The organism is Roseovarius sp. 217, assembly GCF_000152845.1.
GTDB lineage: Bacteria > Pseudomonadota > Alphaproteobacteria > Rhodobacterales > Rhodobacteraceae > Roseovarius.
The window spans coordinates 1,246,479-1,302,390 of the sequence record NZ_CH902584.1 but is presented as its reverse complement, the minus strand read 5'-3'; the positions used below and the strand labels follow the sequence as shown (position 1 = coordinate 1,302,390).

At 59.5% G+C, this 55,912-nt stretch carries 57 protein-coding genes and 1 pseudogene (1 of these 58 running past the window's edge); 28 read left to right on the top strand and 30 right to left on the bottom strand.

The annotated features are described in order from the left end of the window. Positions 1-626 carry the 5' end (the start) of a sensor histidine kinase gene (locus ROS217_RS06225; protein WP_040650395.1) on the bottom strand. The gene continues 1,801 nt to the left of window position 1, outside the view, so the window shows 626 of its 2,427 coding nt (coding positions 1-626); its start codon is at positions 624-626; its stop codon lies off the left edge, out of view. Then, positions 607-1,281 (bottom strand): response regulator transcription factor, encoded by a 675-nt coding sequence (locus ROS217_RS06220; RefSeq protein ID WP_009816837.1) that lies wholly within the window; start codon positions 1,279-1,281, stop codon positions 607-609. The genes ROS217_RS06225 and ROS217_RS06220 overlap by 20 nt, the downstream gene beginning before the upstream one ends. Positions 1,282-1,455: 174 nt before the next feature. On the opposite strand from ROS217_RS06220, the gene ROS217_RS06215 reads away from it, so the two are divergent. From ROS217_RS06215 to ROS217_RS06195, 5 genes and pseudogenes are all read left to right on the top strand, one after another. Continuing rightward, positions 1,456-2,421, top strand: coding sequence for a Bug family tripartite tricarboxylate transporter substrate binding protein (locus tag ROS217_RS06215; RefSeq protein ID WP_040650393.1), 966 nt, complete (start codon positions 1,456-1,458; stop codon positions 2,419-2,421). Between the two features lie 69 nt (positions 2,422-2,490). Then, positions 2,491-2,958: a tripartite tricarboxylate transporter TctB family protein gene (locus ROS217_RS06210; RefSeq protein ID WP_009816835.1), complete on the top strand. Its 468-nt coding sequence runs from the start codon at positions 2,491-2,493 to the stop codon at positions 2,956-2,958. Beyond that, on the top strand, positions 2,958-4,466 hold the full coding sequence (locus tag ROS217_RS06205; protein WP_009816834.1) for a tripartite tricarboxylate transporter permease: 1,509 nt from the start codon (positions 2,958-2,960) through the stop codon (positions 4,464-4,466). Before ROS217_RS06210 ends, ROS217_RS06205 begins: the two co-directional genes overlap by 1 nt. Beyond that, positions 4,384-5,475, top strand: coding sequence for an AbrB family transcriptional regulator (locus tag ROS217_RS06200; RefSeq protein ID WP_254656378.1), 1,092 nt, complete (start codon positions 4,384-4,386; stop codon positions 5,473-5,475). The genes ROS217_RS06205 and ROS217_RS06200 overlap by 83 nt, the downstream gene beginning before the upstream one ends. Before the next feature lie 94 nt (positions 5,476-5,569). Then, a pseudogene (locus tag ROS217_RS06195) lies at positions 5,570-5,959 on the top strand (IS6 family transposase); the annotation flags it as partial. Positions 5,960-6,272: 313 nt separating this feature from the next. Here the strand turns inward: ROS217_RS06195 and ROS217_RS06190 are convergent. Continuing rightward, on the bottom strand, positions 6,273-7,508 hold the full coding sequence (locus ROS217_RS06190) for a urate hydroxylase PuuD (protein WP_009816831.1): 1,236 nt from the start codon (positions 7,506-7,508) through the stop codon (positions 6,273-6,275). A 100-nt stretch (positions 7,509-7,608) separates the two neighbouring features. On the opposite strand from ROS217_RS06190, the gene ROS217_RS06185 reads away from it, so the two are divergent. Beyond that, positions 7,609-8,529 (top strand): LysR family transcriptional regulator, encoded by a 921-nt coding sequence (locus ROS217_RS06185; RefSeq protein WP_009816830.1) that lies wholly within the window; start codon positions 7,609-7,611, stop codon positions 8,527-8,529. On the opposite strand, the gene uraH is transcribed toward ROS217_RS06185, so the two are convergent. After that, entirely contained in the window at positions 8,526-8,879 is a 354-nt protein-coding gene (uraH, locus tag ROS217_RS06180; RefSeq protein WP_009816829.1) for a hydroxyisourate hydrolase, read from the bottom strand. The two genes, ROS217_RS06185 and uraH, sit on opposite strands and share 4 nt — an antisense overlap. A gap of 147 nt (positions 8,880-9,026) precedes the next feature. Between uraH and puuE the strand changes: the two genes are divergently transcribed. From puuE to ROS217_RS06165, 3 genes are all read left to right on the top strand, one after another. Then, positions 9,027-10,439 carry an allantoinase PuuE gene (gene puuE, locus ROS217_RS06175; protein ID WP_040651173.1) on the top strand — a complete coding sequence of 471 codons (1,413 nt, stop codon included), beginning with the start codon at positions 9,027-9,029 and terminating at the stop codon, positions 10,437-10,439. Further along, positions 10,436-10,921 carry an ureidoglycolate lyase gene (locus ROS217_RS06170; RefSeq protein WP_009816827.1) on the top strand — a complete coding sequence of 162 codons (486 nt, stop codon included), beginning with the start codon at positions 10,436-10,438 and terminating at the stop codon, positions 10,919-10,921. Before puuE ends, ROS217_RS06170 begins: the two co-directional genes overlap by 4 nt. 82 nt (positions 10,922-11,003) lie before the next feature. Beyond that, complete coding sequence (locus ROS217_RS06165; protein WP_009816826.1) at positions 11,004-11,846, top strand: bifunctional allantoicase/(S)-ureidoglycine aminohydrolase; 843 nt, start codon at positions 11,004-11,006, stop codon at positions 11,844-11,846. Between the two features lie 6 nt (positions 11,847-11,852). Here ROS217_RS06165 and ROS217_RS06160 read toward each other — a convergent pair whose 3' ends face one another. Continuing rightward, positions 11,853-12,752, bottom strand: coding sequence for a LysR family transcriptional regulator (locus tag ROS217_RS06160; RefSeq protein WP_040650390.1), 900 nt, complete (start codon positions 12,750-12,752; stop codon positions 11,853-11,855). 158 nt (positions 12,753-12,910) lie between these two features. Here ROS217_RS06160 and xdhA point away from each other — a divergent pair, with 158 nt between their 5' ends. From xdhA to guaD, 5 genes are all read left to right on the top strand, one after another. After that, the gene (gene xdhA / locus ROS217_RS06155; protein WP_009816824.1) at positions 12,911-14,374 is read left to right on the top strand and encodes a xanthine dehydrogenase small subunit; all 1,464 of its coding nucleotides are present in this window, start codon (positions 12,911-12,913) and stop codon (positions 14,372-14,374) included. Positions 14,375-14,395: 21 nt separating this feature from the next. After that, entirely contained in the window at positions 14,396-16,714 is a 2,319-nt protein-coding gene (gene xdhB, locus ROS217_RS06150; RefSeq protein ID WP_009816823.1) for a xanthine dehydrogenase molybdopterin binding subunit, read from the top strand. Positions 16,715-16,717: 3 nt separating this feature from the next. Further along, entirely contained in the window at positions 16,718-17,599 is an 882-nt protein-coding gene (gene xdhC / locus ROS217_RS06145; RefSeq protein ID WP_009816822.1) for a xanthine dehydrogenase accessory protein XdhC, read from the top strand. Between the two features lie 43 nt (positions 17,600-17,642). Further along, positions 17,643-19,244 (top strand): hypothetical protein, encoded by a 1,602-nt coding sequence (locus ROS217_RS06140; RefSeq protein WP_009816821.1) that lies wholly within the window; start codon positions 17,643-17,645, stop codon positions 19,242-19,244. Positions 19,245-19,307: 63 nt separating this feature from the next. Next, a complete protein-coding gene (guaD, locus tag ROS217_RS06135; protein ID WP_009816820.1) occupies positions 19,308-20,729 on the top strand; it encodes a guanine deaminase in 1,422 nt (473 codons plus the stop codon). On the opposite strand, the gene ROS217_RS23425 is transcribed toward guaD, so the two are convergent. Further along, on the bottom strand, positions 20,681-20,860 hold the full coding sequence (locus tag ROS217_RS23425; protein ID WP_009816819.1) for a zinc-finger domain-containing protein: 180 nt from the start codon (positions 20,858-20,860) through the stop codon (positions 20,681-20,683). The genes guaD and ROS217_RS23425 overlap by 49 nt on opposite strands. Before the next feature lie 74 nt (positions 20,861-20,934). Here ROS217_RS23425 and ROS217_RS06130 point away from each other — a divergent pair, with 74 nt between their 5' ends. Then, the gene (locus ROS217_RS06130) at positions 20,935-21,864 is read left to right on the top strand and encodes an ABC transporter ATP-binding protein (protein ID WP_009816818.1); all 930 of its coding nucleotides are present in this window, start codon (positions 20,935-20,937) and stop codon (positions 21,862-21,864) included. Here the strand turns inward: ROS217_RS06130 and zapE are convergent. Next, the gene (gene zapE / locus ROS217_RS06125) at positions 21,861-22,922 is read right to left on the bottom strand and encodes a cell division protein ZapE (RefSeq protein WP_009816817.1); all 1,062 of its coding nucleotides are present in this window, start codon (positions 22,920-22,922) and stop codon (positions 21,861-21,863) included. The genes ROS217_RS06130 and zapE overlap by 4 nt on opposite strands. A 4-nt stretch (positions 22,923-22,926) precedes the next feature. Further along, positions 22,927-23,904, bottom strand: a complete 978-nt coding sequence (pip, locus tag ROS217_RS06120) for a prolyl aminopeptidase (RefSeq protein ID WP_009816816.1) — start codon at positions 23,902-23,904, stop codon at positions 22,927-22,929. A gap of 48 nt (positions 23,905-23,952) precedes the next feature. On the opposite strand from pip, the gene ubiG reads away from it, so the two are divergent. Then, entirely contained in the window at positions 23,953-24,699 is a 747-nt protein-coding gene (gene ubiG, locus ROS217_RS06115) for a bifunctional 2-polyprenyl-6-hydroxyphenol methylase/3-demethylubiquinol 3-O-methyltransferase UbiG (protein WP_040650388.1), read from the top strand. On the opposite strand, the gene ROS217_RS06110 is transcribed toward ubiG, so the two are convergent. From ROS217_RS06110 to ROS217_RS06095, 4 genes are read right to left on the bottom strand one after another with little or no spacing between them, the layout of a single operon-like run. Further along, positions 24,700-25,149, bottom strand: a complete 450-nt coding sequence (locus ROS217_RS06110; protein ID WP_009816814.1) for a MarR family winged helix-turn-helix transcriptional regulator — start codon at positions 25,147-25,149, stop codon at positions 24,700-24,702. It abuts the gene before it with no gap. After that, positions 25,150-25,980, bottom strand: a complete 831-nt coding sequence (locus tag ROS217_RS06105) for a carbon-nitrogen hydrolase family protein (protein WP_040651166.1) — start codon at positions 25,978-25,980, stop codon at positions 25,150-25,152. It lies immediately after the preceding gene. A 5-nt stretch (positions 25,981-25,985) separates the two neighbouring features. Then, positions 25,986-26,243, bottom strand: a complete 258-nt coding sequence (grxC, locus tag ROS217_RS06100; RefSeq protein WP_009816812.1) for a glutaredoxin 3 — start codon at positions 26,241-26,243, stop codon at positions 25,986-25,988. A 32-nt stretch (positions 26,244-26,275) separates the two neighbouring features. Continuing rightward, a complete protein-coding gene (locus ROS217_RS06095; RefSeq protein WP_009816811.1) occupies positions 26,276-26,974 on the bottom strand; it encodes a ComF family protein in 699 nt (232 codons plus the stop codon). 48 nt (positions 26,975-27,022) lie between these two features. On the opposite strand from ROS217_RS06095, the gene ROS217_RS06090 reads away from it, so the two are divergent. Together ROS217_RS06090 and hemH are read left to right on the top strand one after the other, a co-directional pair. After that, positions 27,023-27,841, top strand: coding sequence for a methyltransferase domain-containing protein (locus ROS217_RS06090; protein WP_009816810.1), 819 nt, complete (start codon positions 27,023-27,025; stop codon positions 27,839-27,841). Positions 27,842-27,901: 60 nt separating this feature from the next. Beyond that, positions 27,902-28,966, top strand: a complete 1,065-nt coding sequence (gene hemH / locus ROS217_RS06085; RefSeq protein WP_040651163.1) for a ferrochelatase — start codon at positions 27,902-27,904, stop codon at positions 28,964-28,966. 71 nt (positions 28,967-29,037) lie between these two features. On the opposite strand, the gene ROS217_RS06080 is transcribed toward hemH, so the two are convergent. Next, on the bottom strand, positions 29,038-29,226 hold the full coding sequence (locus tag ROS217_RS06080; protein ID WP_037247631.1) for a hypothetical protein: 189 nt from the start codon (positions 29,224-29,226) through the stop codon (positions 29,038-29,040). A gap of 144 nt (positions 29,227-29,370) precedes the next feature. Next, complete coding sequence (locus ROS217_RS06075; RefSeq protein WP_040650386.1) at positions 29,371-29,973, bottom strand: L,D-transpeptidase; 603 nt, start codon at positions 29,971-29,973, stop codon at positions 29,371-29,373. 170 nt (positions 29,974-30,143) lie between these two features. On the opposite strand from ROS217_RS06075, the gene ROS217_RS06070 reads away from it, so the two are divergent. After that, entirely contained in the window at positions 30,144-30,659 is a 516-nt protein-coding gene (locus ROS217_RS06070) for a CAP domain-containing protein (RefSeq protein ID WP_009816806.1), read from the top strand. Here ROS217_RS06070 and ROS217_RS06065 read toward each other — a convergent pair whose 3' ends face one another. From ROS217_RS06065 to hslO, 5 genes are all read right to left on the bottom strand, one after another. Continuing rightward, entirely contained in the window at positions 30,660-31,160 is a 501-nt protein-coding gene (locus tag ROS217_RS06065; protein ID WP_009816805.1) for a L,D-transpeptidase family protein, read from the bottom strand. Between the two features lie 75 nt (positions 31,161-31,235). Beyond that, a complete protein-coding gene (locus ROS217_RS06060; RefSeq protein WP_040650384.1) occupies positions 31,236-32,459 on the bottom strand; it encodes a class I SAM-dependent RNA methyltransferase in 1,224 nt (407 codons plus the stop codon). Positions 32,460-32,501: 42 nt separating this feature from the next. Then, positions 32,502-33,647, bottom strand: coding sequence for a CCA tRNA nucleotidyltransferase (locus tag ROS217_RS06055; protein ID WP_009816803.1), 1,146 nt, complete (start codon positions 33,645-33,647; stop codon positions 32,502-32,504). Continuing rightward, positions 33,644-34,246 (bottom strand): CoA pyrophosphatase, encoded by a 603-nt coding sequence (locus ROS217_RS06050; protein ID WP_050766418.1) that lies wholly within the window; start codon positions 34,244-34,246, stop codon positions 33,644-33,646. Before ROS217_RS06050 ends, ROS217_RS06055 begins: the two co-directional genes overlap by 4 nt. Beyond that, complete coding sequence (hslO, locus tag ROS217_RS06045) at positions 34,224-35,219, bottom strand: Hsp33 family molecular chaperone HslO (RefSeq protein ID WP_009816801.1); 996 nt, start codon at positions 35,217-35,219, stop codon at positions 34,224-34,226. Before hslO ends, ROS217_RS06050 begins: the two co-directional genes overlap by 23 nt. Positions 35,220-35,294: 75 nt before the next feature. Here hslO and ROS217_RS06040 point away from each other — a divergent pair, with 75 nt between their 5' ends. Continuing rightward, positions 35,295-35,738: an NUDIX hydrolase gene (locus ROS217_RS06040; protein ID WP_040650382.1), complete on the top strand. Its 444-nt coding sequence runs from the start codon at positions 35,295-35,297 to the stop codon at positions 35,736-35,738. On the opposite strand, the gene ROS217_RS06035 is transcribed toward ROS217_RS06040, so the two are convergent. Beyond that, entirely contained in the window at positions 35,713-36,978 is a 1,266-nt protein-coding gene (locus ROS217_RS06035; protein ID WP_009816799.1) for a PP2C family protein-serine/threonine phosphatase, read from the bottom strand. The genes ROS217_RS06040 and ROS217_RS06035 overlap by 26 nt on opposite strands. 158 nt (positions 36,979-37,136) lie before the next feature. Here ROS217_RS06035 and ROS217_RS06030 point away from each other — a divergent pair, with 158 nt between their 5' ends. After that, the gene (locus ROS217_RS06030; RefSeq protein WP_009816798.1) at positions 37,137-37,472 is read left to right on the top strand and encodes an Hpt domain-containing protein; all 336 of its coding nucleotides are present in this window, start codon (positions 37,137-37,139) and stop codon (positions 37,470-37,472) included. A 3-nt stretch (positions 37,473-37,475) separates the two neighbouring features. Here the strand turns inward: ROS217_RS06030 and ilvA are convergent, their stop codons facing one another. Both ilvA and ROS217_RS06020 read right to left on the bottom strand, forming a co-directional pair. Continuing rightward, on the bottom strand, positions 37,476-38,714 hold the full coding sequence (ilvA, locus tag ROS217_RS06025; protein ID WP_009816797.1) for a threonine ammonia-lyase IlvA: 1,239 nt from the start codon (positions 38,712-38,714) through the stop codon (positions 37,476-37,478). A gap of 39 nt (positions 38,715-38,753) precedes the next feature. Next, on the bottom strand, positions 38,754-39,491 hold the full coding sequence (locus ROS217_RS06020; RefSeq protein WP_009816796.1) for a hypothetical protein: 738 nt from the start codon (positions 39,489-39,491) through the stop codon (positions 38,754-38,756). Positions 39,492-39,617: 126 nt separating this feature from the next. Here ROS217_RS06020 and ROS217_RS06015 point away from each other — a divergent pair, with 126 nt between their 5' ends. The 4 genes from ROS217_RS06015 to mutS all read left to right on the top strand — a co-directional run bounded on the left by ROS217_RS06015 (position 39,618) and on the right by mutS (position 45,031). Further along, complete coding sequence (locus ROS217_RS06015; RefSeq protein WP_009816795.1) at positions 39,618-40,844, top strand: argininosuccinate synthase; 1,227 nt, start codon at positions 39,618-39,620, stop codon at positions 40,842-40,844. Positions 40,845-40,849: 5 nt separating this feature from the next. Beyond that, entirely contained in the window at positions 40,850-41,488 is a 639-nt protein-coding gene (tmpT, locus tag ROS217_RS06010; RefSeq protein ID WP_009816794.1) for a thiopurine S-methyltransferase, read from the top strand. 117 nt (positions 41,489-41,605) lie between these two features. Then, on the top strand, positions 41,606-42,274 hold the full coding sequence (gene msrA / locus ROS217_RS06005; protein WP_040651156.1) for a peptide-methionine (S)-S-oxide reductase MsrA: 669 nt from the start codon (positions 41,606-41,608) through the stop codon (positions 42,272-42,274). A 123-nt stretch (positions 42,275-42,397) separates the two neighbouring features. Further along, on the top strand, positions 42,398-45,031 hold the full coding sequence (mutS, locus tag ROS217_RS06000; protein ID WP_009816792.1) for a DNA mismatch repair protein MutS: 2,634 nt from the start codon (positions 42,398-42,400) through the stop codon (positions 45,029-45,031). A gap of 13 nt (positions 45,032-45,044) precedes the next feature. Here mutS and ROS217_RS05995 read toward each other — a convergent pair whose 3' ends face one another. Together ROS217_RS05995 and hrcA are read right to left on the bottom strand one after the other, a co-directional pair. Next, a complete protein-coding gene (locus ROS217_RS05995; protein ID WP_009816791.1) occupies positions 45,045-45,605 on the bottom strand; it encodes a nucleotide exchange factor GrpE in 561 nt (186 codons plus the stop codon). Between the two features lie 9 nt (positions 45,606-45,614). Continuing rightward, complete coding sequence (gene hrcA, locus ROS217_RS05990) at positions 45,615-46,679, bottom strand: heat-inducible transcriptional repressor HrcA (RefSeq protein ID WP_009816790.1); 1,065 nt, start codon at positions 46,677-46,679, stop codon at positions 45,615-45,617. Between the two features lie 116 nt (positions 46,680-46,795). Here hrcA and rph point away from each other — a divergent pair, with 116 nt between their 5' ends. Genes rph through hemW form a run of 3 tightly spaced genes read left to right on the top strand, consistent with a single transcriptional unit; the run spans position 46,796 to position 49,266 of the window. Continuing rightward, entirely contained in the window at positions 46,796-47,512 is a 717-nt protein-coding gene (rph, locus tag ROS217_RS05985) for a ribonuclease PH (protein WP_009816789.1), read from the top strand. Then, positions 47,505-48,113, top strand: coding sequence for an RdgB/HAM1 family non-canonical purine NTP pyrophosphatase (rdgB, locus tag ROS217_RS05980; RefSeq protein ID WP_009816788.1), 609 nt, complete (start codon positions 47,505-47,507; stop codon positions 48,111-48,113). The genes rph and rdgB overlap by 8 nt, the downstream gene beginning before the upstream one ends. After that, positions 48,076-49,266: a radical SAM family heme chaperone HemW gene (hemW, locus tag ROS217_RS05975; protein WP_009816787.1), complete on the top strand. Its 1,191-nt coding sequence runs from the start codon at positions 48,076-48,078 to the stop codon at positions 49,264-49,266. Before rdgB ends, hemW begins: the two co-directional genes overlap by 38 nt. 3 nt (positions 49,267-49,269) lie before the next feature. Here the strand turns inward: hemW and ROS217_RS05970 are convergent, their stop codons facing one another. From ROS217_RS05970 to rho, 6 genes are all read right to left on the bottom strand, one after another. Next, on the bottom strand, positions 49,270-50,175 hold the full coding sequence (locus tag ROS217_RS05970; protein ID WP_040650380.1) for a ParB/RepB/Spo0J family partition protein: 906 nt from the start codon (positions 50,173-50,175) through the stop codon (positions 49,270-49,272). A 17-nt stretch (positions 50,176-50,192) separates the two neighbouring features. Next, positions 50,193-51,002, bottom strand: a complete 810-nt coding sequence (locus ROS217_RS05965) for a ParA family protein (protein ID WP_009816785.1) — start codon at positions 51,000-51,002, stop codon at positions 50,193-50,195. After that, positions 50,995-51,600, bottom strand: coding sequence for a 16S rRNA (guanine(527)-N(7))-methyltransferase RsmG (gene rsmG / locus ROS217_RS05960; RefSeq protein WP_009816784.1), 606 nt, complete (start codon positions 51,598-51,600; stop codon positions 50,995-50,997). The genes ROS217_RS05965 and rsmG overlap by 8 nt, the downstream gene beginning before the upstream one ends. Further along, positions 51,597-53,459 carry a tRNA uridine-5-carboxymethylaminomethyl(34) synthesis enzyme MnmG gene (gene mnmG / locus ROS217_RS05955; protein ID WP_009816783.1) on the bottom strand — a complete coding sequence of 621 codons (1,863 nt, stop codon included), beginning with the start codon at positions 53,457-53,459 and terminating at the stop codon, positions 51,597-51,599. Before mnmG ends, rsmG begins: the two co-directional genes overlap by 4 nt. A 12-nt stretch (positions 53,460-53,471) precedes the next feature. After that, positions 53,472-54,758: a tRNA uridine-5-carboxymethylaminomethyl(34) synthesis GTPase MnmE gene (mnmE, locus tag ROS217_RS05950; protein WP_009816782.1), complete on the bottom strand. Its 1,287-nt coding sequence runs from the start codon at positions 54,756-54,758 to the stop codon at positions 53,472-53,474. Between the two features lie 40 nt (positions 54,759-54,798). Continuing rightward, a partial coding sequence (gene rho / locus ROS217_RS05945) for a transcription termination factor Rho (RefSeq protein WP_009816781.1) occupies positions 54,799-55,912 on the bottom strand: 1,114 nt, incomplete at its 5' end.

The window sequence follows — 55,912 nt, the reverse complement described above, 5'->3', positions numbered from 1 at the left end:
GGCGAACGCGCGCTTAAATCGGCCTCGATCTGGCGCAAAGGAGAAAGCGCGCGCCGGATCGCAAGCCAGACAAACCCAAGGCCGATCAATGAGATGCCGGCCAAGCCCGTCATTCCGTTCAAGAAAAGAGACAATTGCTGCGCGTGCCTTGCTTCAAGGGTCTGGCCGATCTGGACTGCAACCCAAAGTCGCCCATCTGGCGAATTCATCTGACGCCCCTGTAAGACGAAACGGAATGGATCGCCATAAGGTGCATCAAAAAAGACCGGTGTTGCCTGCAACGCCATATCCGAAGGAACCGGCAGATCAGTGGTGCCTGTAATCACCCCCGTATCAGGCGAAAAAACCCGGTAGACGACCCGGTCATCGGGCGCGAGTGCGAGGATTTCCATGGCCGAAGACGGCAGGTCGATCGAAGGGCCATTAGGACCGGGTGATACGCGCTCCAAGATAGCCAACGCCGCCCCCGCCAGTAAGAGGTCGTAAGTCCGGTTTGCGGCCCCGCGTGCATAGTTCCAAAGCAACAGCGAAATGATCAATAAAAGGGCCATAAATCCCAGCGCCATCAGCGACAAAAGGCGACGTTGAAGTGAATAGCTGCGCGTTTTACTCGTCATCGGCAACATAGGCCATATAGCCTAGGCCACGAGCGGTTTTGATCACGAGTGGCGTATCATGCAGTTTGCGGCGCAGTCGCGTGACAATCTGTTCGACGGCGTTCATGCTTGGGCTTTCGTCAAAACTGTAAAGTTTGTCTGCAACCTCCTCCTTGGTCAGCATCCGGCCAAGGTTGTCGATCAATATCTCAAGCAGTTGGACTTCGCGGGCGCGAAGATCGACATCTTTTCCTGCAACAATGGCACGCTTTGCTGCTCTGTCGAAAGACAGCCCGCCTGCAACAAAGATATTGCTGGCTGTTCCAGAGCGTCGGCGCGCAAGGACGCGGCATCGGGCAAGCAATTCCCTAAAATCAAAGGGTTTGACCATATAGTCGTCCGCACCTGCGTCCAAGCCGACCACTCGTTCGTCGATTTGGGACCGCGCCGTCAGGATCAGCACAGGCGTGGCATCGCCGCGGGCGCGCAAAGAGCGCAGAATTTCATATCCGCTTTTGCCTGGTAGGTTGACGTCCAGTAGGATGATATCAAACAGGGAGTGGCGAAGCAGGTCGTTGGCCTCGTTCCCGTCGCTTTCACGGTCTACACAATGGCCTTCGGCCCGCAGACGATCAACGATCGTGCCGGCCAATTCTTCATTATCTTCGATCAAGAGGATCCTCATAGTCATAGTCTATGAGTCAAGGTGTGTTTGCGATAGCCGTTTTGTTGCTGTCAGCTTCGCGTCAGTTTTGAGTCAGCCTTGCCACAGAAACAGCTCAGGTTTTTGTCAGCATCACTCTGTAGGGTCCCTTCGTGGTGGGACAAACCCGCTTGTCTCAAAAGGGAGGAGACCCCAATGACTTTGATCCGCCTCTGCGGCGCGTTTGCCGTTGCCGCAACTCTGGCTGTGCCAGCTTTTGCCGAAATCACTCGACCAGAATGTGTCGCACCTGCGAACCCAGGTGGTGGTTTTGACCTGACTTGTCGTATTGCGCAAACAGGCTTGGCGCCACAGTTGGGAACCGCAATGGAAGTAAGCTTCATGCCCGGCGGTATCGGCGCAGTTGCCTATAGCCTTTTCAACACCACGCGGACCGACGACGCAAGTGCAATTGTTGCATTTTCGACGGGTTCGCTTTTGAACATTGTGACGGGCAAATACGGCGAGTTTGATGAGAATGATGTTCGCTGGGTGGCAACTGCCGGTGCTGACTTCGGCGCTGTAATCGTGCGTGCAGATAGCCCATATCAGGACCTGAGCGCGCTTATGGCAGACTTTAGCGCGGATCCTGCATCGGTTGTGATCGGTGCCGGTGGATCCGTTGGCTCACAGGATTGGATGAAAGCTGCGCTATTGCTGCGTGGTGCTGGTGGCGATCCAAGAGCGATGCGTTATGTTGCGTTTGATGGCGGCGGCGACGCGATCGCAGCACTTTTGGGTGGTTCCATTGGCGTCTACACTGGCGACATGGGCGAAATGACCGCACATCTCGAAGCCGGCACAATGCGCGTTCTTGCGTCGATGTCTCCGGCGCGCCTTGACGGTATCTTCGCAGAGATCCCAACCGCAAAAGAGCAAGGCTTTGATGTCGAATGGACCATCATGCGTGGCTTCTACATGGGCGGCGACGTTTCTGACGAAGACTATGATGCTTGGGTTTCGACATTCGAGGCAGCTTACGCAGCGCCAGAATTCGCGACAGTGCAGGCAGAAAAAGGCCTGTTGCCGCTTAATCTCGCGGGTGACGACCTGACTGCTGCAATCTCGACCAACATGGACCTTCTGCGCACAATCAGCACAGAAGCAGGCTTGCTCAACTGATCTGACTAATCCGATCGGCCGTCGCCCAAGTGGCGGCGGCTTGTCGCTATTTTGCCAAGGAGGCAGTCCATGGCCGACCGTCTTTTCGCCAGCTTTCTGCTGATCGTGACACTAGCCTACGCTTATATCGCGTGGACGTTGATCCAAGCGCCGTTCCAATACGACCCTCTGGGTCCCGAAAGCTGGCCGCGCATTCTTGCCGGAGCCGCTATTCCTTGCATTCTGTATATACTTTGGCGTCCGGACGCCGAACCCTTTGCGGTTACAAAATACACTTGGTTCAGGATCGCCCTGATGGTGGTGTTGCTGTTTGCTTATGCCGAACTCTATGAACCGCTCGGCTTCATCATCTCGACAATTCTCTTCGGCTCGATCGTTGCCCTGACGCTAGGCGCGCCGCGGCTTGGGGCCTTGGCCTTTGGCTTAGGAGTAGGCGTGTTTGGCTATTTGCTCTGTTTCACGCTCATGGGCCTTAATTTGCCAGAAGGCGAAACGGTCGAGGCTGCACTAGAATTCTTTCGCGGGGACGCTGAATAATGGATGCGATTCTTTCAGGCCTGTCGACGGGCTTTTCCGTAGCACTTGACCCCTTTAACCTCTTGTTGGTGATGGTCGGCTGTTTCCTTGGCACGCTCATTGGCGCACTTCCGGGGCTTGGGCCAATCAATGGCGTCGCGATCCTGCTTCCGATCGCCTATGGCCTAAACTTCCCGCCCGAAAGCGCGCTTATTTTGCTCGCCGGTATATACTACGGCGCAGAATATGGTGGGCGAATTTCTTCGATCCTGCTCAACGTGCCTGGTGATGCGAGCGCAGTCATGACGACCCTTGACGGTCACCCGATGGCCTTGCGCGGCGAGGCTGGCAAAGCCCTATCTACTTCGGCTGTGGCAAGTTTTATCGGAGGCACGATTGCGGTCGTCCTGATGACACTCTTTGGTCCGCTCCTCGCATCCGTCGCCGTTGGGTTTTCACCTGCGAACTACGTGGCGTTGATGGTCTTTGCATTTGCATCTCTGGCCTCACTCGTTGGCAAAAGCACTGTCAAGACATTGCTCGGCGCCCTCATCGGGCTGATGCTGGCCACCATTGGCATCGACGCCAATACTGGCGTGCCGCGCTATACGTTCGGGATTCCTGACCTGCTTGCAGGCATTGACTTCCTGATTGTCGTGGTCGGCTTGTTCGGGATGGCCGAACTGCTCCACCTGGTAGAACAGCAAGTGAAAGGGACGCTCAAGTCCTTGCCTGTCGACAAAAGTTTTGTGCAGGCCGCCGATATCATTAAGCTGCGCTGGACAATCCTGCGGTCCTCTTTGATCGGCTTTATCATCGGCGTCTTACCTGGCACCGGCGCTTCGGTCGCCTCAGCGGTTGCTTATGGCACTGAAAAGCGTCTGGCGGGACCGGAGGAAGCGAAGAGCTTTGGTACTGGCAACATTCGCGGTCTTGCCGCCCCCGAAGCGGCAAATAACGCAGCTGCGGGCGGGGCGATGGTTCCAATGCTGACGCTTGGTATTCCCGGCTCGGGGACCACGGCGATCTTGCTGGGGGCACTCTTGATGTTCAACGTGCAGCCTGGTCCGCTCCTGTTCACGCAAAAGCCAGAGATTGCATGGGGCCTTGTGGCGTCCATGTATATCGGCAACGTCGCCCTTCTAGTGATCAACTTGCCACTCGTCGGTCTGTTCGCACGGCTGCTAACGATCCCGCACCATTATCTGACGCCGCTGATTGCGATCCTTGCGTTCATTGGAATCTATACCATCGTGGGCAACCCGCATGATCTGTTCCTGATCACGGCCTTGGGGGTGTTTGGCTGGTTCCTGCGCAAGCTGGAGTTCTCACTGGCTCCAGTCATTCTCGGCTTTGTCTTGGGGTCGCTGTTTGAAAACAACTTGCGCCGCGCTTTGTCGATTTCGGGCGGCGATTGGGCGATCCTGACAGAGGATTGGACAAGTCTTGTTCTTTATATCCTTGCGTTCGCAGTGGTATTTGCTCCGATTTGGTTGTCCCGCAGGGCACGTCGTGCCGCCGCTGCTTAGTAAGTTGAAGCCACATGTCGTCGCCCTCACCCTTGGTGGGGGCGGTGGCGTTCTGGCTCTTGGCCTTGGCCTTCCAGCAGCAGCTTTGATCGGGTCCACTCTTACGGTTGCGGTGGCAGCAGTTACTCCCATCTCGTTGGCCGTTCATCAACGCCTCCGCGACCTAGCATTTTGCGTGATCGGCATCTCACTGGGCGCCGGGGTCGAGGCTGAAGCACTTAGCCAAATTGGTGCTTGGTCAGTCAGCCTCACTATGTTGCTGGTGTGCCTCTGGACGACACTTATGACGGGCGCGCTTTTGTTAAAGAGACTTTTCGGGATGGACAGCGATACCGCCATTCTCGCAACGAGCCCCGGAACGATGTCAAATGCAATTGCGCTTGCGCTTGAAGGACGAGGAGACGCGACGACCATCCTGATTTTACAAATGTTCCGCTTGCTGGTCCTCGTGTCGGTCGTTCCACCCGTTGCCATGCTACTGGATGCAGACGGAATTTTTTTACCAATGGCATCGATGGGCCTTTTACCTCTCGCTCTGCTTGTTTCTACGGCACTGTCTTTGGGACTTTGGGGTTCGCGCATGGGCATCCCTGCGGCGTGTTTGTTGTTTGGAATGTTACTGAGCGCTGGCGCCCATGTCGCGGGATTGGCGCAAGGACCCGCGCCCGTCTGGGCGGTTAACGCGAGCTTCATCATTACCGGAGCAGCGTTGGGTGCGAGACTGACCTCCATCAAGCTTTCCAAGCTCATGCAATTATCTGGGGCAGGGCTTTTGCTGGTAGGATCAGCGGTCGTGGTGTCGCTCTGCTTCGCCGGTATCACTCACGTCTTTACGGGATTGCCTCTTGCACAAATCTGGATCGCATTTGCGCCCGGCGGGGTCGAAGCGATGGCGGCAATTGGTTTGGCATTAGGCTATGACCCTGCCTACGTCGCAATACATCATTTCGCCCGAATTCTGCTGCTGGTTATTTTGATCCCAATATGTCTGAGACGCTTTGATCCATAAGATGAGAGCAGCTATCTAAATACCTTAAAAGGGGTCCGTTGCCTTAACTTGGCGACGCAGTAGCTTGGTCTCTTTTTCGATGATGGAGGAGCCGATGGGGCAAGGTAAGACTCCGTTCACACGGCACCGGTTTCCTCGTGAGATCGTCCGTATGGCAGTGCGCTGGTAGTGTCGCTACCCGTTGCCGTACAGGGATGTGCGCGACATGTTGGCCGAGCGCGGAGTGACGGTCGATGCCTCTACGATCCATCGCTGGGTTCGCAAGTTCGGCCCCGAGGTCCGCAAACGGGCTTATGGCGCACACCGCTCGTGGCGCGGGCTGCAGTGGCATGTCGACGAGACCTATATCCGGGTCGGCGGACGTTGGTGCTCTCTAGGGCGAGCCGTCGACCAAATTGGCCAATTGATTGACTTTCGCCTGACGGCAAGGCGCAATGCCAAGGCAGCAAGGGCTTTTCTGCGGCAGGCGCAGGAGACTGTCCGGGACCTGCAGGATCGAGGTCGCGAATGAGATCGACTTTGTGGCCAAACTCTTCACTGAAGCCGCGTGAAGAACACCGCCGCCCGCTCTCAGCACGCAAAGGCTAAGTTATTGCAACGGACCCGTCTCAACAAAAATCCGAACATCCATGATAGGCCCCGCCTCATTCCAAAACCCCAGCGCATCCCATCGGCCACCAAGTTTTGCCCACTCCCACAGGTAGAACCCAGTCGCTGGCCGTTGAAATTTTTCCCAAATTCGGACCTGTGTCGGCCAAGATGATCGGGTTGGCTTGCGGTGTGGGAGAGGTATGCGACTAATCCAACTCACGGACTTCGCGAACCCATGTCACAATGGTCTTTCGTGACCCTGCACTCATCTGGATCGCATTGGGTGGGGGCATCGCGTGGCTCAGCCCGGCCTGCATATATATCTGCTCGGCGTGGCGGGCCACGTCGCTTTCGGTTTCAAGAAACACGTTTTTGGGTGCCCAATGCAGCCCGCCCCAAGACGGCTCGCGTGCATGACACATCGAGCAGTTGCCCACAACGGCGACATAGGCATCCTCAAAGCTCTCGGCGGCTGCGAACTTCTGTTCATAGGGTGTCAGAGTGCGGGCTTCTGCCGCGTCAAAGGTGTCGTCGCCAGAGAAGGTTGAAAGCCATGCGATCAGCACCATCAACAGCGTTGTAACAGCCCATGTCCAATGCGGGCCCGTGCCAGTCTTGTGCAGAGTGTTGAAATAGTGTCGGATGGTCACGCCGGTCAGGAAGATCAGCGATGCGATGATCCACGCATACTCCGTGGCGAAGGCCAGCGGATAGTGGTTGGAGAGCATCAGGAACACGACCGGCAAAGTCAGATAGTTGTTATGGGTTGAACGCAACTTGGCGATTTGGCCATATTTGGCGTCAGGCATCCGACCCGCCTTGAGGTCAGCCACCACGATACGCTGGTTCGGCATGATCTGAAAAAACACATTGGCGGTCATGATCGTTGCTGTGAACGCTCCCAGATGCAAGAGCGCGGCACGCCCGGTAAAGATCTGGTGATACCCCCAGGACATTGCGACAAGAATGGCAAACAGCAGCAGCATCAGCACCGTCGGCCGCGCGCCAAGGCGGGATTTGCACAAACTGTCATAGGCCAGCCAGCCAACCGTCAGGGAACCGCCTGAAATAAGGATTCCTTGCCAGAGCCCCAGGTTGGCCTTGGTCGGGTCGAGCAGATAAAGCTCGCCGCCCACCCAATAAAGCATCATCATAAGCGCCGCACCCGAGAGCCATGTCGCGTAGCTCTGCCATTTGTGCCAAGTCAGATGCTCTGGCATCCGCGCCGGCGCCACAAGATACTTGACCGTGTGATAAAACCCTCCACCATGCACCTCCCATTCCTCGCCATGCGCCCCTTCGGGCAGGGCGGCGTTCGGTTTCAGCATCAAGTCAAGCGCGATGAAATACAACGATGCGCCGATCCATGCCATCGCCGTCACCACATGCAGCCAGCGAACGGAAAAGGCGATCCATTCCCAAAGAATTGCGAGATCGTACATTGCCAGCCTCCCGAGTGTCAAAGTCCCGAGCACTCTAGGCGAGATCGAATTGCTCTGGTATGGCTAAGAAAAGCCAAGCAGCATCAAAAAATCCAGAACAATGTCCTATCTCGACAATATCCGCACCTTCGTCCGAGTCTATGAGCTGGGGAGCATGTCCGCCGCCGGGCGCGATCTGCGAATTTCCCCCGCTGTCACCTCCTCGCGGATTTCACAACTGGAAGAGCATCTCGGCGTACGCCTCTTTCAGCGCACAACCCGCAGTCTGACACCGACGGAACAGGGGCAATCCTTTTACAGCGGCGCGAGCGAAATCCTGGAGGCGGTCGAACGCGCCGAGGCGCAGATTGTCAACATGACAGAAAACCCGAAAGGGTCGCTCTACGTGGCGGCGCCTCTGGGTGTTGGCCGCCGGCTGATAGCGCCCCAAGTGCCTGAATTCCTGCAAGCCTATCCAGAGGTCAAGGTGCGGCTCAGACTCACCGACCGCAAGGTCGATCTGACAACCGAGGGGTTGGATCTCGCTTTCTTCCTTGGCCAACCCGAAGACAGCAACCTACGCATCCGCAAGATTGCGGATGTCGCACGCATTCTCTGCGCCTCGCCAGATTACGTTGCAAAAAGAGGACTTCCCGAGAGTGGTGACGACCTGATCGCGGACGGGCATGAGTGCCTCAATCTGCGCTTTCCGGGCGCGACCGAGTTTCAATGGCTGCTCTCGACCCCCGATGGCCCAAAGCGATTTCGCGTTTCCGGGCGCTGCGAATCCGACGATGGTGATGTGCTGACAGATTGGGCATTGGCAGGGCAGGGAGTTGCGCTGAAACCGATCTTCGAAATTGCCGAACACCTGAGGGCCGGAGCCCTCATTCCGGTCGCGACCCGCACCCCACCGGAGCCGATCCAGATGGCGTGCCTCTTTACGCATCGCCGCTGGCAAGACCCAAAAACGCGTCTCTTCATGGAATTCATGGTCGAGCGTATCGCGGCCATGATCAAGGCCGCGGAAACTTTGCGTTAGCTGCCGCGATACGTAGAATAGCCAAAGGGCGATAGCAGAAGTGGCACATGATAATGCGACGCCTCCGACATGCCAAAACGGATTGGAATGACGTCGAGAAAGCGCGGTTCTTCCGGCGGGGTATTGCAGGCCATGAGGTAGTCCCCGACGTGGAACACAAGCTCATATGTGCCCGTGGCAAACTCATCCTTTGGCAGAATTTGCCTGTCAGTGCGCCCATCCCCATTTGTCTCAAGCGTTCTCAGCAAAACCCGTCCTGCGCCTTCGATCCGGAAAAGCTCGATTTTCAGCCCCTCAGCGGGGCAGCCGCGTGCGGTGTCGAGAACATGCGTCGTGAGATAACCGGTCATTCTGAAGCCTCCTCAAGCTCAGATGCTTCTAAACCGGTTGCCGCATGTGAGGCAAATCCACTCTGCCAAAACACAGCTTCGCATTTTTTTTGAAAAACATCTCAGATTTTCTGGTTTATGAATAGATCGGAACAGGAGAACCATGGCATGACACGATATCCACGAGACATGACCGGCTATAGCGAGCACGCTCCGGTCGCCAACTGGCCCGACGGAGCGAAAATCGCCGTCCAGATTGTTCTCAATTACGAAGAGGGCGGCGAGAACAACATCCTGCACGGTGACGCCGCCTCGGAAGCGTTCCTGTCCGAAATCACCGGCGCCGCCCCATGGCCGGGGCAGCGGCACTGGAATATGGAATCGATCTACGAATATGGTAGCCGGGCGGGCTTCTGGCGCGTGCACCGCCTGTTGAAGGATCTGCCGGTCACCGTCTACGGCGTCGCCACCGCGCTTGCACGCGCGCCAGCGCAACTTGCGGCGATGAAACGAGCGGAATGGGAGATCGCAAGCCACGGTCTGAAATGGATCGAACACAAGGACATGAGCCCCGAGGAGGAGCGCGCGCAAATTCGCGAGGCAATCCGCCTGCACACCGAGGTTGTGGGGACCCCCCCGCGAGGCTGGTATACCGGACGATGCTCCATGAACACGGTCGACCTCGCTGCAGAAGAAGGTGATTTTGCCTATATCGCCGACAGCTATGCGGATGATCTGCCCTATTGGGTGAGGGCCGGCGGCAAGGATCAGTTGATTGTTCCCTACACCATGGATTGCAACGACATGCGCTTTGCGATTCAGGCCGGATACACCACAGGTGCGCAATTCGAAACTTACCTGAAGGACAGCTTCGACATGCTCTATGCCGAGGGGCAGGCCGGCGCACCCAAGATGCTTTCGATTGGTTTGCATTGTCGCCTTGCCGGGCGTCCGGGCCGGGCCTTGGCTCTCAAGCGCGCGCTTGATCATTTCCTCGCCCACGAAGGTGTCTGGTTCGCCACACGCGCGCAGATCGCCGACCATTGGGCAAAAGAGCATCCGCCAACGCGGGCCCTGCGCCCCTCTGCGATGGACCGACAGGGGTTTGTTGCTGCGTTTGGCGGAGTCTTCGAGCATAGCCCGTGGATCGCAGATGCGGCCTATGATCTTGAACTCGGTCCAACCCACGACAATGCGGCAGGGGTGCATAATGCCCTTGCCCGGATCTTCCGTTCCGCAGCCGAAGACAAGCGCCTTGCTGTTCTGATCGCCCATCCTGATCTTGCTGGCAAGCTGGCGGCGGCGGGCCGCCTCACCCGCGAGAGCACGACAGAGCAAGCCGGGGCCGGGCTCGACATGCTGACGGACGAAGAGCGGTCCACCTTCACCGCGCTGAACGATGCCTATACCGCCAAGTTCGGCTTTCCCTTCATCATCGCGGTGCGCGACCACAGCAAGGCCTCGATCCTGTCGACCTTCCAGCGTCGAATAGAAAACGATCGTGCCACCGAATTCGCAGAGGCCTGCCGTCAGGTCGAGCGCATCGCGGAAATTCGGCTGCAGGAGATTTTTGCTCAATGACCGAGATCGTTAAAATCCGGCCGCTGACCGGAGAGGCGTTTGCGCCTTTTGGCGACGTTCTCGATACGAGTGGTCCGCCCGACTTGATCATCAACGCTGGGATGTGTGGTCGCTTTCATGATCGCGCACGGCTCGATTTTTCCGATGGCCGCGCCGGCATCAGCTTGTTCAAAGCCGAACCGCGCAGCCTGCCCTTCAGGCTGGATCTTGTAGAACGCCACCCCGACGGCAGTCAGGCGTTTCTGCCGATGACCGACGCGCCGTTTCTCTTGGTCGTCGCCCCCGACGTGGATGGCGGACCGGGCCAACCGCTCGCCTTTCTAACTCTGCCGGGGCAGGGCGTGAACTATCATCGCGGCATCTGGCACGGCGTTTTGTGCCCCCTGGCAGAGCCGGGCCTCTTCACTGTCATCGACCGCATCGGCACGGGGCCGAACCTTGAGGAGCACTGGTTCGACCGCGAGATCATCGTGACGCAATGATCGCGAAAGCGATCATTTTCCGGATCGCTCGTCGCCATCGCACCGCACATCGTTACAGAACCTTAGACAATCGGGATGATCCATGAGCAACAAATACTTTGCACCCCACGGGGGGCACCCCGGACAAGACCAACTTCTGACTGACCGCGCCGTGTTCACCGAGGCCTATGCGGTGATCCCGAAAGGCACGATGCGCGATATCGTGACCAGCTTTCTGCCCTTCTGGACAGAGACCCGCCTCTGGGTGATCGCCCGGCCCCTGAGTGGCTTTGCCGAGACCTTCTCGCAATACATCATGGAGGTGCAGCCCGGTGGCGGCTCGGACCGTCCCGAGACTTGTGCGCAGGCACAAGGTGTGCTGTTTGTGGTCGAGGGCACAGCAACGCTCAACGTGAACGGCACGACCTACACACTGACGCCAGGCGGCTATGCCTACCTGCCGCCGTCCAGCGGTTGGACCCTGCACAATCAAGGCGACGCGCCCTTGCGCTTTCACTGGATCCGCAAGGCCTATGAGGCCGTTGAGGACCTTGATGTACCGGATGTTCTTGTTCTCAACGAAAATGACATCACGCCCACGCTGATGCCGGGGACCGATGGGAAATGGGCAACGACTCGGTTTGTCGATCCCGCCGACTTGCGCCACGACATGCATGTGACTGTGGTGACATTCGAACCGGGCGCGGTAATCCCCTTTCTGGAAACGCATGTGATGGAGCACGGCCTCTATGTGCTCGAAGGCAAGGCGGTTTACCGGTTGAATACCGATTGGGTCGAGGTCGAGGCAGGCGATTTCATGTGGTTGCGCGCCTTTTGTCCGCAGGCATGCTATGCTGGTGGTCCAGGCCGCTTCCGCTATTTGCTCTACAAGGACGTGAACCGGCACATGCCGCTGCGTCCGCCCGGAGCCTTTCGCGACATCTGAGACACCTCAGGCAAAATAGCGTTTACACTGCCGCGCGATATACTCGACGAAAAGCCGCACCTTGGGATCCTGAAGCTTCTTGTGCGGATAAAGACAGCCAAAGATCGTCGGCATCGGCGGCGTGTCGGGGAGAACCTCGACCAGCCGTCCACTTTCCAGATGCTCACGGATATCAAATCGTGGTTTGTTCACGATCCCTCGACCCGCTAGCGCCCAATCGGTCAGAACGTCGCCGTCGTCGGCGTCATATTTGCCCTGGACGTCAAGCCTGCGCGCTCCCATATCCGTGCGCAATGTCCAGAAATACTCTGGCGACCTCGGGTATCGCAGCAAGAGACAGTTATGGCCGTGCATTAGGTCGTCCGGCGTCCTGGGTATGCCAGCCCGCGTCAGATAGCTTGGCGCGGCACAAAGCACACGATCACAATCAGCGAACTTGCGCAGTTTCATGGTGGATTCGCCGGGGTCTCCGACAAAGAACGCAACATCCTGACCGTCGGCAAGAATATCGACCTTGCGATCCGACAGCCGCATTCTAATCTCGGTTTCCGGATAGCGGTCGGTGAATTCCGGCACCAATGGCGCAACGATCCTGCGCCCGACTCCGAGCGGTGCGGTAATACGAATTGCGCCCCGAGGCACTTCAGAGAAGCTCGCCACGCGTGCCTCGGCATGGTCGAGCGCGAGCAGCACGGCTCTGGCTTCCTCGTAAAAGACCGTGCCCACCTCGGTTGGCATCATCGACCGGGTGGTCCTGTTGAAAAGCCGCACACCAAGGCGTTTCTCGAGTTCCTTCAGGCGCTTGCTGGCTACTGCCGGGGTCAGCCGCAGATCACGGCCACCCGAGGTAATGCTGCCCAATTCCATGACCCTGACAAAGACCCGCAAGCTCTCTATATACGACATACACTTTCTCCAGCTCCGATCCAGCCTGCACCGTCGCGGCGCTTTTTTCAACGATTTGTTGAAAGTGTTTGCCGATTCCGGTGATTGTCGCGGCAAATCCTTGCTTCTATGGTGATCCATGTTCATCGGCCGCAAGGCCCGCTTAGTGGGAGGAGACCATGACGCATCGCACCGATGTCCGCTTTATTCTCAATGGTCACGACATGTGCGTGCCCAACGTAGAGGCGAGCCGGACACTGCTGGATTATTTGCGATTGGAGCGCCGCCTAACGGGCACCAAGGAGGGTTGTGCTGAAGGCGATTGCGGCGCCTGCACCGTCCTTGTCGGCCGTCTCGACGCGTCAGGCCTCAATTATGTGCCGGTTAACGCCTGCATTCGGTTTCTTGCCTCGGTCGATGGGTGTCACGTTGTCACGATCGAACATCTTGCCGGCCCGGATGGCCGCTTGCACCCGGTGCAACAGGCGATGGTCGAGCATCACGCAAGCCAATGCGGCTTCTGCACCCCCGGCTTCGTTATGTCTCTCTATGCGCTTTGGATGCAGGTGCCCGAGCCGACCGAAACGCAGATCGAAACCGCCCTGCAAGGCAACCTGTGCCGCTGCACAGGCTATCAGCCGATCATTCGCGCCGCCGCTGCGGTCAGCCGCTACGGTACGCCCACCTCGGATCATCTGAACACCGAGCGCGAGCACAATATTTCCCGCCTAACCGCGTTGAAAGACAACAGGCGCGTTGTCTCCGGGCCCGAGACCAATCTCAGTATCCTGCCGGCCAGCATTGATGATCTTGCCGATTGCTTGCTCGCCTACCCGGATGCGACTTTTGTGGCCGGTGCAACCGATGTGGGTCTCTGGGTCACGAAGTTTCTGCGCGTGATAGGGCCCGCCATTTTCACGGACCACCTCGAAGACCTGAAGACCGTCGAGAGAGTGGGAGCGCATCTCCTGATCGGTGCGGGCGCCAGCTATACCGAGTGTCGCGACCTTCTATCCGAGCATTTGCCGCACCTGTCGTCCTATTGGGATCGCATCGGCGGTTGGCAGGTGCGCAACATGGGCACGGTTGGCGGCAATATCGCGAACGGCTCGCCTATCGGGGATGCACCGCCGGTGCTGATGGCCCTCGGTGCAGAGATCATCCTGCGCCGGGGACCGGAGCGCCGCACGTTGCGGTTGCAGGACTTCTTCATCGACTATGGCAAGCAGGACCGCCAGCCGGGTGAGTTCATCGAAAGCATTCGCGTGCCTTTGCCCGGCCCGAACGATCTGAACGCGGCCTACAAGATTTCCAAGCGGCGTGACGAGGATATTTCTGCCGTGGCCGTCGGCATAAACATGACCGTGACAAACGGGACCATCCACAAGGCACGCATCGCCTTCGGCGGAATGGCCGCCACGCCCAGACGTGCCACAGCGGCAGAAACCGCTCTCGAAGGTCAGCCTTGGGTCCGCGAGAGTTTCGAAGCCGCCGCACAAGCCCTGACCCAGGATTTCTCGCCGCTGAGCGATTGGCGCGCCTCTGCGGCCTATCGGATGCTTTCGGCCCAGAACCTGCTGCGTCGGTTCTATCTGGAGCGCGCAACCGCGACGGATGCCCCCGTGCGCCTCGCTATGACCTGACCCAGAGAAGGAGACGAGACTATGAAAGACGCCGTTTCACTCATTGGGGCCGTCCATACCGGTCGCATCCATGACAGCGCAACCAAACATGTAACGGGCAAGGCGGATTTTACCGATGATATCGCCCTGCCCGATGGTGCGCTTCATGCTTATCTCGGCGTCTCGGACGTGGCCCATGCCCGCCTGATCGGGATAGACCTGTCGCAAGTCCGTGCTGCGCCTGGTGTTGTCGGTGTGCTGACCGCTGCAGACATACCGGGTGCCAACGACATCAGCCCCACCAATCTCAACGATGAGCCGGTTTTCCCCACCGAAACCATTCAGTTCCACGGCCAGCCGCTCTTTGCCGTCATCGCCGAGACCCGCGATCTTGCCCGGCGCGCTGCCGAGCTGGCAAAGGTGGATCATGAACCGTTGCCACATGCGCTCGACCCAATTGCGGCGCAGGAGGCGGGGTATCCTTACGTCACCGCCCCCCTGACGCTGACGCGCGGTGCGGTGACCCCGGCACAGGACGCCGCACCGCACCGCATAAGGGGACGGATGCATGTTGGCGGACAGGATCACATGTATCTCGAAGGCCAGATCGCCTTTGCCATTCCCGGCGAGGATGATGACGTGATCGTGCATTGCTCGACCCAACACCCCTCCGAGGCGCAGCACATGGTGGCCCATGTGCTCGGTGTACCGTCCAACGCAGTTGTGGTGAACGTGCGCCGCATGGGTGGCGGATTCGGTGGCAAGGAAAGCCAGATGAACCTCTTTTGCGTTGTCGCCGCCTTGGCCGCAAAGAAGTGGAACCGCGCCGTCAAAATCCGTCCCGACCGTGACCAAGACATGACCGCGACGGGAAAGCGACATGATTTCGTGATCGATTATGATGTGGCCTTTGACGGGACAGGTCGGATTCTGGCCGTTGAAGGCGATTTTGCGGCGCGCTGCGGATTCTCGGCGGATCTCTCGGGGCCCGTGACGGACCGGGCGCTGTTTCATGCCGACAACGCCTATTTCTATCCGAATGTGCGCCTTCAGAGTCATCCAATGAAAACCAACACCGTGTCCAATACCGCATTCCGCGGTTTTGGTGGGCCGCAGGGCGTGATCGCTGCCGAACGGATGATCGAAGAGATCGCCTATGCCCTTGGTCAGGACCCTCTCGATATCCGCAAGGCGAATTTCTATGGCCCTGACGGCCGCGACGTCACGCCCTATCACCAGACGGTCGAAGACAACATCCTCGAGCGACTGGTCAGCGAATTGGAACAAGGCGCGGAGTATCGCCGGAGGCGGCAGGACATCCTCGCCTTCAACCGCACCTCTCCGGTCCTGAAAAAAGGCATCGCGCTCACTCCGGTCAAGTTCGGCATTTCCTTCACTGCGACCTGGTACAATCAGGCCGGTGCCCTCGTGCATGTCTACAATGATGGCTCGATCCACCTCAATCACGGTGGAACCGAGATGGGGCAGGGGCTCAACACCAAGGTCGCGCAAGTGGTTGCCGAGGCTTTTCAGGTCGATTTCGAACGGATCAAGATAACACGCACCACCACCGAGAAAGTACCCAACACCTCCGCCACGGCAGCGTCCAGCGGCTCGGACCTGAACGGAATGGCGGCCCTCGATGCGGTGGAACAGATCAAGGCCCGTCTTATCCACTTTGCTGCCGAGAAATGGGATGTGGCCGCCGATTCGGTGGTGTTCAAGCCGAACGAAGTGCATGTCGGGCGCGAGGTCATGAGCTTTGACGCCTTCATCCGGCAGGCTTATATGGCCCGAGTGCAGCTCTCGACAGCCGGATTTTACAAGACGCCAAAGATCCACTGGGACCGCGCCAGGGGTCAGGGGCGGCCGTTCTATTATTTCGCCTATGGCGCGGCCTGTTCCGAGGTGGTTATCGACACCCTGACCGGCGAATACCGCGTCGAGCGGAGCGATATCTTGCACGATGTAGGCCTCTCGCTGAACCCGGCTCTCGACAAAGGGCAGGTTGAGGGCGCGTTCATTCAGGGCATGGGATGGCTCACCACAGAGGAATTGTGGTGGGATGATGCCGGGCGTTTGCGTACCCATGCGCCCTCGACCTATAAGATTCCGCTGGCGTCGGACCGGCCACGTATCTTCAACGTCAAGCTCGCCGATTGGTCCGAGAACCGAGAACTGACAATCAAGCGCTCCAAGGCCGTAGGAGAGCCGCCTTTCATGCTGGGGATCTCGGTGTTCGAGGCCCTGTCGATGGCGGTGGCCTCAGTGACAGACTATCGTGAGTGTCCGCGCCTTGATGCCCCGGCGACGCCCGAACGCATCCTGATGGCGGTCGCGCGCCTACAAGGGGGGTGCTAAGCCATGGCCGCTTCCGCCCCTTCGCTGCGTGCATTTTTCGCCGCTCAGGTCTCGGTCATCCGGGTTGTTCTGACACGGGTGCGCGGCTCGTCCCCTCGGAATGAGGGAACCGAGATGTTTGTCGCCGCCAATGCACTCTGGGGCACGATTGGCGGCGGGCAGATGGAGTTTCGCGCCATCGACGCGGCCCGCGCGATGCTGCGCGAAGATGTCCTGACCAAGGCACTCGATCTGCCTCTTGGTCCCGAGATCGGGCAATGTTGCGGCGGGCGTGTCGAGCTTGGGCTCAACCGCATGCGGCTCTCTGATAAGCGCGCCGCCGAGGAGCGGGTAACTCAGCGTGATGCAGCCCTCCCACATGTCTATGTTTTGGGCGCCGGCCATGTCGGACGGGCGCTCGCCAACCAATTTCAGCACTTGCCGGTGCGCTGCCTGCTCATCGACACGCGCCCCGAAGAGATAGCGCTCTGCACTGCAGCGGTGGAGATGCAAGTGAGTGTCCTGCCTGAAGCCGCGATTGCCACCGCGCCAGCGGGAAGCGCCTATATCGTTCTGACCCATGATCACGGCCTTGATTTCCTGCTGACAGCCGCAGCGCTGAGCCGGGGCGATGCAGCCTATATCGGCATGATCGGCTCAGCCAGCAAGCGCGCCAAGTTTGGGAAATGGGCGCAGCGGCATTGTGACGGACAACCCATCGACGATCTGAATTGCCCCATCGGGGCACGCGGTAGCCGCGACAAGCGGCCCAGCGTCATCGCCGCCTTCGTGGTGGCCGAGGTGATCGCTGAATTGACCTCTGACACTGCCGCGATCGCCCCCGCCGGGGCCAAGGATGCGCCCCATTTGGGGCACAAGGACGACCGGGAGGGGAAATTGGCCTGACAGTCGTCAGGCTGGGCCGGTCCTATCAGAGGAGGAGACCGTCATGGACGGGAGGAGTTACAACTACAAGCTGTTCACGAGCAGCGATTTTAGTGCCTTCTGGGCACTTTTTACAGACAATCTCGTCAACCTGCTGATCCTGTCTGGGATCTGTCAGTTCGTGTTCCAGATGCCCGCAGAGATCGTCTTTGGACGGATCGTGCCCGGCGCGGCAATCGCCATTCTGGCCGGCGTTGCGGTGTACACCTGGCTCGCAAAATGGACGGCTCAGAAACAACAAAAGGATGTCACCGCGCTGCCTTACGGCATCTCGACGCCGGTGATGTTCGTCTATCTCTTTGGCGTGATCGGGCCGATCTATTGGGCCACGCAGGATCCACTGCTGGCTTGGCAAGTCGGAATCGGGGCGGGCTTCATCGGAGGTATCGTCGCGGCAATGGGGGCCATTGTCGGCCCGTTTCTCAAGCGGATCACCCCACGTGCCGGAATGCTGGGTACGCTTTGCGGCATTGCGCTGGTGTTCATCGGCTCCGTGCCGCTGGCCGAGATTTTCGAGCATCCGGTGATCGGCTTTGCCGCGCTCTTGTTCATCCTCTGGGGGTTGATCGGGCGCTTTCGCTTGCCGGGCAACGTCCCCGCGGGTCTGGTGGCCATTGTTGTCGGCACCGTAATCGGGATTTTCTTGGGCGAGTCCCGCATCGACCTGAGCGGTGTGGGCTTTTACCCGCCTTTGCCCTATTTCGGCGACCTGATTGTCGGGGTACAGTATCTCTTCGCCAATCCCGAGTTGTTCCTCGTACTGATTCCGGTGCAGATCTACAATTTCATCGAGACAATGAACAACGTTGAATCCGCCGAAGCCGCCGGAGACAGCTATCCGGTTGGGCTCTGTCAGATCACAGATGGCGTGGGTACGATGATCGGTGCGGTGTTCGGCTCGCCCTTTCCGACCACGGTCTATATCGGCCATCCCGCGTACAAGCGTCTCGACGCCCATGCCGGGTATATCGTCGGCGTGGCCTTCGTCATTGGGGCAGCAGCGTTTCTTGGCTTTCTCTCTTTTCTCGCGGCGTTGATCCCGCTTGCTGCTGCCGCGCCTGTGCTGGTCTTTGTTTCGGTGAGCCTGATCACCAACACGGCCTGGGCGGTCAAGCCCATGCATATGGCCGCAGTGACCTTTGCGATCCTGCCGCATATTTCTGGCTTCCTGGTGGTGAAATGGGGCTCGCTCATGAACGCGCTGCGCAGCACCGGAGTCGAGGGCCTGCCCGCGCTGGGCGACGAGAACCTCACCGCCGCGATGCTCATGGAGGGGGCGCATTTCGAGGGTCATCTGGCGCTCAGCCAAGGGGCGATCATCACCGGTTTGGTCTGGGGGGCCATCGTGGCGGACGTGATTGATGCGCGCTTTCGGATGGCTGGAGCGTTTGCCATCGCGGCTGCGGCGCTCAGTTCTGTCGGGGTGATCCATTCTCACACCCTGCAAATGCCACAGCTTGACGGGATCACGACGGGCTATCTGATCATCGGCGCGTTCCTCTCCATCTACCCGGCGCTCGCGCCCAAAGAGGATTTGCTACATCGGATCATCGTCCCCGATGAGCCTGACATGATCGACCACGACACGCCAGCACGACAGGCGTGACCCAGAGCGGGGTGCGGCCGTTTGGCCGCCCCCATAACCTTCCTTCGCATAATGAGACCTGCCATGACAAAGACCTTGCTTCGCGGCCGCCTGTTGACCTTCCACCGCGCGCCGCAAAGCGCCGACGATGACCGGGCCTATACCTATCTCGAGGATGCGGGATTGCTGATTGAGGACGGCTTCATCAAGCAGATGGGCCAGTTCACCGAAGTGAGCGCACAGTCCGAGGGCGTGCCGGTGATAGATCACCGCCCGCACCTGATGATGGCTGGGTTCATTGACCTGCATATCCATTTTCCGCAGATTCAGGTGATCGCCTCTTGGGGTGCGCAACTTCTGGACTGGCTCAACAATTACACCTTCCCGGAAGAAACCCGTTTCGCCTCTGGCGCGCATAGCGATGCCATGGCGGCGGCGTTCTTTGATCAGGTGATCACCCATGGCACCACCACCGCTGTCGCCTTCTGCTCGGTGCACAAAACCTCGGCAGAGGCGTTCTTCGCCGAAGCCACGCGGCGCAACATGCGGATGCTTGGCGGCAAGGTTCTGATGGATCGCAATGCGCCTGACGGGCTGCGCGACACGCCGCAAAGCGGCTATGACGACAGCAAGGCGCTGATCACCGACTGGCATGGCAAGGGCCGGAATGGCTATGTGCTTTCACCGCGCTTCGCGATCACGTCGACGCCGGAGCAGATGGAGATGGCGCAGGTACTCGCGCGCGAAAATCCAGACTGCCATATTCAGACCCATCTTTCCGAGAACAAGGACGAAATCGCCTATACCGCACAGCTCTATCCAAACGCCCGCGACTATCTCGACGTGTATGGGTCGTTCGGCCTGCTCGGACCTAAGACGCTGCTTGGCCACGCGATCCACCTTGAGGAGCGCGAAATCGCATCCCTCGCAGAGACCGGGGCGCATCCAATCTTCTGTCCAACCTCTAACCTGTTTCTGGGCAGTGGGCTCTTTGACGATGCGGGACTCCGCGCGCGCGGAATCACGAACGGGATCGCCACCGATGTCGGTGCCGGGACCAGTTATTCCATGCTTCAGACCCTCAACGAAGGCTACAAGGTGTTGCAATTGCGGGGGCATGCGCTGCATCCACTTCAGGCCTTTCACTGGATCACCCGGGGCAATGCCTGCGTGCTCGGGCTGGAAGACAGGATTGGGACGCTGGAACCGGGAACAGAGGCAGATATCGTCGTGTTGAACGCACGCAGCACATCGGCCATGGCTCTGCGCATGGACCGCGCAGACACCCTTGCAGAGGAACTCTTCGTGTTACAGATGATGGGAGACGACCGCGCCGTCGAGGAGGTCTATATCGCCGGAGTTGCCGCCAAATCGGTTCTGGAAACGGCAGCCGAACAACGGCTCTCGCGCCGGCATCGAAGGCTTCCGCAGCATGCGCAAGGGACAGTTCGGGAACGTCAGGCCTTGCCCTCGAACTCCTTGTGGACCAGCTTGGCATCACAATAGGGGCACTCGACAAACCCCGTCTCATGCGGGATTTGCAGCCAGACGCGGGGATGGCCCAGCGCGCCCTCACCCCCGTCGCAAGCGACACGATGACTGTCAACAATGCGGGTTTCCGGGGCTTGCGTGACCATCGAGGCGTTTCCTTTTGCCGTGCTTTCCACTAGGTCCGAATATGAGTGAACACGAGCCAAGGGGCAAGAGCAGCATGGCGGCAAATGCCATTGAAATCCGCGGACTGACAAAGATCTACGGCGGCAGTCGCAATAGCCCAGAGAAACTGGCTCTCAAGGGGATTGATCTCGATATCCCTCAGGGGTCTGTCTTTGGTCTCTTGGGGCCAAATGGTGCGGGCAAATCGACACTGATCAACATTCTGGCCGGGCTTGTGGTCAAGACTGCCGGTCAGGTGACGATCTGGGGATTTGATCAGGATCGCAACCCCCGTCAGAGCCGCGCCTCTATTGGGGTGATGCCGCAGGAATTGAACCTTGATCCCTTCTTCACCCCGCGCGGCGCGCTCGAAGTGCAGGCGGGGCTTTACGGCGTCCCCCGCCGCGAGCGGCGCAGCGACGAGATTTTACGATTGGTTGGGCTGGAAGATAAGGCCGAAGCCTATGCCCGTACCCTCTCAGGCGGCATGCGCCGTCGGCTGCTTCTGGGCAAGGCGCTGGTGCATCATCCACATATTCTTGTTCTCGACGAACCAACCGCAGGCGTAGACATCGAACTGCGACAGATGTTGTGGGAGAATGTCCGGCAACTGAACCGGCAGGGAATGACGATCATCCTGACCACGCATTACCTCGAAGAGGCCGAGGAAATGTGTGACGAAATCGCCATTATCAATCTCGGAGAGGTGGTAGCACGCGACAGCACCGCCAATCTCTTGGGCAGGCTCGATCACAAAACGATGATCATTCAACCCGACAAGCCGCTTGCAACCCTGCCGCATGCTGAGGGTCTGACGGTCACGAAACGTGGCGATGGTGCGCTGGTGATCACCTATAAATCCGGTGCCACCTCCGCCGAAGAGGTGCTCGCCGCCGTTCATGCCGCCGGTATCAGCATTCGCGATGTGAAAACCGAACAGGCGGATCTACAGGATGTTTTCCTGGAGCTGACGCGGAGCCGCTAATCCTCCCTGCCCCAGCCTTCGGACTGCATTTCCCGCATTCGGCTGGCGGTGCGCTCGAACTCGAACGATCCCTCTCCCTCGATATAGAGATATTCCGGCACCGCCGCCGCCGAACAGATCAGCCGCACGCGAGCCTCATACAGAGAGTCGATCAATGTGACAAAGCGCTTGGCTTCGTTGAAATTGCTGCGCCCCATTTGCGGGATATTCTCTAGGATCAATACCCGCGCCGCCGCGGCCAAAGCCAGATAATCCGCCGGACCCAGAGGATTGCCGCAGAGATCATAGAATGTGGCCCGCGCCACGCCATTGTGAAACGCCGGAATTTCCACCGCCCGTTTGTTGACGATGATCGTATGTGGCCTGCCGCGCGCCCCTGTCAGATCCTGCCAAATCGTCTCTATCTCAGCCCGACTCTCTGAATTGATCGGGCTAAAGTAGCTTGGGCTGCCTGTCAGGCGATCTTGCCGGTAATCAGTGGGGCTGACCATTTCGTGAATGACCATCCGCTCTTTCAACAGGTCGATAAACGGTAGAAACAGCTGTCGGTTGAGCCCGTTTTTGTAAAGATCGTCGGGCAGGCGGTTTGAGGTTGTGACCACCACAACGCCTGCCGCAAACAGAGCCTCAAAGAGTCGCCCCACGATCATCGCATCGGTGATGTCAGTGATCTGCATTTCATCAAACGCCAATAGGCGGACCGATTTGGCAACATCAGCCGCCACCGGGGCCAGCGCATCCTGCTCATTCCGGGCCCGCGCAGCATGCAGTCCTGCATGGATTTCCTGCATGAAGGCGTGAAAATGCACGCGCCTGCTCGGCACCTCCAGCGTTTCAACAAAGAGGTCCATCAGCATGGATTTCCCACGCCCAACCCCGCCCCAGATATAGAGGCCCTTGGGTGGCTCTGCCGAACGGCGAAACCAGCCCTTCCTCGGCAACTCGGCCACGGCGACACGCATCCGCTCAAATTCGGGCAAAAGTGCCTCTTGCGCCGGATCACGGGTCAATGTGCCATCAGCCACGAGGCGGGCGTAGAGATCAGGCAGGGATTCCATCAACCTACCGTGCGATGCGGGCAAGCTTCTGCATCACGCCCACAAGCTCGGCACTGATCCCCGGCTCTGACAGGGCATGCCCCGCCACCGGGATCATCCGCAAATCAGACTTTGGCCAGCGCTCGGCCAATCGATGCGCCGTCACAGGAGGACAGATCATATCATAGCGCCCCTGCACGATCGTGCCGGGAATGTGTCCTATCCGACCCATCCGGTCGAGGATCTGCCCATCGTAGTCCAGAAATCCGCGATGCGTAAAATAGTGATTCTCGAGCCGGGCAAAGGCGCGCGCATAATCGGCGGGGCTGTCACCACCGACGCCGGTAGAATGCACAGTTGCCAAGGCGTTCTCCCATGCGGACCATGCCTTGGCAAAGGCGACCTCTTCACTGAGATTGCCAGAGAAAAGACGCCGATGATATGCGGCGATCAGGTCATCCCGTTCCTCTTCCGGGATCAACTCCACGAACCGCGCCCAGGTTTCAGGCCAGAATGATCCGGCCCCGCCCCCGTAGAACCAGTGCAATTCAGCCTCGGTCATTGTGAACACACCGCGCAGAACCAGATGCAAGACTCGATCAGGATGGCTCTGCCCATAGATAAGGGCCAGCGTCGCCCCCCAACTTCCGCCAAAGACGATCCATCGCTCGATACCGAGCTTCGCGCGAATATGCTCTATATCGGCCACCAGATGCCAGGTTGTATTTGCCTCGACACTGGCATGCGGGCGCGACCGACCACAGCCGCGTTGATCGAACAGGATGATCCGATAGACCGCCGGATCAAAGTAACGCCGCATCGCCGGGCTGCACCCGCCCCCCGGCCCACCATGCAGCACGATCACCGGAAGGCCATCGGGGCGGCCCGATTGCTCCATATAGACGCTGTGCCCATCTCCCACATCCAGCATTTGCCGGTCAAAGGGCTCGACCGGGGGATGAAGATATTGCACTGCGCTCTTTTGGCCTGAGAATTTGTCCATGGATGTCCTATATAAGCCGCGAGACCAAAAGAGCATATGGAGAGCAGAATGCAAGCCGCTCAGAGCACGATTGATCCCACCGAGGTTGCCAAGTTCGAGGCGATGGCCGCTGAATGGTGGGACCCGAACGGGAAATTCAAGCCCCTGCACATGCTCAACCCCTGTCGCCTAGATTATATCACCGCCCAGATCGCGGCGGAATTCGACCGTGACCTGCGCGACAAGGCACCCTTCGCCGGGCTGCGCCTGCTCGATATTGGCTGCGGTGGCGGCCTCTTGAGCGAGCCGATGGCGCGTTTGGGCGCCACCGTGGTCGGCGCCGATGCCGCCCCCCGCAACATTCCCGTCGCCCAGGTCCATGCCGCGCAATCCGGCCTCGACATCGACTATCGCCACACCACGGCCGAGGATCTGGCAGCGGCGGGCGAACAATTCGACACCGTGCTGAACATGGAAGTGGTCGAGCATGTGGCCGATCCGCAGACCTATCTAACGGCCTGCCAGCAGCTTTTAAAGCCGGGCGGGCTGCATATCTGCTCGACCATCAACCGCAACCCCAAAAGCTATGCCATGGCCATCGTTGGGGCCGAATATATTATGCGCTGGCTGCCCAAGGGCACCCATGATTGGACCAAGTTCATCACCCCGGACGAGCTTTTCGATCTCTTGCGCAACGCCGGATTCGAGCCGGTGGACCGCAAGGGCTTCGTGTTCAACCCGATCACTTGGGGCTGGCGTCTCTCGGACAGGGATATGAGCGTCAACTACGTGACCGCGAGCGTCAAGCCCGGTTGATCAGGTTCCTGGCGGCTCCAGCCGCGCCCGCAATTCGCGCAACACCGGCAGGCTGGCGCGCACGCGGTCCTCGCCCAGATCGCGAATCAGGTCTGACACCATCGGGGTGATCGCCGCCATAGCGGCATCGCGCGCCTGACGGCCCGAGGGGCTGATCGCCACCATCTTGCGCCGCGCATCGTCCCAATCGGGGCGGATATGCACATACCCCGCCCATTCCAGTTTAGACAGCGTGTTGGTCATCGCCCCACGCGTCACATGAAAGCTTTTAGCCAACTGCGCCGGACTGCGCTCGTCGCCAATCCGTGCCAGATGGTTGAGCACCGAGAAATGCGAAATTTCCATGCCCTTGGGCAAAACCCGCGTCAGCCGATTTCGAATCAACTGCTCATTCGTGAGAATCTCGCTAAAGAGCGCCACGGCGAGGGAATTGCTGGTCGTGTCAGTCATTCAGGGCCCGTCAAACGCTCGATCATGGCGCAGCGAAGGCACGCGCCTGCGCGCTTGTGCCACCGCATCGGGGTCAAGATCAACCGTCACGATGCCCGGCTCCGTGCCGCCATCGGCCAAAACCTCACCCCAAGGGGCTACAACCAGACTATGACCATGGGTCTGACGCGTTCGGCCGCTTGTAGCGGCATGTGTGCCGGTTTGCGCCGGGGCCAGCACGAAACACCCGGTTTCAATTGCGCGGGCGCGCAACAGCACCTCCCAATGCGCGGCCCCGGTGACATGGGAAAACGCCGCTGGAACCGTGAGAATAGTCGCGCCCGCCTGTGCCAAACGGCGATGCAGGTGCGGAAAGCGAATATCGTAACAGATCGTCAGGCCCAGCTTGCCCAGCGGCATATCGGCCAGAACCGCGCGGTCTCCGGGGCGAAACCCATCCGATTCGCGATAGGTCTCCTCGGGGCTGACATCCACATCGAACATGTGAATCTTGTCATAGCGCGCGACAATGCCGCCGTCCGGTCCGATCAGAAAGGAGCGGTTGGCAAAGCGCCCATCAGGATCGTCGGTCTTGAGCGCGAGGGACCCGATCAAGAGCCAGACACTGACCTCAGCCGCGCGCGAGCGGAGGACCGCCAGCGTCGGATCGCTCTCTTCCGGATGCAGCACGGATTTCTGATGCGCGCGGCTGCCCGAGACACAATTCGTGACCTCTGGGGTCAGAATAAATGTGGCACCATCCGCAATTGCCGCATCCATCATCGCCCGCGTGATCGCCAGATTTGCCTCTGGATCATCGCTGCTGTTGAGCTGAAGAAGGGCCGTGCGCATCATCCTCACCCGCGCAGAAGCACATCAAGCTTGCCCGCCTGATCCAGCGCATAGAGCTCATCACAGCCCCCGACATGGGTGCTGCCAATGAAGATCTGCGGCACGGTATGCCGCCCGTTTGCCCGTTTCAACATCTCGGATTTGCGCGCAGGCTGAGCCAAAACATTGATCTCAGAAAAGTTCACGCCCTTCTTTTGCAAGAGGCGTTTGGCAGAATGACAAAAACCGCAGAGCGGCGACGTATAGATTTCGACTGGTTGCATGGTTGGGTATCCCGTTTCGCTTTGTCGCGAACTTAGGCATCCTTGGCCGCGCGCGCCAGTGTCAGAATGCTCACTTCCCCGGCACCTGCGGAAAAACAGGCCTGTGCAGCGACGGAAAGCGTCGCGCCAGAGGTCATCACATCGTCAACAATCAGAATGAAACGACCTGCCATTCGCGCCCGATGCCTTGGATGCACGCGGATCGCATCCGCGAGCATGTCATGCCGCGCCTCGACGCTCATTCCCTTGAGGGTCTGCGTGCGCTTGGGGCGAATCAACAGATCAGGACAACAGGACAACCCGGTCTCACGCGCGACGGCCTGCGCGAGCAGCGCGGATTGATTAAACCGCCGCGACAGCATCCGCATCCAATGCAGCGGTACGGGCGCAATCAGCGTATCGGGTCGTAACAGGGGCTGCGCTGCCCGCGCCATCCATTTTGCCGCCGGACGTACCACGTCGTGCCGGTCTCCATGTTTGAGCATCAAGACCAGTTTACGCCCATTCTCGTGATAGCGCATCGCCGCGCGGCCCTCTGACCATGGTCGCGCGATGCGCAGACACTCGTCGCAATGCTCGGCTCCTGCATGCACCTCACCGGGCAGAGGCACACCGCAGGTGTCGCAGACAAGACCAGAAATAAACGGCGTATCGCGCCAGCACGGACCGCAAAGGCCAAAGTCGCTCTCCACCACCGCCCCGCAGAGCGTACAGCGCGGCGGATAGATCATGTGAACCGCCGTTTGAAAAGCCGCTGTCAGCACTCTATTCTCGTCCTCATGACCCAAACGCCCCTGACCGACCGCACCGCCCTGAACAAGAACCGCCAGCGCGCTCTGTGCGCGCCGGTTCTGTTCCTGCATGAGATCGCCGCCGCTGAGGTCGAGGATCGCCTGAGTGTGGTTAACAAATCCTTTACCGCGCCCGCCGTGGTGACGGGTTTTCCGCAATTCTGGCACTCCCGTATGCCAGAAGCGCACATCGTATCCGATGACGAGGTGCTGACACTTGACCCCGGCGCGCATGATCTGGTCGTTCATGCGCTCTGCCTGCACTGGGCGAATGACCCCGTGGGCCAACTCATTCAGGCTCGACGCGCCTTGCGCCCTGATGGCCTGCTCCTCGTGGCGCTCTTTGGCGGTGCCACGCTCAGCGAATTGCGCAGCGCGCTGGCACAGGCTGAGGCAGAGATCAGCGGCGGCCTCTCGCCCCGCGTCCTGCCCATGGCCGAGATTCGCGATCTGGGCGGACTGATGCAGCGCGCAGGCCTCACCCTGCCGGTGGCCGATACCCTGCCCCTCACCACCAGCTACGCCAACCCCATGGCTCTCATGCGCGAACTCAGAGGCATGGGTGAGAGCAACGCAATGAGCGCTCGGCGCAAGACGCTCTCGCGCCGCAACGTGCTGCTCCGTGCCTGCGACATATATTCACAAGCCTTCGGCACGGCCGACGGGCGCATCCCCGCCACCTTCGAGATGATTTTCCTCACAGGTTGGGCCCCAGACGCCAGTCAGCCCCAACCCTTGCGCCCCGGATCAGCCAGCGCGCGGCTTGCGGATGCGCTGGGCGCCGTCGAGAGACCCCTGAAAGATTGACCTTTCAAGCACAGCCTATATGTCACCTCTGACTAAGAGGTTACAGGAATGACCCACGCCATGCTCGATGCCAGCCAAAATGCCGCCCGCCCCGAACACGCCGCTGCCGATCACCCCAAGGTGCCGCGCGCGAAAACCGGCGTACTTCTGGCCAATCTTGGCACGCCCGATCATTATACATACTGGCCGATGCGCCGCTACCTCAACGAATTCCTGTCCGACCGCCGGGTGATCGACTATAGCCCGTGGAAATGGCAGCCACTCCTGCAGCTCATCATCCTGACCAAGCGGCCCTTTACCAGCGGGCATGCCTACAAATCCATCTGGAATGAGGAGAAGGGCGAAAGCCCCCTGATGACCATCACCCGCGACCAGACCGCCAAGATGGCAGCGTCGATGCACGAGCGCTATGGCGATCAGGTCATGGTCGATTTCTGCATGCGCTACGGCAATCCCTCGACCAAATCCAAGGTACGCCAGATGGTCGAGGCGGGCTGCACCCGCATCCTCTTCTTCCCGCTCTATCCGCATTACGCCGGTGCCACGTCCGCCACCGCGAATGACCAGTTCTTTCGCGCTCTGATGGATGAGACATGGCAGCCCATCGCCCGCGTGGTCGAGCCCTATTTCCAGAACCCGCTTTATATCGAGGCGCTCGCGCAATCGGTCGAGCGCGCCTATGCCGCGGCCGAACAGCGCCCTGAAATCCTTGTCGTGTCCTATCACGGCATGCCGAAACGCTATCTGATGCAGGGCGACCCCTACCATTGTCAGTGCCAGAAAACCACGCGCCTGCTCAAGGAGCGGCTCGGCTGGACCGACACCGAAATAAAGACCACATTCCAATCGGTCTTTGGCCCCGAGGAATGGCTCAAGCCCTATACTGTGGATGAGGTCGCGCGACTGGCCCGCGAAGACGGCAAGAAACGCATCGCCGTCATGGCCCCCGCCTTTTCCGCCGATTGCATTGAAACGCTGGAAGAGATCAACGAGGAAATTCGCGAAAGTTTCGAAGAGGCCGGCGGCGAGAAATTCACCTATATCCCCTGCCTCAATGATGACGACGCCCATATTCGGGCTCTGTCATCTATCGTCGAGTCGAACCTGAAGGGCTGGCTCGACTGATAACGCCGCGTCCTGCAAACAAAAAAGGCAGCGGTTTCCCACTGCCTCTTTCATGTAGTGCAGGTGCCGAATTAGTCAGCAGCGATAACCGCAGCAACAATTGCCAGCAGAACCAGCGGAACCCACACGCCAGCGGCGGACGAGCTTGCATTGGTTTCTTCAACAACAACCGGTGCCTCAATGACGGGCTCGGACAGGTTACCTGCAAAAGCGGTCGAAGCGGCAGCGCTCAGGGCAGCAGCGAGAACGAGTTTCTTCATGATTATCCTCCAGATATTGGCCTGACGTTGCATAGCGCAACGGCAAGCACCCAAGACTTAACCTCGTAGATTTTTCTAATCAGCAAACATGGTCAAATGCAAATGTATCTTGCGGAGGATACTGCAAGAAGCCCTTAAATCTCGTCAAATTAGCAACACTTGCGTGCCAACTTTGGTCAAACTGAACAACTCGGCGATGTGTTCATTGTAGAGCCCCACACAGCCATTAGATGACCTGCGCCCGATTTTGCGAGTGTCATGCGTGCCATGGATGCGGTAATAGGTCCAGCTGAGGTAAAGGGCGTGGGTTCCCAACGGGTTATCTGGTCCCGGCGGCACAAACGCAGGCCATTCCGGATTGCGCTGGAGCATGGATGGCGTCGGACGCCAACTTGGCCCCTCGACTTTGCGAACCACTGCGGTCCGGCCGCGCCGAGTCAAATCTTCCGTCAGCGGTACGGATGAGGGATAAAGCTTGTAGACCGATTGATCCGCACTCCAGAAATGCACAGCGCGCGAATCGATATCGACCAGAATCGCACCATTGTTGAGACTCGAGAAATACGGTCGCCAATCGAGCATCCTGAAGCCCGAAATATTGCGACGTTGCGTTTGCTCGATATCGCGCTCCATCTCGACAGTACCGTCACTATCAACGCTCTGCGCGAGGGCTGGCGCACCCATCAATGCTGCGGCACCCGTCAGAAACGTACGCCGATTCCAAGAAATGCGAGAGTTTGAGGCCATTTGCGTATCTCCACCCGGTCATAGCAGTCATCGACTCAATATATGGCGCGAAGGACGCAGTCGCAAATCAAACAACACCCCTAAGGCAATCTAGCGCGCATGTGGGTTTGAATCGCAACGCAAGCCGGGCTAAAGCGAATGTTGAAACAAATATCAGGTGGTTCTCGATCATGGCGCGTCTCTATATTCTACTGGTGTCGGCTCTTTTGGCTCTTTCGGCCTGCGCCGCGCCTCCGGCACCGCCGCAAATAGGCTCTGACGGAAAGCCGCTGCCGCGGGTCTACCGAATCAGCGCCGGCCAAACCTCTGAAATTCAGTTCCGCATGCTCGATTCGGTGAATTCCCTGCGTCAGGCCTCGGGCCAGCCGCCGCTCACGCTCGATTCGTCCCTCACCGCTGCCGCCGCGACTCATTCCCGCGACATGTCGGTCCAGAACCGGCCATGGCATTTCGGCTCTGACGGATCGTCGCCGATCGACCGTATTCGCCGCGTCGGCTATTCTGGCAATCTGGTGGGCGAAACCATATCGGAAACCTACGAGACCGAACTTCAGACCCTCGCCGCATGGATGGAAGAAGAGGGAACGCGCCGCGTGATCCTGTCCCCCGACGCGCGCAAGATGGGGTTCTCATGGCTTCAGGAACGGGGCGGCAAGATTTGGTGGACGATGATTTTGGGAAGCTGATCACGCAGTCAGCGTGATCGGCGTCCCGTCGCGAACCATTGCATAGACATCTTCCATCTCTCGGTTCTTGACCGAGATACAGCCTGCTGTCCAATCCCGGCTGAGAACGGCAAGAGCATTCGGTTCGCCGTGGATAAAGATATCCCCACCCGGCGTTTCGCCCATCGCTTCGGCATAGGCAATATCCGCCTCGTTCGGATAGGAAATCCCCAGCGACAGATGGAACGAGCTGTTCGGGTTGCGTCGGTCGATGACATACTCGCCCTCGGGCGTGCGGCCATCACCCTCGAATTGTTTGTGTCCCGCAGGGGCAAACCCAAGATCGACCTTGTATCGTTTGAGGAGCTTGTTGTGATGCAACAGATACATCTCGCGCTCACCTTTGTTAACGATGACTCGCGTCACCTCAGGGCCACGGTAGCTCCGGAATTTGGAATTTGTGCCGCAGGCGGACAGAGCACATAGCCCCGCCATCACCACAAAGCGCCTCTTCAGTTTCATTGTTTTTGATCCGCTTACTGCTCGCGACTCTTTTACCTCAAACCAATGCCCTTGCGGTAGAGAATTTTCACGAAATCACGCGATATTCAGCCTGAATCCCGCGACCAGTTCCACATGTGACGACCACCTGAATTGGTCCACCACCCGCACCGGGCCCATCTTGTAGCCCGCCGCCAGGAGAACCCGCGCATCGCGGGCAAATGTCACCGGATTACAGGACACATAGGCCAGACACCGCAGGCGTGATTTGGCGATTTCCGCAATCTGCGCTTCGGCCCCGGCGCGAGGCGGATCAATCACCGCCGCGTCGAACCGCGATAACTCATCCGGCAAGAGCGGACGACGAAAGAGATCCCTTGCCTCGGTGCTCAGCGGGTAGAGCCCGTCGACCCCACGTCGTCCGGCATCAAGCGCCGCAAGCATAGCCGCATCACCCTCGACCGCATGCACCTGCGCACGCTCAGCGAGCGGCAAGGCAAAGGTGCCACACCCGGAAAAGAGATCAACAATCCGGCGCGCGCCCGCTAGAATCGTCTCTGTTGCCGCCAAAAGCGCCGCTTCTCCCTCTGCGGTCGCTTGCAGGAACGCGCCGGACGGCGGCACCACGCGCGCGGCGCCAAACATCTGTTCCGGAGTACGGCGGGTCACCACAACCTCATCACCCCAGGCCAGTCGTGCCAGATCGTGCCGCTCCGCCAGTGACGCCAGCGCGATCCGTAGCGGCCCATCTAACGGCTTGCCGTCCATGACCGCCACGTCAAGCCCAGCGCGTGACTGCGTGACACTGACCGCCAACGCAGCCTTTCGGCTCGTCCCGATCTCGGCCAGATCAGAGGCCACCACCAAACCGCGAATCACATCGGGATGGAGCAGACGACAGTCGGGAACCTCGATGATCAAATCACTGCCACGCGCATGAAACCCCGCCATCGCACCCTTTTTCGTGCGCTTTGCGGCAAATGTCGCCCGACGCCGTGACTGCGGTGGCGACACATGGATTGGCAGGAATTCGGGCGTGATCCCATGCGCACTCAGCGCCGAGCGCACAAGGTCTTGCTTCCAGTCGGCGACAAACCCGTCCGAGCCATGCTGCACCTGACAGCCACCGCAGGACCGAAAATGGCGACAGGGGGCCGTTACCCTGTCCGCCGACGGCGTCACGATCCGCACTTCGGTCAAGGTCTGCCCCACCAGCGTGCCGGACACCCGCTCACCAGGCAGCGTCAACGGTGCAAAGACTGGGCCTTCGGCGATGCCGTCACCCTGATGGCCCAGCCGTATGATGTCATGCTCGCTCATACCTGCGGCTTTAGCCTGCAAATCGGCCATACGAAAGCCTACTCAGAGCAGATCATCACGGCTGAGGGCAAACCGCGAGTCGATCCAGCGTCTCTCCAACGCCTGCAATCGTGCGCCAAGCGCCGGACCTGAATAGTCCGGCATAAGATCTGTCGCCGCGACCGGGAACCGTGCCGCTGCCCCCATTTTAAGGTCCTCGGCGGTCTCAGGGCTCACCAATGTCTCCAGCCAAGCACCGCGCAACAGCAGAATCGCCTGGCCTTCCTCGACCCCATACCGATAGCCCAGTTCTGCCGCCTGCATCAGCCCTGCAGCCTTCTCTTGCAAATGCGCCAACCGCCTTGTGTCCGATTTCGACAAACGCAACCGCTCCGCTACCGACTCGCCCCCCAGCGCGGCAAGGCGCAAAATCGCATCTGGGGCCGTGTTAGTCTCTGTTTCCTGATGAACCAATAGCGCCAACGGGCGCGCACCCGCCCCGGGCAGGACCGCATTGAGCACCCCAGCCGCCTGCATCGCCGCCACCGACCGCGCCGGATCGGGTGCGCCCAAGAGCTTGCACATCTCGGCTCCCACTCGCTCTCGCGACAATCGCGCCAACCCATCCAGATTAGCCGCGCAAGCCGCTAGCCCGTCAGCATCAAGGCCGCCCTCAGGGTCGCCATACCAGGCATGAAACCGAAAAAACCGCAGAATCCGCAAATAATCCTCGCGAATCCGTTGATCGGCATTCTCGATGAACCGCACCCGGCGCGCGCGCAGATCCTCTAGTCCCGCAAGCGGGTCGATCACAGTGCCATCCGCCTGCGCGTAGAGCGCGTTCATGGTAAAATCGCGCCGCCGCGCATCGCTGTGAATATCCATGGAAAAGGCCACCACCGCATGACGGCCAAATGTCTCCACGTCCTCGCGGAAGGTCGTCACCTCATGCGGAATGTGGCTCGATACCACCGTAATCGTACCATGCTCGATGCCTGTCGGCACCGGTTTCAGCCCCGCCGCCGCGGCCAGGTCCATCACCACCTCTGGCCGCGCGTCGGTCGCGATGTCTATATCCGCAACCGTCTCACCCAAGAGCGCATTGCGCACGCAGCCCCCGACAAAGAGCGCTTGGTGTCCCGCCCCGCTCAACATGCGACAGACCGCTTGTGTCGCCTCGGCCTCGATCCACGCCCCCGAAACCTTCATTCCGGTCCCGCCAAATCTGCCATGTTGCGTAGGATGCGCGCTGTGGCGCCCCAAATATAATAGGGGCCATAGGGCACCGCATAGTAACGCCGCCAATCCCCACGCCAGCGGCGTTTCTCGACCCTATACCGGCCCAATTCGAGCAAATGCGCCAATGGCACGTCAAACACTTCATCGACCTCGCCCTGCTCGGCGCGGGGCCGAAATGGCCCATGTACCCGTGCTAGAACCGGTGTCACGTCAAACCCGGTCACGGTCTCATGGCGCGGCAGAAACCCCAGAACTTCAACCAATCCACGATCAAGCCCGATCTCTTCCTCCGCCTCGCGCAACGCAGTTGTCGTGATATCAGGATCACCAAGATCCTGTTTGCCGCCCGGAAAGGCGATTTGCCCCGGATGATGCCGGAGCTTTGATGACCGCTTGGTGAGGATCACGCGCGCCTCAAATATAGGCACCAACACGGCTGCCGACCGCAACTTGCGCCCCTCTGGCAGAACGACACCTGGGTTCAGATCATAATCCGAAGACGGCGCGCGCTCGGCCCGCAGCGCCAAAAGCACCCGATCGAGCGGGTCAGTCACCGTCCGCTGTCCCATCCTTGGCCTCGAACCCCACTGTCGCAGGGTCCAGCCGGTAATGCGCCCCGCAAAACTGGCAATCTGCGGTCACGATGCCCTCGTCGGTGGTCATCGTGGCGATGTCGCGCGCCGAATAGATCGACAGGCTGCTGCGCACCCGCTCTTCGGAACAGGTGCAGCCAAACCGCACCGCTTGCATGTCAAACACCCGCGGCCCTTCTTCGTGAAACAGCCGCACAAGCAATTCCGTTGGCGTGACAGACGGCCCGATCAATTCCAGATCCTCAACCGTATCGAGCAGAACATTGGCGCGATTCCAGTTCTCGGCCTCGTCACCCATCAGGATATCTTCCGCCTGCAAGAGCCCGCCTTCGCCCGATCCGCCACCACTGGCAAAGGGCGACGCCTTGGGCATATGCTGCAGCATCACGCCACCCGCGCGCCAATGCTCCGCCTCGCCTGCCTCGGTGGATTTGCCAAAACTCAACGCGAATCGCGTTGGCAACTGCTCGGATTGGGCAAAATACGCCTCAGCACAATGCCGGAGCGCCTCGCCCGCAATCGGTGTAATCCCTTGGTAGGGCGTGGTGCCCTTACCTTGATCCAGCATTACCGCGAAATAGCCATCGCCCAACTGATCAAATGGGCGCGCATGGCTCAGGCGCTCGCGGTCAAAACTGGCATAGGCGCGCATCCGGGCCGGTTCACCCGGCTCACTCGGGCCATAATAATCGGTGGCGATCATACGCACAGCACCGCGCGTCTGCACCTGCAGGGACAGCTTCCAGCGCAATTGGATCGTCTGACCGATCAACGCGGTCAAAAGCGCCATCTCGGCAATCAACGCCTCGACCTGAGGCGGATAGTCATGCTGTTTCAGGATTCCATCAAGCACCCCGTCCAGACGCACGACGCGGCCACGGATATCGGCGCGGTCTAGCTGAAATGGCAGGATTGTATCATCCCAAGCGATTCTCTGTCCAAGTGTCATGGGCTTTCCTTTGGGGTCTCGACTTGGCATATCGCGACTGTACCGTCAGGACAAGTCAGGCCCGGGAGACACAAAGTGATTAGACGATTCGGAGAGAGGCCAGAACCCGGTATCGCCTACCGTTTGCGACCGGGCGCCTATGCCATCCTGCCCCGTCGCGGGCGGCTGCTCGTCACCCATCAGGCGGACCCGGTGCCAGAGCTGCAATTGCCCGGCGGCGGTATTGACCCGGGAGAATCGCCGCTCCAGGCCCTCCACCGCGAGGTTTTCGAGGAAACCGGCTGGCTGATCGCCCGGCCTCAGAGGCTCGGTGCCTTTCGTCGCTTTACCTATATGCCGGAATACGGGTTCTGGGCCGAAAAACTCTGCATTATCTACCGCGCTCATCCGGTGCGCCGATTGGGCCCCCCCAGCGAGCCGGGGCATCGCCCAGTCTGGATCACACCGCAACAGGCGACGCGCGATCTGGGCAACGCCGGGGATCGGCATTTCGTCAGCCGGGAAACGGGCTGCCTTTGAACTCCAGTAATACGGCGGAAATATCATCGTTAAAGTCACTATCCCCCGCAAACTCTGACAGTTTCCACAAAAGAGATTCGAGAAACGCCATCCCGCGCGTCTGTCGCAGATCCCGCAAGATCCGCGCCAGCCCCTCATCGTGGAGCAGATCACCAGACCGACCAGAGCATTCGATCACCCCGTCGGAATGAATCAGAAGCCTGTCACCCGGCGCCATCATCACTTCGAACTGCTGAAATTCTGCTCCATCAATCAGGCCTACAGGCAAACCACCCGACCCGATAAACTCCACCGTTCCATCCGCACGCTGCAATGCAGGATGCGGATGCCCCGCCTGTGACAGGATCACGCGCCCGGTTTCCAGATCCACATCGGCAAGAACGAGGGTGAAGTAATGCTCGGTCTCCATCTCCGACATGATCAAGCGATTGAGCATTGCAATCGCCTCCGCTGGGGGACGCGCCACGAAACGACCGTCGCGCGTCTTGCGCAGGGCGAGGTTCTGTTCCGGCACCGAGGCCGAGAGATACCCCGCCAACCGCGCCGTCATCAGCGCTGAACTGATACCATGACCCGACACATCAATTCCGTAGAGCCCGATGCGTGTATGCCCAATAGGAAACATGCCAACCAGGTCACCGCCGACATGGCCGGCAGATTGCAGCATCAAGGACACCTCAGCCGTGCCACAATCGCGATAGCGCTCGCTCACCAACGATTGCTGCAGCTTCTTGGCTTCGACCAGATCACTGTCGAGCGAATCATAGAGCGTCTGTAATTCGTCGAGCGTGGATTTGATCAGCCGGTTCTTCTCGGTTAGCTCGCGCTCCATCCGCAGGATCCGTGCGCCCGCCGAAATTCGCGCGCGCAGTTCCGCGGCATTGACCGGTTTGGTCAGAAAGTCATCTGCCCCGGCATCAAGGCCCAGCGCAACTTCATCCTTGTCACTCTTGGACGTGAGCAGGATGAAATACCCATAGCTATCGCGCGACATCTCTCGGAATCTCTTGCAGAACTCCAGCCCGCTCAACCCCGGCATCATCCAATCACTCATGACGAGATCGGGCGGCTCATCACGGCACAGAATCAGCGCGGCGTCGCCTGAATCGGCTTCCTGCACCTCGAATCCCCAACGTTGCAACGACGCGCTTAAAATCCGCCGTTGCAGGCGGCTGTCATCCACGACGAGCACGCGGCGGATCACCCCGCCGCCCGCATCCGCCTCTGCCGCCTGTTCCATTCGTGATCGCACCCGGGCCACCTTTGTCCTGTCCTGACCCTGTCTAACCGCCCAAAGTTTAACAGCCCCTGAATGTTAAAATTCGCGCGGCTTTCCCGGCGGCATTAAACTTTCCGTAGCTCTTTGGCCGCAGTCTTGCCGCAGGAATCGGAGGCTCAATGATGATCGACTGGAACCGCGTTCAGGATCTGCGCGACGAAATCGGGGCTGATGCCTTTGGCGAGGTGGTGGACCTGTTTCTCGAAGAAGTGGATACCGAAATCGAGAAACTGCGCCACACCGGCCCCAATCTGCACCTCGAAGGGCATTTACACTTTCTCAAGGGCAGCGCACTCAACCTCGGCTTTGCCGCCTTTTCTGATCTCTGCCACCGGGGCGAACAGTCCGCTGCCGCCGGTCGATACGGCGCGATCAACCTGCCTGAAATTCTGTCATGCTACGCCCACTCAAAATCAGAGTTTCTCTCCGGTCTTGACCGGGTCATCGCCGCCTGAAGCTCAGATCAGAAACTCTGCCAACACCTCATCACGGGTGATGTCGCGATACTCAAACCCGGCCGCATCGAGCCGCGTCAGGATCGGCTCGAAATTCTCGGTCCGGGTGGTCTCGATCCCGATCAGCACAGAACCGAAATTGCGCGCCGATTTCTTGAGATACTCAAACCGCGCAATATCGTCCTCCGGTCCCAATATCTCTAGAAACTCGCGCAGCGCGCCGGGGCGCTGCGGCATCCGCAGGATGAAATACTTCTTCACGCCCGAGAACCGCTGCGCGCGCTCCTTGACCTCCGGCAACCTCTCGAAATCGAAATTGCCGCCCGAGGTGACACAAACCACCGTCTTGCCCCGGATCACGTCTCCCAGATCCTTGAGCGCATCCACCGCCAGCGCCCCCGCAGGCTCGAGCACGATCCCCTCGATATTGAGCATCTCGAGCATCGTGGTGCAGAGCCGGTCCTCTTCGATCACCATGGCCTGCGCCGGGTCCAGATCCGCCAGCCGCGCAAAAGTGCGCGCGCCAATCTGCGCCACCGCCGCCCCATCGGCAAAGGTATTCACATGCCGCAGGCGCACAGGTTCGCCCGCCGCCAGCGCCGCCCCAAGGCACGCGCCCCCGGCCGGTTCCACCAACGTCAGCACGGCCCGCGCGCCGACATAGCTGCGCACCCCCGCCGAGAGCCCGCCACCCCCAACCGGAAGGATTAGATGATCCGGCATGCCGCCCAACTGCGCCTCGATCTCGACCGCAACGCTGGCTTGCCCCTCGATTACGTCCTCATCATCGAACGGCGACAGGAAATGCCCGCCGACCTGCGCGCAATAGGCCTGCGCCGCCGCCAGCGTGTCGTCGAAATAGTCGCCCGTCAGCCGGATCGCCACCGCATCGCCACCAAAGGTCTCGGTCTTGCCGATCTTTTGCTGCGGCGTTGTCACCGGCATGAAAATCACGCCTTTGACCCCGAAATGCCGGCACATATACGCCACGCCCTGCGCATGATTGCCCGCACTGGCACAGACAAACGTCGCTGTGTCCGGCCGCGCCGCCAGAACCTTGCGCATCGCATTGAACGCCCCACGCAGCTTGTAGGACCGCACAGGACTCAGATCCTCGCGCTTGAGCAGGATCTCAGCGCCATAGCGCTCGGACAGGTGATCATTGCGCTGGAGCGGCGTCGGCTCGAACACAGCGCGCATCGCCGCCTCTGCGGCGCGGGCATTTTCCTGAAACTCGGTCATGCCCGCCTCAGTGCCGCAATCGTGCCCCCCTGACAAGGCTCAGAGCGCGCGCCTTTCGATATAATAGCCGTAAAGCGTGGTCAAAATGCTGATATTGAGCAGACCCGAGATAACTGTGCCCAGCACCATCAACACGGCCCCGATCACCGGCGCCAAGAGCAGCAGCCCCAGCAAAAGCTGAAGCGCGAATTGCGCCGCACCCAGAATGAGAACAAGGATCAGGATCGTGACGCTGCTGCCTCCGGTCGCGGTCCACGCCTCTTTCAACGTAAGCGGCTGCCCAATCGCCGCCGCTGGCAGCATCGTCGAGAGCCGAAAGAACACCACATTGGCCGCCACGATCACCACGACACTCACAATGGTGACAATCAGGGGGGCCAGCCCGCCAATAACCCCAACCACCAGAAAGAGGGGCAACATCAGGCCCATCATCACAAGGCCAAGCCAGAGCGAATGACCGATATAAGACAGCATGCGATCCGTGCGCAGCATCGGCACCCAGCCTTGGGGATATTCCGCCAAGAGGATAAAGCGGTGCCACGCCACAATGACCCAGAGCGCCAGACCGATCAACACAAGCGCCAACAGGATCATCCCCGCGATCTGTCCCCCCGTGGCCGCTTCTGCCCGCGTCTCCTGTATGAAAATGCCGAGAGACGCGAAGAGCGCTATCACCGCAATCCCGATCCCCATCGGCACTAACACAATCCGCACCACCTGCGGCAGGTTGTTGAAAATCATCTGCACCGAATGGATGAAAATACGCCAGGCCACCATCACCACACCTTTTGGACTATTGCCCGACCTCGCTAGCACAACCAAAGGCACAGTCAACCGCGTCCACTTGCCCATCACCGCAAAAGCCGCTACTCCGCCAGCCAGATTTGACGCAAGGGGAATGACATGTCCGCGCCCAAAAAAGTTGTTCTGGCCTATTCCGGGGGCCTCGATACCTCGATCATCCTGAAATGGCTCCAGACTGAATATGGCTGCGAAGTGGTGACATTCACCGCCGATCTCGGTCAGGGCGAGGAACTGGACCCCGCGCGTCAAAAGGCCGAGATGCTGGGGATCAAACCCGAGAACATCTATATCGAAGATGTCCGCGAAGAGTTCGTGCGTGATTTCGTCTTTCCGATGTTCCGCGCCAATGCGCTCTATGAGGGGCTCTATCTGCTTGGCACCTCCATCGCCCGCCCGCTGATCTCCAAGCGTCTGGTCGAGATTGCCGCCATGACCGGGGCCGATGCCGTGGCGCATGGTGCAACCGGCAAGGGCAACGATCAGGTGCGGTTCGAGCTGGCCGCCTATGCGCTCAACCCTGATATCAAGGTGATCGCGCCTTGGCGCCTCTGGGATCTGACCAGCCGCACCAAGCTCATTGCCTTTGCTGAAGAAAACCAGATTCCGATCGCCAAGAATAAGCGCGGCGAAGCGCCCTTCTCGGTAGATGCCAACCTGCTGCACACCTCCTCCGAGGGCCGCGTGCTCGAAGACCCCGCTGAAATGGCCCCCGATTACGTCTATCAGCGCACCGTCAGCCCCGAAGATGCGCCCGACACCCCCGAATTCATCGAAGTCACCTTTGAGCGTGGCGACGCCGTGTCCATCAACGGCACCGCCCTCAGCCCCGCCACGATCCTGACCGACCTCAACGAATTTGGTCGTAAACATGGCGTCGGCCGGCTCGACTTCGTGGAAAACCGCTTTGTCGGCATGAAATCGCGCGGCATCTACGAGACACCCGGCGGCACCATCCTGCTCGAGGCGCATCGTGGCATCGAACAGATCACCCTTGATAGCGGCGCGGGCCATCTCAAGGATTCGCTCATGCCGCGCTATGCGGAACTGATCTACAATGGCTTCTGGTTCTCACCCGAGCGTGAAATGCTGCAAGCCGCCATCGACAAGAGCCAAGAACATGTCACCGGCACCGTCCGCCTCAAACTCTACAAGGGCTCAGTCTCCTGCGTCGGTCGCTGGTCCGATCACAGCCTCTATTCCGAGGCGCATGTCACCTTCGAGGATGACGCCGGCGCCTATGACCAAAAGGACGCGGCAGGCTTTATCCAACTCAACGCGCTGCGCCTGAAACTGCTCGCCGCGCGCAACCGCAGACTCAAGGGCTAAACATCATGGAAGCCGATTTCTGGCATACCCGTTGGGAAAACATGCAGATCGGCTTTCACGAGGGCGCGGTCAACCGCATGCTCTCGGCCCATATCGGCGCGCTGGGCCTTGATCCCGGCACGCGGATTTTCCTGCCGCTTTGCGGCAAGACCCGCGATATCGCCTGGCTCCTGGCCCAAGGCTATCGGGTGGCTGGCGCCGAGCTCAGCGAAATCGCCGTGAAACAGCTCTTTGAAGAGATGGCCGTCACACCCGAGGTGACTGCGCACGGCCCCCTCAAACGCTATGCCGCAGTGGGTTTGGATATATTCGTGGGCGATATCTTCGACCTCACCGCCGATCTGCTCGGTCCGGTCGATGCCGTTTACGACCGCGCGGCGTTCGTTGCCCTGCCCGACACGATGCGAGGGCGCTATGCCGGGCATCTGGCAGCGCTCACCGACCTTGCACCGCAATTGCTCGTCACCTTTGAGTACGACCAGTCGGTCATGGCGGGCCCGCCCTTTTCCCTCTCGGGGGCAGCGGTGCGCGCGCAATACGGCACACGCTACACCATCACACAGCTTGCGGATATCGACGTGCCGGGAGGTCTCAAGGGCGTCTGCCCCGCGCGGGAAAAGGCCCTGCACCTGACAGCGATCTAGCAGCCATCCGCTCACATCCGGCGAAACATTGCTCAATAGACCGTGACATCCCGGAGTCCTGCGTTGGTGAGCCGCACGATTTGCTGCATGATAGCAATCAAACAGGAGGGCAATCCAATGAACCCACATCTTCGGGAGATCAAGGCGGCGGCTCTGGCGATGCTGATCATCGTTGGGCTCTGCGTTAACAGTAGCCGGGCGCATGCCGCCGAGACCGAAACTTTGGTCGTTGCAGGCGGTTGCTTCTGGTGCGTCGAATCAGACTTTGAACAGGTCAAAGGCGTGATTGCGGCCGAGTCGGGCTTTACCGGCGGCACGGTGGAGAACCCCAGTTACAAACAGGTGACGGCCGGTGGCACCGGCCATTTCGAGGCGGTTCAGATTACTTTTGACCCGGCTCAGGTCAGCCGCGCGCAATTGCTGCACCTCTTCCTGCGTTCGGTCGACCCAACCGATGCCGGTGGCCAGTTCTGCGACCGGGGCGATAGCTATCGCACAGCGATTTTCGTCACTGATCCAGCACAAAAGCAGATCGCCCAGAGCGCTATAACCAAGGCTCAGGCGGCCTTGGGACAAGACATCGTCACGCCAATCCTTGACGCACAGACCTTTTATCCCGCCGAGGCCTATCATCAGGATTACCACAAAAGCAGTGAGATCGTGCTCACCCGCTTTGGCCCCCGAACCAAGGCCAAGGCCTATAAACTCTACCGTGACGCCTGCGGACGGGATGCCCGCGTCCAAGAGCTTTGGGGCAAGGACGCTCCTTTCACCAGCGGCTCTTGATCGCAACGGCCGTTGAGCGCCCAAGCTGCGCTTTGGGCTTTCGCCACCTGACACAGATTTGTAAGGTCAGCCCCAAGAACCAAAGGGGGCAAGGTGAGTAACGCGGGACCAACCGTCACGCCGATGATGGCACAGTATCTGGAGATCAAGGCGCACTATCCAGAGGCGCTCTTGTTCTACCGGATGGGTGATTTCTATGAATTGTTCTTTGACGATGCCGCCGCCGCCGCCGAGGCGCTCGATATCGCACTGACCAAACGTGGCAAACATCTCGATCAGGACATTCCAATGTGTGGCGTGCCCGTTCACGCCGCCGAAGGTTATCTTCTTACGCTGATCCGCAAAGGCTTCCGGGTCGCGGTCTGCGAGCAGATGGAAGACCCCGCCGAGGCCAAGAAACGAGGTGCGAAATCGGTGGTGCGCCGCGAGGTTGTGCGCCTTGTGACCCCCGGCACCCTGACCGAAGAGAGCCTGCTCGACGCCCGGCGACACAATTATCTCACGAGCTTTGCCAATGTGCGCGACACGGGCGCGCTGGCGTGGGTCGACATTTCGACTGGAGCATTTCATGTCATGCCGATGGCCGCCGCCCGGCTCGGCCCCGAACTTGCCCGCCTTGCCCCGCGCGAGGTGCTGCTGGCTGAGGCAGATGTTCTAAGTTTAGCCGAAACAGTCTCTGAGTCTGGGGCATCTTTGACGACTCTGGGCCAAGCAGCCTTTGACAGCACCGCAGGAGAGCGGCGGCTTTGCGCCCTCTTCGGCGTCGGTACGCTTGACGCTTATGGCCAATTCACACGACCCGAGATCGCCGCGATGGGTGCCATCGTCGATTGGCTCGACATCACGCAAAAAGGCAAGTTGCCGCTGTTGCGGCCCCCCGTGCGCGAGAACGAGGCGCGCGTGATGCAGATCGACGCCGCCACTAGGCGCAATCTCGAACTGACCCACGCCCTGAATGGTGGCCGCGCCGGATCCTTGCTCGCCACCATCGACCGCACCGTCACGCCCGGCGGTGGGCGGCTGTTGGAGCGTCGGCTGTCGAGCCCGAGCCGGGCGCTCGACGTGGTGCAGGCGCGGCTCGAGTCAGTGCAGTTTGCGGTGGAACAGTCTCGAATTTGCGCCGACCTGCGCGACAGCTTGCGCAAGGTGCCTGACCTTGATCGCGCCCTCTCCCGCCTTGGGCTTGACCGGGGCGGTCCTCGGGATCTGGCGGCGGTGCGCAATGGCCTGGCCCAAGCGGCAAACATTGCCGAACGGCTCACGGACAGTGACCTGCCGCCGCTCTTGGCCGAGGCGGTCTCTGGCTTGACCGGGCACGACACTCTCCTGGACCTGCTGGATCAGGCGCTGATTGCAGAGCCACCGCTTCTGGTGCGCGATGGCGGCTTTATCGCGCCCGGCTTTGACGGTGGCCTCGATGAGGCGCGACAATTGCGCGACGAGGGGCGCGGCGTGATCGCACGGATGCAGGGCGAGTTCATACAGCAAACCGGCATTCAGTCGCTCAAGATCAAACACAACAACGTGCTCGGGTATTTCATCGAAGTGACCAGCACCCATGCCGACCGCATGTTGGCGCCTCCGCTGAACGACCACTTCAAACACCGCCAGACCACTGCCAATCAATTGCGCTTTACCACCATCGCGCTGACCGAGATGGAAACCCGTATCCTCAACGCGGGAGGTCGGGCGCTGGGGATTGAAAAACGGCTCTATGACGACCTGAAAACCGCGATTCTGGCGCGCGCCGCCGAGATCGCCCAAACCGCACGCGGGCTGGCGGAAATTGATCTGTCCACCGCCCTTGCAGATCTGGCTCGTGCCGAGACCTGGTGTCGCCCCAAAGTGGATCAGAGTCGCGCCCTTCGGATCACAGGCGGGCGGCATCCGGTGGTAGAGCGCGCCCTGCGTGCCCAAGGCGGCGCGCCCTTCATCGCCAATGAGTGTGATCTCGGCGAGGACAGTGATATCTGGCTGCTGACGGGACCGAATATGGCGGGGAAATCCACCTTTTTGCGTCAGAACGCGTTGATTGCCCTTCTGGCGCAAATGGGCAGCTATGTGCCGGCGAGATCAGCGCATATTGGCATGGTCAGCCAACTCTTCAGCCGCGTCGGGGCCTCGGACGATCTGGCGCGCGGCAGATCGACCTTTATGGTCGAGATGGTCGAAACCGCGGCGATCCTCAATCAGGCGGATGATCACGCGCTCGTCATTCTGGATGAGATCGGTCGTGGCACCGCCACCTATGACGGTCTGAGCATCGCTTGGGCCACGCTGGAACACCTGCATGATGTGAATGGCTGCCGCGCGCTCTTTGCCACGCATTACCATGAGCTGACCAACCTCAGTGACAAACTCGCGCGCGTCGAGAATGCCACCGTGACCGTCAAGGAGCACGACGGCGACGTGGTCTTCATGCACGAAGTGCGTCGTGGAGCAGCGGACCGCAGCTATGGCGTTCAAGTGGCCAAGCTGGCTGGCCTGCCGACTGCGGTCGTGGCGCGGGCAAGGGTCGTGCTTGAAGCCTTGGAGAGAGGCGAGCGGGAGGGCAGTGGGGCGCAACGGGCCCTGATTGACGATCTGCCACTCTTTGCCGCGATCCCCCCGCCGCCGCCGGCCCCGACAAGACGCCACTCGGTGGTCGAAAAACGGCTGGAGGATATTCTACCCGACAGCCTTAGTCCACGCGAGGCGCTCGACTTGATCTATGAACTCAAGGCCTTGGCGACCGACACGGCGAGCAAGGCGGGCTGACACCCCCCGACACTCAACCCCGGTTGGACGACACCCCGACCTGCGCCGGTCGCAGGATGCGGTCATGCAGCATGAACCCCTGGGTCGACACCTGAATGATCTCGCCTGCCTTGGTGCCGGGCAGCGGGACCTCGAACATCGCCTCATGCTGCTGCGGATCAAAACGGTCGCCAACCTGCGGATCTATCACGGTGATACCGTGCTTGGTGAAGACATTGCGCAGCTCGCGCAGCGTCAGCTCGATTCCTTCGAACAGCGCCGCCGATCCGGCGCGCTGCTCTTCGGTCACGGTTTCAAGCGCCCGTTTCAGATTGTCATAGACCGGCAACATATCCCGCGACAGTTTCGATCCACCATAATTCTCGGCCTCGCGGCGATCCTTTTCGGACCGCTTGCGAGCGTTCTCCGCATCCGCAAGCGCGCGCATGAACTTGTCGCGCAGGGCGTCCCGCTCCGCGCGCAGGGCGTCAAGCTCGAGCGCCTCATCGCTGATGTCTTCATCCATTTGCTCACGCTCTGCGGCGGCTGCTTCTTCGATATCGTCGAGAAAGCTGTCTTCTTTCGGCTCTGCCATTCTTCACCTCTAGCTCCGGTCGGAGATCAGTTTGCCCACGAGCTGCGCCGTGTAATCCACAATCGGCACAATCCGTCCATAATTTAGGCGCGTCGGGCCAATAACGCCCACCGCACCGATGATCTTACGGTCAGCGTTCATATATGGAGAGACCACCAAAGAGGAACCCGAAAGTGAGAAAAGTTTGTTCTCAGAGCCAATAAAAATGCGCACGCCGGCCCCCTCATCGGCCAGTTCCAGAAATTCGGCAATGTCGCGCTTGCGTTCCAGATCATCAAACAGGATTCGAATCCGCTCCAGATCCTTTTCTTCGGCGGTCGTGCTCAACAGATTGGCGCGGCCCCGCACGATCAAACGCTCGTAATGGTCGCCTTCGCCCTCCCACACGGCAAGGCCGCTGTCGATCAGGTCGCGGGCAAGTTGATCAATCTCCTGCCGCCGTACAGAAATCTGCCGCGAGATCACGGTTTGCAGATCCGACAACGTTTTTCCCTCAATCAACGCATTGAGGAAATTCGCCGCCTCGCGCATCGAACTGGGTGTTTGTCCCGGTGGCGGCGTAAAAATGCGGTTCTCAACATGGCCATCCGAAAACACCAGCACGACAAGGGCACGGTCATGCCCAAGACTGACAAACTCGATATGTTTGATCGGTGCCTCATGTTTGGGCGCGAGCACCAGAGACGCCCCCCGCGTCACCCCCGACAGGGCCGCCCCGATCCGGTCGAGCGCTCCGGCGACATCCTGCGAATTGCTGCCCACGGTCGCGTCAATCGCCTGACGATCGGTCACCTCAAGATTGCTGACCTCCAGCAGACCATCCACGAACATGCGCAGCCCCTCTTGCGTGGGAATCCGGCCGGCACTGATATGCGGGCTGCCCAAGAGACCCATATACTCAAGATCCTGCATCACGTTGCGGATCGTGGCGGCGCTGACCTTTTCACTGAAATCCCGTGTCAGGGTCCGCGAACCGACCGGGTCGCCCTTGGCAAGATAGCTTTCGACCACGCGACGGAACACCTCGCGCGAGCGGTCGTTGAGCTGATCCAGAAGCGAACTGGCGTCATTCATCAGATGGTATTCCTGTCTAGAATGTCATTAAAGACTGAGCACGGCAAAGGTCAATCGGGGTTGCCATCACAGGCCTTGCACATATATCCCGGAGCCAACAGTGAAAGGGACATGTAATGCGACCTTCGGGTAGGAATTTAAGCGAAATGCGGCCAGTTTCAATCGAAACCGGTGTTTTGAAACATGCCGAAGGCTCCTGCCTGATCAAGATCGGCGATACGCATGTCCTCTGCACCGCCACAATCGAAGAGCGCGTGCCGCCTTTTGTCAAAGGGTCGGGTCTGGGGTGGGTCACGGCGGAATATGGGATGCTGCCGCGCTCGACCAACAGCCGCATGCGCCGCGAGGCAACGGCGGGCAAACAGGGCGGGCGCACCGTCGAGATTCAACGCCTCATCGGTCGCAGCCTGCGCGCGGGCGTGGACCGGGTCGCCTTGGGTGAACGACAGATCACGGTCGACTGCGATGTGATCCAAGCCGATGGCGGCACGCGCTGCGCCTCTATCACCGGCGGTTGGGTCGCACTCAAGCTGGCGGTTCAGAAATTGATGAAGGCAGGCGACGTGATCAGCGATCCGTTGATCGACCCCGTTGCGGCGGTGTCCTGCGGGATCTATGCGGGGCAACCCGTGCTCGACCTCGACTATCCCGAAGATAGCGAAGCCGGTGTGGACGGCAATTTCATCATGACCGGAAGCAAGCGCCTGATCGAGGTGCAGATGAGCGCCGAAGGCTCGACCTATAGCCGCGATCAGATGAATACCCTGCTCGATCTGGCCGAACAGGGCGTTGATCTTTTGGTTGCGAAACAGCGCGAGGCAACGGGTGCGTAAATTCACCGACGATCGGCTTCTGGTCGCCACCCATAACGCGGGCAAGCTGGGGGAAATTACCGCCCTGCTTGCACCCTATGGTGTCGAGGTCGTCGGTGCGGCTGCCCTGGGCCTCGCGGAGCCAGATGAAACCGAGACAACCTTTCTTGGCAACGCGAGGATCAAGGCGCATGCGGCTGCGCGCGCCACGGGTTTGCCGGCCCTGTCGGACGATTCGGGTATCGTGATTGACGCTCTGGATGGCGCACCCGGCGTCTATACCGCAGATTGGGCCGAAACAGAAACGGGTCGAGACTTTGGCATGGCCATGCACCGGGCCCATGACGCGCTGGTCGCGAGCAAACAACCGCAGCCGTGGACGGCTCGGTTTTGCTGCACTCTGGTCCTCGCATGGCCGGATGGGCATGACGAAGTCTTTGAGGGTACGGCCGAAGGGTGGGTGGTCTGGCCGATGCGCGGCGCGCAGGGTCATGGCTATGATCCGATGTTTCAACCGCTTGGCCATGACGTGACCTTTGCCGAGATGGTCCCGACAGAGAAAAACCGGATCAGCCACCGCGCCGATGCGTTCCGCAAGCTGGTTGCAGGCTGTTTTGCCTGAGGATTGGCAAGAGGGAGGCTTTGGCCTCTATGTTCATTGGCCGTTTTGCGAGGCCAAATGTCCCTATTGCGACTTTAACAGCCATGTGGCGCGCGAGATTGACCAAACCCGTTGGTGCACTGCCTATTTGGCCGAGATTGATCGCTATGCCGCTCTTGTGCCGGGTCGGGTTCTGAACACCGTCTTCTTTGGCGGCGGCACGCCCAGCCTCATGGCCCCTGAAACGATCGCGGCACTCATAGAGCGCATCAAAGCCTCATGGCCCATGGCCAATGCGCCCGAGATAACCCTAGAGGCCAATCCCGGCTCGGTCGAAGCCGGACGCTTTCGTGCCTTTGCCGAGGCCGGGGTCACACGCATCTCAATGGGCGTGCAGGCCTTGAACGATATAGATCTCAAACGCTTGGGGCGTATTCACTCTGTGGCAGAGGCGCGGCAAGCCTTTGATATAGCGAGAGAAAACTTTGACAGAGTGAGCTTTGATCTTATCTACGCGCGCCAGGATCAAACCCTTGAAGCCTGGAAGGCGGAGTTGCGCGAAGCTCTGGCAATGGCGGTGGATCATCTGTCGCTCTATCAACTGACCATAGAGACAGGTACGGCCTTTGGGGACCGCTATGCAGCGGGAAAACTGCGCGGCTTACCAGAGGATGAGACGGCGGCGGATATGTATGAGGCAACGCAAGAGATCTGTGACGCGGCAGGACTGCCCGCCTATGAGGTTTCAAATCACGCGCGGCCGGGGTCCGAGTCACGGCACAACCTGATCTATTGGCGCTATGGGGACTACATCGGCATCGGTCCGGGCGCACATGGCCGCATCACACGCAACGGACAGAAACACGCAACCGAGGCCCATCGGGCGCCGGGGCGCTGGCTCGACTCAGTGGAAACGGCCAGTTCAGAGCGTAAGCCAGTGCGCCTGTCAGGACAGGATCAAGCGGTTGAATATCTCTTGATGGGCCTGCGGATTTCCGACGGCATTGATCCGGGCCGGTTTGAGAAACTTGCAGGTCAACCGCTTTCGCCCACCGTCGTTGATCACCTGCAACAAATCGGGATGATCGAATCGCTAGGCACCCGCCTTCGTGCGACCCGCGCCGGGCGCGCGGTTTTGAATGCTGTGATTCGTGATCTGCTGCCGGACGTGTGAACGTCAGATGCTGAGCATTCCAATCAAACGATCCAGTTGATCCAGCGACGCGTAGTGAATCGTAATCTGACCGTTCTCCCGACCCGGGATATGGTCAATCTGCACCTTCATCGTCAGATTCGCAGAGAGGTCTTCTTCTAGCGCCTTGGTGTCTGCATCTTTCAACGGCTCTTTGCGTGGCTTTGGCCTTTGATCGCTCTCCCTGAAAATATTGCCCGGGCCAGATTTGGCCAACTTCTCCGTCTCTCGCACCGAGAGTGACTTTTGAATCACCTGACGGGCAAGGGCGGCTGGATCGTCAACTGTGATCAGCGCGCGGGCGTGACCCGCAGAGAGCTTGCCGTCGCGAACATAGCTCAAGACCTCTTCTGGCAGAGCGAGCAAACGGATGGAGTTTGCAATATGGCTGCGGCTCTTGCCCAGGGCTTCGGCCAGCTTTTCTTGAGTATGGCCAAATTTCTGCATCAACTGCTGATAACCAGAGGCTTCTTCAACAGGATTAAGATCGGCCCTCTGAATGTTTTCGATGATGGCGACTTCGAGAACCTCTGTGTCATCAAAGTCGCGGACCAATACCGGTATTTGATGAAGCTTGGCCATCTGTGCTGCGCGCCAGCGCCGTTCTCCAGCGACAATCTCATACTCATCAGCACGACCGGACACCAGTCGAACGATCAACGGCTGAATGATGCCCTTTTCAGAGATTGACCGAGCAAGGTCTTCAAGCAAAGTCGGATCAAAGGACCGCCTCGGCTGATTCGGGTTTGGGCGGACCTTTTCCACTGGCACCATGAGATCCGGCCGACGCGGCGTATCATCCTTGCGGGCGGTAACATCAGCGGACACATCCGCCATCAACGCCGAAAGCCCGCGACCCAATCCACGAGGCTGAGGTTTTTTGCTGGTCATAGGCTTGTCCTCTCTATTCAGGCCGCGATCCGGGCGCTGTTTTGCATCAACTCCTGCGCCAGATCGCGATAGGCCTGCGCGCCTTTGGACAGGGGATCGTAAGAGAGAACCGACATAGCATAGGACGGCGCCTCGCTCACCCGAACATTCCGCGGAATGCGCGTCTTGAACACCAGATCCCCCAGATTGTCCCTGGCATCCTGCTCTACCTGCGTCGAAAGATTGTTTCGAGCGTCGAACATCGTCAGGACGACACCTTCGATTCTGAGCGCTGGATTTGCGGTTTGCCGTATCTCGCGAATGGTCAACATCAACTGCGACAAGCCTTCCAGCGCAAAGAATTCACTTTGAAGCGGCACAAGAATAGAGTGCGCCGCGACCATGGCGTTTACCGTCAAAAGGTTGAGCGAGGGCGGGCAATCGATCAGAATATACTCGAACTCATAGGCATCCATCGCCGGCTGGCGCAAGGCGTCATGGAGAAGAAAACTGCGTTTCTCATTTGAAATCAACTCGATATCAGCAGAGGACAAATCCACTGTCGCTGGAATGATCGACAGATGGTCCACGCCGGTCGGCTGAATGACGTCGTCCAAGGAAATCTCGTCCAAAAGCAGATCATAGGCCGTAAACGTCCGGGCCTCCGCCTCAATTCCCAGCCCGGTCGACGCATTCCCCTGTGGGTCAAGATCGACAATCAGCACGCGCGCCCCGGTCTCTGCCAGTGCGGCGCCGAGATTGATCGTCGTTGTTGTCTTGCCGACCCCACCTTTCTGGTTGGCAACTGCGATGATCTTTGGCCCCTCGGGTCGCGTCGGATCAGGCACGGGCAACTCCTGTGATGGCAAAAACAACCGAACCGGTTTCTGTGACGCTTTTAGCAAGTTGATAGTCAAAGCGCCACTTTCTTTGTGCCGCTTTCAACTCGATTTCCCAAGTAGCGCCCTTCGGAAAGAGCGCCACGCCCTCCGCAGTCAGATGACGCTCAGCAAAAGCCAGAAGCCCATCAAGATCCGCGAGCGCACGCGCCGACAAGACCGTTGCCGCCTGAGGCTCTGCGGTCTCTATCCGCTCATTGAGAACGGTCGCGGCGGCCCCGGTTTCCCGAATAACCACCCGCAGAAAGGCTGCTTTCCGAGCGTCGCTCTCGATCAGCGTCATACGGTCCGGCGACCCGGTCTCTTGCGCGAGCACCGCAACGACCAGACCGGGAAATCCGCCCCCAGACCCGAGGTCCACCCAATGCTCGACAGGATGCGGCGCGAGATCGTAAATCTGTGCGGAATCCGCAAAATGTCGTGTCCACATCTGATCAAGACTCGCCTTGGACACGAGGTTGATGCGCGGGTTCCATTTGACAAGGAGGTCAGCATAGACCTTAAGCCGCTCCTGTGTTTCACGTGAAACATCAGGTAAGCCTGTCACGCAATCTTCTCCCGCGCTGCCTGCCGCAGCTTCGCCAGAATGAGGCTCAGCGCGGCCGGCGTCATCCCCTCGATTCGCCCCGCCTGCGCGAGGTTCTCTGGGCGCACATCCGCGAGTTTGCTTTTGAGCTCATTCGACAGCCCCTCAATTGACCCATAGCCAAAAGATCTTGGAATAACATAGGCTTCGTCCCGCTTTAGCTTCGCGACATCTCGATTCTGTCGCTCGATATACGTTGCGTAAAGCGCGTCTTTGGCGATCTGTTTCTGCGTCTCAAGGTCGATCTCGGCAAACTCTGGATCAAGCTGCACAAGATCAGAAAACGTTACATCAGGATAGGATAAGATCTGGAATGCGCTCCGTCTCGCGCCGTCATGATTTACATTCAGGCCGAGATCTGACAGGTGCCGCGGCGTATAGCTTGCCGTTTCCAGCCGGAGCCTCGCAGCGCTCAAGCGCTCCATCTTCTTTTCAAAGGCCACTTTGCGCGGCGCGCTGACACATCCCAACTCAAGCCCGAACGGCGTCATTCTCTGATCTGCATTGTCGGCACGGAGCGATAATCGGAATTCCGCCCGAGAGGTGAACATACGGTACGGCTCACTCACGCCTCGGGTCGTCAGGTCGTCGATCATCACGCCGATGTAGCTATCGGTTCGACTAAACTGAGCGGGCGCGCGCCCCAAGGCCTCGAGCGCGGCGTTCAGCCCTGCGACCAGCCCCTGTGCCGCCGCCTCTTCATAGCCGGTCGTGCCATTGATCTGTCCGGCGAGATAGAGACCGGGCACCGATTTGACCGCAAGCCGACCATCAAGCGCGCGCGGGTCGACGTAATCGTACTCAATGGCATAGCCGGGCTGTAGAATCTCTGCTGCCTCCAGCCCATGGATCGACCGAACATAGGCCTCCTGAACCTCGACGGGCAGCGATGTGGAAATTCCATTTGGATAGATCACGTCATCAGAAAGACTTTCCGGCTCAAGAAATATCTGATGTGAGCATTTATCAGAAAACCGGACAATCTTATCCTCGATCGACGGGCAATACCGAGGACCAATACCATCAATATGTCCACCATACATGGCCGAACGCCCGAGATTTTCGCGAATAATATCATGGGTTTGCGTGTTCGTATGCGTGATCCCACAAGAGATCTGGCGCGCGGATGGAGCCTTGGACATAAACGAGAAAAGCGTGGGGTCATCATCGCCGGGCTGCTCTTCCAACCGCGCCCAATCAATCGTCTTGCCGTTAAGCCGGGGCGGCGTCCCTGTTTTGAGACGCCCCATAGCCAGGCCGAATCCATCCAACCGCTCCGCCAGCGGGATGGATGGGCGGTCGCCCATACGCCCTCCAGGTCGGGACACTTCGCCAATATGAATAACCCCGCGCAAGAACGTCCCGGTTGTCAGGATCACGGTAGCACCAGAAATCTCGCTGCCATCAATCAATCGCACCCCGGCAACGCGCTCACCCTGCATCAGAAAATCAGCGGCCTCCCCCACAATTATGCTGAGTCCTGAGCAGCTTTCGATCTCCCCGAGCATCTCTTCGCAATAAATCTTGCGATCCGCCTGCGCCCGTGGCCCCTGAACAGCAGGGCCCTTGCGGCGATTGAGCAAACGAAACTGAATGCCAGCGCGATCTGCGACGCGCCCCATGACGCCATCCAGCGCGTCAATCTCCCGCACGAGATGTCCTTTGCCCAGGCCTCCGATGGCCGGGTTGCACGACATGACGCCGATTCCGGATCGGCTCAAGGTCACCAACGCCGTCCGCGCGCCCATGCGTGCCGCAGCATGCCCTGCATCCGCACCAGCATGCCCGCCTCCAATGACGATGACGTCAAAATGTTTCACGTGAAACACCTTTCATTTGCCCAGACAAAAGCTGGCGAAGATCTCATCCAGAACGGTTTCGACATCAATGCGTCCTACCAGAGAATCGAGCGCGCGAATAGCCACTCGCAGCTCTTCCGCTGCGATCTCGGCCATTACCTCACCGAGCGGCAGCGTGTCCAGACTGACTTGCAAGGCTTTGAGGCCACGCACCATCGCCTGCCGATGCCTCTCACGGGTCGCAAGCCCCGCGCCCATGGCCCGCGCTCCCAAAACAGCCGCAATCCGATCGACCAATTCCGATAGGCCCGCCCCGGTCTTCCCGGATACAGCGCCCATCAAATCACCGGAAATGTCCGCTTTGGCCCGGACAACAATATCATCAGCCTCTGGCACGAACTCAAAGTCACCGCCGTCTTCAATCAGGAACACCCGCAAATCTGCCTGTGCTGCACGCGCACGCGCGCGCGCGATACCAATGGATTCCACCGCATCTGTCGTTTCTCTCAACCCAGCCGTGTCAAGCAGCGTCACCGGCAGCCCCGCCAAATCCATCCGAACTTCGATCACGTCCCGCGTCGTGCCAGCAAATTCAGAGGTGATCGCCGCGTCCCGACCCGCCAATGCATTGAGCAATGTCGACTTTCCAACATTCGGCGCTCCGACAATTGCCACCTCAAAGCCCGTCCGAATTCTCTCACTCACCGAAACACCGGCGATTTCAGCCTCAAGCCCCTGAATCACACCCTGAATTAGGCCCGTGACCTCTGGTGAGACGTCCACCGGCACCTCCTCGTCGGCAAAATCAATGGTTGCCTCCAGTAACGCGACCGCACGGATCAAACTGCGACGCCAGCCTTCACATCTTTCCCCAAGAGCACCAGAAAATACCCGCAGGGCCTGCTTACGCTGCGCCTCCGTCTCGGCCTCAATCAGGTCAGCCAGCCCCTCGACCTGCGCCAAATCCAGCCGCCCATTCTCCAATGCGCGCCGGGTAAACTCTCCTGCCTCCGCAGGGCGCAACCCGTCGATCCGCCCGAGATCTGCGAGAACAGAAGCCACAACCGCGACACTTCCATGCAGTTGGAACTCTGCCGTGCTCTCGCCGGTAAAGCTCTCATTCTCGGCAAAAATCAGCACCAAAGCCTGATCGAGACGCTCGCCGCCTTCATCGCGCAGCACCCGCAACACCGCACGACGGGGCTCAGGCACATCCCCACAAAGCCGCCGACAGGCCTCAGCCGCCAGGGGCCCGCTGACCCGAATGACGGCCACGCCTGCTTTCCCCTGAGCCGTCGACAGCGCATAGATCGTGTCCATCGGAACGCCTCCGCGTCACTGCAGGCCTTCTGTGCAGGCCTCAGGTGTTCATCGAATCAAAGAATTCGGCATTCGTCTTGGTCTGCTTCAGCTTCGACAACAAGAACTCGACCGCGTCCGTCGTCCCCATCGGATTCAGAATGCGCCGCAGGACAAAGGTTTTCTGCAAATCGCCCTTGTCGATCAACAGATCCTCTTTCCGCGTGCCCGACTTGAGAATATCAATCGCCGGGAACACGCGCTTGTCCGCGACCTTGCGATCCAACACGATCTCAGAGTTGCCAGTGCCCTTGAATTCTTCAAAGATCACCTCGTCCATCCGGCTTCCCGTATCAATCAACGCGGTTGCGATGATCGTCAGCGATCCACCCTCTTCGATATTCCGCGCCGCGCCAAAGAACCGCTTGGGCCGCTGCAACGCATTGGCATCCACCCCGCCAGTCAGAACCTTGCCCGAGGATGGCACCACCGTGTTATAGGCCCGGCCCAGTCGCGTGATCGAATCCAGCAGGATCACGACATCGCGCTTATGCTCCACCAGTCGCTTCGCCTTCTCGATCACCATCTCCGCGACCGCTACATGTCGCGTCGCGGGCTCGTCAAAGGTCGAACTGACGACCTCACCCTTGACCGAGCGCTGCATATCCGTCACCTCTTCCGGCCGCTCATCAATGAGCAAGACGATCAGATAGCATTCCGGGTGGTTCTTCTCGATGCTATTGGCAATATTCTGCAACAACACCGTCTTACCCGTCCGCGGCGGTGCCACGATCAGTGACCGCTGTCCCTTGCCAATCGGCGCCACCAGATCAATGATCCGCGCCGAACGATCCTTGATGGTCGGGTCTTCAATTTCCATCTTGAACCGCTCGTCCGGATAGAGCGGCGTCAGGTTATCAAACGCGATCTTATGCCGCGCCCGCTCCGGGTCCTCAAAATTGATCTGTGTGACCGAGGTCAGCGCAAAATACCGCTCGGTCTCATCGGGCTGCTTCATCTGCCCTTCAATCGTATCGCCGGTGCGCAGCGAATATTGCCGGATCATATCGGGCGAGACATAAATATCGTCCGGGCCCGGCAAATAATTGGCCTCTGGAGAGCGGAGGAATCCAAACCCATCCTGCAACACTTCCAAGACACCGTCGCCGTAAACC

What these genes read in the sequence shown, in the direction of transcription:
- ROS217_RS06220 (WP_009816837.1), bottom strand. Translation starts at nt 1,281, where the DNA reads ATGAGGATCCTCTTGATCGAAGATAATGAAGAATTGGCCGGCACGATC.
- ROS217_RS06215 (WP_040650393.1), top strand. Translation starts at nt 1,456, where the DNA reads ATGACTTTGATCCGCCTCTGCGGCGCGTTTGCCGTTGCCGCAACTCTG.
- ROS217_RS06210 (WP_009816835.1), top strand. Translation starts at nt 2,491, where the DNA reads ATGGCCGACCGTCTTTTCGCCAGCTTTCTGCTGATCGTGACACTAGCC.
- ROS217_RS06205 (WP_009816834.1), top strand. Translation starts at nt 2,958, where the DNA reads ATGGATGCGATTCTTTCAGGCCTGTCGACGGGCTTTTCCGTAGCACTT.
- ROS217_RS06190 (WP_009816831.1), bottom strand. Translation starts at nt 7,508, where the DNA reads ATGTACGATCTCGCAATTCTTTGGGAATGGATCGCCTTTTCCGTTCGC.
- ROS217_RS06185 (WP_009816830.1), top strand. Translation starts at nt 7,609, where the DNA reads ATGTCCTATCTCGACAATATCCGCACCTTCGTCCGAGTCTATGAGCTG.
- uraH (WP_009816829.1), bottom strand. Translation starts at nt 8,879, where the DNA reads ATGACCGGTTATCTCACGACGCATGTTCTCGACACCGCACGCGGCTGC.
- puuE (WP_040651173.1), top strand. Translation starts at nt 9,027, where the DNA reads ATGACACGATATCCACGAGACATGACCGGCTATAGCGAGCACGCTCCG.
- ROS217_RS06170 (WP_009816827.1), top strand. Translation starts at nt 10,436, where the DNA reads ATGACCGAGATCGTTAAAATCCGGCCGCTGACCGGAGAGGCGTTTGCG.
- ROS217_RS06165 (WP_009816826.1), top strand. Translation starts at nt 11,004, where the DNA reads ATGAGCAACAAATACTTTGCACCCCACGGGGGGCACCCCGGACAAGAC.
- ROS217_RS06160 (WP_040650390.1), bottom strand. Translation starts at nt 12,752, where the DNA reads ATGTCGTATATAGAGAGCTTGCGGGTCTTTGTCAGGGTCATGGAATTG.
- xdhA (WP_009816824.1), top strand. Translation starts at nt 12,911, where the DNA reads ATGACGCATCGCACCGATGTCCGCTTTATTCTCAATGGTCACGACATG.
- xdhB (WP_009816823.1), top strand. Translation starts at nt 14,396, where the DNA reads ATGAAAGACGCCGTTTCACTCATTGGGGCCGTCCATACCGGTCGCATC.
- xdhC (WP_009816822.1), top strand. Translation starts at nt 16,718, where the DNA reads ATGGCCGCTTCCGCCCCTTCGCTGCGTGCATTTTTCGCCGCTCAGGTC.
- ROS217_RS06140 (WP_009816821.1), top strand. Translation starts at nt 17,643, where the DNA reads ATGGACGGGAGGAGTTACAACTACAAGCTGTTCACGAGCAGCGATTTT.
- guaD (WP_009816820.1), top strand. Translation starts at nt 19,308, where the DNA reads ATGACAAAGACCTTGCTTCGCGGCCGCCTGTTGACCTTCCACCGCGCG.
- ROS217_RS23425 (WP_009816819.1), bottom strand. Translation starts at nt 20,860, where the DNA reads ATGGTCACGCAAGCCCCGGAAACCCGCATTGTTGACAGTCATCGTGTC.
- ROS217_RS06130 (WP_009816818.1), top strand. Translation starts at nt 20,935, where the DNA reads ATGGCGGCAAATGCCATTGAAATCCGCGGACTGACAAAGATCTACGGC.
- zapE (WP_009816817.1), bottom strand. Translation starts at nt 22,922, where the DNA reads ATGGAATCCCTGCCTGATCTCTACGCCCGCCTCGTGGCTGATGGCACA.
- pip (WP_009816816.1), bottom strand. Translation starts at nt 23,904, where the DNA reads ATGGACAAATTCTCAGGCCAAAAGAGCGCAGTGCAATATCTTCATCCC.
- ubiG (WP_040650388.1), top strand. Translation starts at nt 23,953, where the DNA reads ATGCAAGCCGCTCAGAGCACGATTGATCCCACCGAGGTTGCCAAGTTC.
- ROS217_RS06110 (WP_009816814.1), bottom strand. Translation starts at nt 25,149, where the DNA reads ATGACTGACACGACCAGCAATTCCCTCGCCGTGGCGCTCTTTAGCGAG.
- ROS217_RS06105 (WP_040651166.1), bottom strand. Translation starts at nt 25,980, where the DNA reads ATGCGCACGGCCCTTCTTCAGCTCAACAGCAGCGATGATCCAGAGGCA.
- grxC (WP_009816812.1), bottom strand. Translation starts at nt 26,243, where the DNA reads ATGCAACCAGTCGAAATCTATACGTCGCCGCTCTGCGGTTTTTGTCAT.
- ROS217_RS06095 (WP_009816811.1), bottom strand. Translation starts at nt 26,974, where the DNA reads ATGATCTATCCGCCGCGCTGTACGCTCTGCGGGGCGGTGGTGGAGAGC.
- ROS217_RS06090 (WP_009816810.1), top strand. Translation starts at nt 27,023, where the DNA reads ATGACCCAAACGCCCCTGACCGACCGCACCGCCCTGAACAAGAACCGC.
- hemH (WP_040651163.1), top strand. Translation starts at nt 27,902, where the DNA reads ATGCTCGATGCCAGCCAAAATGCCGCCCGCCCCGAACACGCCGCTGCC.
- ROS217_RS06080 (WP_037247631.1), bottom strand. Translation starts at nt 29,226, where the DNA reads ATGAAGAAACTCGTTCTCGCTGCTGCCCTGAGCGCTGCCGCTTCGACC.
- ROS217_RS06075 (WP_040650386.1), bottom strand. Translation starts at nt 29,973, where the DNA reads ATGGCCTCAAACTCTCGCATTTCTTGGAATCGGCGTACGTTTCTGACG.
- ROS217_RS06070 (WP_009816806.1), top strand. Translation starts at nt 30,144, where the DNA reads ATGGCGCGTCTCTATATTCTACTGGTGTCGGCTCTTTTGGCTCTTTCG.
- ROS217_RS06065 (WP_009816805.1), bottom strand. Translation starts at nt 31,160, where the DNA reads ATGAAACTGAAGAGGCGCTTTGTGGTGATGGCGGGGCTATGTGCTCTG.
- ROS217_RS06060 (WP_040650384.1), bottom strand. Translation starts at nt 32,459, where the DNA reads ATGAGCGAGCATGACATCATACGGCTGGGCCATCAGGGTGACGGCATC.
- ROS217_RS06055 (WP_009816803.1), bottom strand. Translation starts at nt 33,647, where the DNA reads ATGAAGGTTTCGGGGGCGTGGATCGAGGCCGAGGCGACACAAGCGGTC.
- ROS217_RS06050 (WP_050766418.1), bottom strand. Translation starts at nt 34,246, where the DNA reads ATGGGACAGCGGACGGTGACTGACCCGCTCGATCGGGTGCTTTTGGCG.
- hslO (WP_009816801.1), bottom strand. Translation starts at nt 35,219, where the DNA reads ATGACACTTGGACAGAGAATCGCTTGGGATGATACAATCCTGCCATTT.
- ROS217_RS06035 (WP_009816799.1), bottom strand. Translation starts at nt 36,978, where the DNA reads ATGGAACAGGCGGCAGAGGCGGATGCGGGCGGCGGGGTGATCCGCCGC.
- ROS217_RS06030 (WP_009816798.1), top strand. Translation starts at nt 37,137, where the DNA reads ATGATGATCGACTGGAACCGCGTTCAGGATCTGCGCGACGAAATCGGG.
- ilvA (WP_009816797.1), bottom strand. Translation starts at nt 38,714, where the DNA reads ATGACCGAGTTTCAGGAAAATGCCCGCGCCGCAGAGGCGGCGATGCGC.
- ROS217_RS06020 (WP_009816796.1), bottom strand. Translation starts at nt 39,491, where the DNA reads ATGGTGGCCTGGCGTATTTTCATCCATTCGGTGCAGATGATTTTCAAC.
- ROS217_RS06015 (WP_009816795.1), top strand. Translation starts at nt 39,618, where the DNA reads ATGTCCGCGCCCAAAAAAGTTGTTCTGGCCTATTCCGGGGGCCTCGAT.
- tmpT (WP_009816794.1), top strand. Translation starts at nt 40,850, where the DNA reads ATGGAAGCCGATTTCTGGCATACCCGTTGGGAAAACATGCAGATCGGC.
- msrA (WP_040651156.1), top strand. Translation starts at nt 41,606, where the DNA reads ATGAACCCACATCTTCGGGAGATCAAGGCGGCGGCTCTGGCGATGCTG.
- mutS (WP_009816792.1), top strand. Translation starts at nt 42,398, where the DNA reads ATGATGGCACAGTATCTGGAGATCAAGGCGCACTATCCAGAGGCGCTC.
- ROS217_RS05995 (WP_009816791.1), bottom strand. Translation starts at nt 45,605, where the DNA reads ATGGCAGAGCCGAAAGAAGACAGCTTTCTCGACGATATCGAAGAAGCA.
- hrcA (WP_009816790.1), bottom strand. Translation starts at nt 46,679, where the DNA reads ATGAATGACGCCAGTTCGCTTCTGGATCAGCTCAACGACCGCTCGCGC.
- rph (WP_009816789.1), top strand. Translation starts at nt 46,796, where the DNA reads ATGCGACCTTCGGGTAGGAATTTAAGCGAAATGCGGCCAGTTTCAATC.
- hemW (WP_009816787.1), top strand. Translation starts at nt 48,076, where the DNA reads ATGCGTTCCGCAAGCTGGTTGCAGGCTGTTTTGCCTGAGGATTGGCAA.
- ROS217_RS05970 (WP_040650380.1), bottom strand. Translation starts at nt 50,175, where the DNA reads ATGACCAGCAAAAAACCTCAGCCTCGTGGATTGGGTCGCGGGCTTTCG.
- mnmE (WP_009816782.1), bottom strand. Translation starts at nt 54,758, where the DNA reads ATGGACACGATCTATGCGCTGTCGACGGCTCAGGGGAAAGCAGGCGTG.